This window comes from Massilia sp. UYP32 (assembly GCF_050434365.1).
Classification (GTDB): Bacteria; Pseudomonadota; Gammaproteobacteria; order Burkholderiales; family Burkholderiaceae_D; genus Telluria; species Telluria timonae.
This window is the reverse complement of record NZ_JBNDIK010000038.1, coordinates 1-48,626: the sequence shown is the minus strand read 5'-3', so window position 1 is coordinate 48,626 and position 48,626 is coordinate 1. Positions and strand designations below refer to the sequence as shown.

Below are 48,626 nucleotides of genomic sequence, written 5' to 3'. Positions count from 1 at the left end.
CGACAGCAAAACACCAATTCTGGCGCTCAAAGAATGGCAGAAAAAGCGCCCCGAATTATTTGTCAAACGGGTTTATGAACAGGCGGGACTTGACAGTTACACTAACCGGGCCCGTGAGTTCTTTCTTGCCAGCCTTCAATTCCACCTTCCCAGGCGCATGCAACATGATGTTGCCCCCTTCAAGCTTGAGCATCGCCCCCTGCGCCGTCATCAACAAATGCGTCTTCGCCGCCGCCGTGACCGTTTTGGTGACACTCGCAACGGTGATCGCCTTGTCCGCCATAATCCGCGTCGCATCCGACTGACTCTGGCAACTGACCTTGCCGCTGGCAGCATGCAACTTGATCCCGGTTTCCTGATTTGGCTTGCTACCGTTGCCCGCTTTCCCATACGTGAACAGACTGATCCCACTCGCCGTGACGTGATGCCACGCGCCCTGCGCGGCAAAATTGATATCCTGCCCAGCGCTGATGTTCGAGGTGAGCCCTGCGCAAAACACCGCATTCGCGGGAGTCGCGGCGACGATCCCCTTTGGACTGGATAGCTGAAGATGCGGCTCCTGATACGCCGTGGCCTGTCCGCGCCCCGACGCGTCGCCGGCCAAACCGTTGAGCACTTCTGCCGTGTGCGCAAGTTGCGCGATCGCCGGCAGGTCGTCTTGCCCGGCCTGGGCTCCCTCACCTGCCCCCTTGAGCATCGCCAGATGCTGCCGCGCAGTCGACGCCAACGCCCGCTGTAGACTTTCGCTCTCGCCAAGCTGTGCCAGCGCCGCGCTGGAATCCATCTGCGCCATGCGCGAACGGTCTGTCGACAGCAACATCCCACCTCCGGCCCGCAATGCCGCCGCGTGTCCGGTTTTCAGTTCACTCCCAAGCCCCACGGTCTGCAGGCGCTGGTTATCGGTCTGATGCCGTAGATGCCCCAGACTGAGCTCATCGCTGTCCCGATGACCGGCAGCATGCCGCTGCAAGCTCAGTCTCGCCTGCGAGGCACTGTCGTCGAACACGAGCTGGCTATAAGCCCCAAGTCCCTCCTGGCTCGCCCCCATCGCCTGGCTTTTAAAGCCGGACAGAACGGCAGGATGACCATGCGCGCCTTCCTCGCCAGCGAACCAGGACGGCGCATTCCCGGTCGATGCACCCGGCCCGTGCATGGCCTGGTTGTGCTGGGCATCCACGGCCCCGCGTCCGTTGTACAGCGCGCCCACGATGACCGGCCGATCGATATCGCCATCCAGGAAATCGACCAGCACCTCCTGCCCCACGCGCGGCACGGCATGACCGCCCCAATTGGGTCCAGCCACCGGCGCGAGCCCGGCAAGGACGCGAACCCAGGTGCCCGCGGTATCGTCCCCGGGCGCGCCGGCATGGCCATCGGGGGCAGGATGCTCGAGACGGCTGTGACTCGGCTGACCCGCCCTGCCTCGCTGCCAGTGAAACTGGATCTTCACCCGGTGATCCCGATCCGTATGAATCTCACTGCCGCGGGGCCCGACCACGATGGCGGTCTGCTGCCCGTGGATCGTCGGACGTGGATGCAGCAACAGCCCCTGCCCGTCGCTGCGGCTGGTCCGATAGGACACCTGCACCCGGATCGCATCGACACGATTCCTGTAGACCGGGCGCTCCCCGGCATGCTGTCCGGCCGCGTGCAGGCTGTCTTTCTGCTCGGCGGCGATGGTCTCCGCCAGCCGGGAATTGCCGAGCGCCTGGATTATTCCGGCCTTCATCTGCGCGGTCAGGTTGTTGTGCATCAGATGACGCACGCGCGTCACGATGAAACGGCGCGCGTCGCGCCCTGTTTCCTTGTCGTGGCAGGCATGACCGGTCAACGCAAACACCGTTCCCGGCGCCATCGTGCGCACGGTCCCGGCGCCGACGAAGCATTCGCTGCGGGTTTCCAGCGCTTCCATCTGGTTGTCGGCGATGCGCTGTCCCCGATCGCGGTCAGGATAGGCATACTGTCCCGGCGCATCGCTGCTGACCATGCTGATCGGCCCCGCTTGCATCGCTGCGGACGAGACCAGACGCTTGCCGCCCGAGCGATAGTCCCAGCTCTGCATGGCGACGCCGGTGGCGAGCAGGCGTGCCTCATGGCGCCAGCGATCCATGCTGTCCTCGCGCATGACCGCGCCGGGCCGGGTGAACCGGACTTCCGCCTGCGTATTCGTCCTGAACGCGCCGTTGTGATCCGCGATCACCAATTGATGACTGCCCAGGCCACGGTTACCCGCGTCACCCTGGTGCTCGAAGTAATAGAACAGCCCCTCCTCGCTCATCAGGCGCTGCGCGAACGCCCAATCGCTTTCCTGATATTGCGTGCTCAGGCTGCGAACGGGATACATGCTCCTGTCCGCGATATCGAAGCGCCATGCCGGCGCCAGGGTTCCCCGGCCTTGCCAGGCACGAAAGACGGCGTCGAGAATGTCGAAGACGTTCTTGTCCTGGAATATCCGGCTATCCCGCCCGTGTTCGAGGAATGCGCACCATGGCTGCAGCACCAGGGTGTAACGCGCCATCCCGCCATTCGCGCCATTGATGCCGACCGACGTCAGGTGACCATGAAAATGCCTGGGTCCGCTGCCGCTTGTCTCCAGCTCGAGCAGCGCAGGTTGGCCAAGCAATCGCCGCAGCGATAAGCCGGCGTCCTCGGACAAGGCGCTGATCGTGAACGCATAGTTTTCACCGAGCGCCTCTTCCCCGCGCACGCATTCGGCCAGCAACACATCCGGCCCGAGAGGCGTGTGCAATCGCAGCAGCCTGCGCGATTGCGTAAAGTGCTGGAATAGTGAGCTGGCTTTTGCAAGCATGGCAGTTCCTGGAGGCATCGGACACCTGATTGGATACCTACTCCGAAACCGATGACTTGCGCTGGCGCATGCCTCCCACCAAAACGCCGCGCTTGCAACACCAATGGAAAAAGCCCCAAAACCGTCATCTGGATTTGGGGCTCGACGCGCCCGAAGGCGCGGTGTCAGCGAACGTTGGGCTTAGTTGCGGGCAGCAGCCTTGTGCACGTCGGCTTGTGCTTCAGCACGCACCTGATCGGTCTTGGCTGCAGCGGTTGCCTTGTCGGCTGCCGCATCAACCTGTGCCTTCAGCACTTTTTCGTCGGCCTTGATCATTTTCTTCTCGGCTTTCAGATTGGCGTCGGCCACTTTCTCTTCAGCCTTGGCCATCGCCTTGGCGCGGTCTTCCGGATCGGCCTTGGCCACTTTTGCAGCTGCGTCAGTGTGCGACTCGACCAGGTCGGCGTGGGCCTTCGACTTGGTCTCGGCGGCCTTGGCCATGGTCTTGTTCACTTTTTCGTCCGCCTTGATGGCGGTCTTGATTTCCTTCTGTTCTGCCTTGATCACGTCTTTTTCGGCATTGGCTTCCGCCTTGACGATCCGGTTGTCCGCGGCGGTGGTGGCTGGCGCGGTGGTTTGTGCGTGAGCAGCGGTAGCCATCAGGCCGGCGATCAGGGTAGCGAGCAGTTTGTTCATGATGTGTTTCCTTTCTGGTGGTCTACACAGTGCGGGGTTGCCTGTGCAGTCGTTGTTGTTCTTCAGTGATTCCAGAATAGGCTTATCGCAGCGCCGGGTCTGTTAGACAGCCCACAGTCAAATTGTCAGAGTTGTAAGCAAAGATTACTGCTGAGCAGGCCCAGCATAGAGATCGATGATGTCGCCGATGCCGTCCTGGCACACCGGGCAGAACTTGTCGCTGCGATCGAACATCAGGCATTGCATCGCCGGCCGGTAGTAGCCGCTGGCTTCGTAGTTGGCGCCTTCAAAGGCGCCGATCGTATGCCGGTGCGGCTGCTGCGCGAACAATGCGTTGGTACGCTTCAGGTCTTCATGGAACAGCGCGCTCATTTCGGATTCCGGGCGATTCTCGGCGCGCAGCGCGGCGCGCTTCTTCTGGTAGGCGCGCGACTCTTGTTCGTATTCGGCCTTGGGCCACGGCGTCGGCAGCGGTGTGCCGTCCTTCACGTGGCGCTGCCATTTGAGGTTGGCGGGGTCGCGCAGCGCGGTGACGTTCGGCTCCCACGGTTCCATGCGGCCGCTGGCCGGCTGGTAAGCCACGGGCGAGGTGTAGTACTCATCGGCCAGGCCGGCGAAGTGGTGGCCGAATTCGTGCACGAACAGGTAGTCGGCCCAGTCGTTGCCCGCCGCCGCGGTGCTGAACTGGCCGAAGATGCCGCCTCCGCCATAGGTGTCGTTGTTCACCAGGATCTCGATGAATTCATACGGCGCGTGCTGGGCGATATCGCGCAGCGCGCGGTTGTCGAGCGTGAGCACATAGCGTTCGCTGCCGAAGATGTCGTAGCGCGTGCCCAGCGCGGACGGATTGTGCACGCCGGTCGACGGCCGGCTGATGCCCGACTTTTCGGTCGGCGCCGCCATCGCCCAGACATTGAAATCCTTCGCGCGTTCACGGAACGGCGACACCGAGAACAGGTGCTTCGTCAGGCGGCGCGCATCCTGCTCGAACTTCTTCATGTCCTTCTGCGTATAGCCATCGCCCAGGATCAGGAGGTCGACCTTGTCGGCCGACGGCCCGCTGGAGTGAATCGCGATCGGCGTCGCCAGCGCCGGCGGCTGGCGCCGGATGACGTCCTGCGCATTCGGATCGACCTCGACGCTCCAGGCCACCGAAAACTGGTTGCGCTCGTCGCGCTTGAGGATGCGCACCCGCACCGCTTGCGCGAACTGCGGGAAGCGCACCGATTCCTGGAATGAGCGGCTGATCCGGTTCGCCTCCTCGATGGTGCGCCATTCGCCGAACACGGTCGAGAAGCCGCGCGAGTACAGCAGGTCGCCGGTTTTCGCATCGACCACCTCGACCCGGTTCTGGCCGCGGTTGGTGTCGTCGAGATTGCGCGCCATGCTGCCCGGCCAGGGCAGCGGTTCGATCACCACGCGCTCGATGGCGTAGGCGTCTTGTAGTGCATTGCCGCTGTGGGTGTAGTCGAGACGAACCGTGGCCGGCTGGGCAGCCCAGGCAATCGAAGCAAGTGCGCCCAGCAGCAACGCAGCAAGAAAATGAGACAGGCGCATCGCGACTCCTGGAAAGTAGATCGCGATATTCTAAGCCCATCCTCCTCCCTGTCTACCGTCTTGTGCGGCAAGCGCCGACGATGCCTATTGGTCGCTGTAACGGGCGACCAGCGCCTGGAACCGGACATCGTCGTGTAGCGCCGACCATTCGGGCGCGGCTCGCACGTCGGCCGACCGGATCCCTTCCCCTTCGAACGCACGATGCAACAACCTCACCGCCGCATCATGATCACCGCTACGCGCCGCGGCCAGCGCGGACGAATAGATGCTTGCCACGACCGGCGCCGGGACGGCAAGCGCAACGGGAGCCGGCGCTGTCATTGGAGCCGGCGCTAGGTCCGGTACAGGCGCGGGACGATGCGCGACGGCGGTGGACGTGACCGTGACAGCCGACTGCATTTGCGCTTGCGCGGACACGCGCCGGTAATAGATGCGTTCAACCAGCGGCAAATCGAGATACATGCGGTCGTCGTCGACCAGGTTGAAGGTCAGGCCGAAATACAGCGGCAGATCGAGCGTGATCTCGCTGCCGTCCTGGCTGATGCCGCCAATCGGTACCGCGACCTCGGCTCCTGCCTTCAGCATGTCGCGCGAGATGGTCAGTTCGGGGCCGATCGGCACCTTCAGGCTCATCACCTGGAAGCGCTCGGCGCGCCATTGACCGATGATTTTGCTGCCATCTTCACGCGCGCACCCGGTCATCAGCAGCGCCAGCGACAGGCATACGAACGCCTTTCCGACCGGGTGCACAGGCCACATCTCAGGCGCCTTTCGGACGGTACTGTTCCACCAGCTTCACGAAGCGCGCGTCCTTGCGCAACGCGTCCAGGTCGGGGTCGGCATCCATCTCGCGGAAATGGGTGAAGCCGGCGAGGAACGCGCCTTCGAATTCCTTCAGCGCGTCATCAGTACGTGCCTGCTTGAGACGCAGGACGGCCATGTTGTAGTAGACGAGCGGCTGCTTTGGCGCACGGGCACGGGCCGCCAGCAACTCCTTCTCTGCCTCTTCCAGCTTGCCCTGAGCCATCCTTGCAATGGCAACTTTCATCATTTCATTGGCAGCGGCCTGATTGCCGGATGCTTCCGCCTCTCCCGCCTTCCCGTCCAGCAGCTGCTTCTCGCCCTGCAGGCGCAAGGCGGCGGTATCGGTTTCGGATGGCGCGATCCCGAAGCTGGCCTGCTGCACTTCCGGCTGCGCGACCGCACTGTCCGTCGCCACGACGGCTGGGACCGGAGCGGCCACGACCTCTTCCATGGCAGGGCCGGACGGCGATTGGAGCACCAGGTAGCCGCCCACGCCGGCCGCCAGCACGACCGCCGCGGCGATTGGCGCCACGAGCTTGTTCTTCTTGCCTGCGACGGGGCCTGCGGCCTGGGCTTCCAGCAGCGTGGAGCAGCCCGGGCACTTCAGGTCTTCCCCCGGTGCGCGTTCAAACACTTCGCCGGCATTCGCGCGGTCGCAATCGCCCAGGGTCGGGCACTTGTACTTGGCCATATCGTTACTCTCTTTTCAATGTTGTATGGTGGCCGGCCGCGACGGCGGCCGGCACGGTCAAGCGGTCAGGCGGCGATGCCGATGATCGAGCGCACCGGTGCGGCCAGGCCCTGCAGCTGCTGGTATGCCGGATCCTGGTCATCCTGACCGGCTTCATCGAAGCGGGCGCGGGCCAGGGCGCGGAAGGCGGTGTACAGCTCTTCCTTCTTCTCCTGGTGCTTGAATTCGCTGTCGATGCGGCGCGTGACTTCACGTTCCACCAGGCCACGCAGGTCTTCGCTGTGATCCGCGTCGAACACGGCATCCCAGTTCCGGCCTTCCATCACCTTCGAGGCCGGCAAGCCATCGACGTCGTGGATGAATACCCATTCCTGCAGGCCGGTGGTGCGGTTCTGGCGTTCTTTGATCATGCCCAGCAGGCGCGCCACCAGCAGGATCGGTTTGCGCCGCGCCAGGAGCTGCAGCTCGGCCGATGACTTGGCGTACAGCGGTGGCAGGCGGCGGCCATCACCGTCGCTGTGCAGCAGGATCGATTCGTTGCGGTCGCGCTGCAGGCCATCGTAGTGACGCTTCAGCTCAGCCAGCGATTCAATGAAGCGTGCCGGCATCATCGACGCGATCTTCATGATCACGATCTGGTTCGGCAGATTGCCGGTCGCAACCTTGGTATCGGGCGCGGTGGGGTCCTTCTGCTCCTCGAACATCCTCGCCAGCATGGCCCGGAAGCCGCTCTGGTGCTGGCACTCCGGCACGAACACGCCGACGGTCTGGGTGCGGCCCTGGCTACCGCCGGCATTATTGGCCACGGTGCGATCGACTTCGGTCTTGTTGAAGGTGAGCAGCGACCCCGCTTCGTCGTACAGCTCGCGCACGAAGTCGCGCAAGCCGTCGTGGTTGGCGTCGTACTTCTTCTGCAGGCGCTCGACGATATTCACACGCAGCACTGGCGGCATGCTGGTCGCGATCTCGGCGTGGGCGAGCTCGACGATTTGGGCCGACTCCTGCGACAGGCAGTTGATGATGCCGCCCAGGCTCAGGCTTTGCAGGAGCTGGTCGAACGAATTCACCTCGGTGCCCCCCAAGTCGATGATGGCCTGGCGCACGCGCTGGGTGCGCGCGCCCTGGGCCGCCTCGTCGATCGTGATCGCGCGCATCACGGCGCCAATGGCCTCCTGGTCGAATACGCGCTTCTGGTAGGCGGCATCCGCCGCGCCAAGGCGCTTGTCGCGTTCATTCCCGAAGCGCTTGGTGGCTTCCGCCAGGTTCTGGTGCAGCTCGTCGATGCGCGCGCGCAGCGTCAGCAGTTGTTCCTTCACGAACGGCAGCAGGGCGGCGCCGAACTTCAGGCCTTCGAGCTGGGTGCGCAGCACATACAGTTCCTGGTGCTGGGTAGCGATGTCCGAGAACAGCGCGCTGCGCTTGTCGGTCAGGTGCTTGCCGAAGAAACCGACACTGTTGAACTGTTCGTTGAGCTGCTGGGTGCGTCCCTGCACCGATTGCAGCGCGGCCGGCATCTTGGCGATGCGGTCGGCGTAAACACCCATGCGTTCGTCGACCAGCGCCACCAGCGCATCGGTGAGGTGGCGCAGCTGGATCAGCGACGCGCCGCCGGCGCGCCAGCGACCAAAGAAATCCTTCTCGATATGACGGCCGATATGGCGCGCCATCTCGAGCCGCGCATTGCCCTTGACCTCATAGAACTTGCGCACCCCACCCAGGGTCCGGTAGGTATCGTCGAAGACCTTGGCCAGGCGCGTATTGAGCGCCGACACCCAGGTAGTCTGCTCGAGAGTCGGGTCCGCCTTGATCTCGGGCACGAGGAGGCTGACGATCTGCTTCCAGTATTCCGGGCTCGGCTTCCAGTTCGCGTTGCGCGCGTCGTCCTCGAGAATGCCGCTTTCCAGCATCAGGTGGGCGTCGGTCAGCAGCAGCGACTGGGCGGTTTCGGGTTGGCGTGCCTGCGCGCCCCAGTCTTTTTCCGCCGGTTCATCAGCATAGCCCTCACCCTGGCGGAAATTGTTGAACATCAGCTGGCGCGCCGCCTGCTCGGCAAAGCCATAGGCCAGGTATTCCTTGATTTCCTGCTCCGGCACGACCACGCGCTTGATGCCGAACGACAGGAACAGCTTGGCGCGGGCCTTGCCGATGTCCTCGTCGCTCTCGAAGTTCTTGATATCGTTCTCGCCTTTTTCCGCACGCCCCAGGCCTTCCCACTCCTTGTTCAGGGTTTTCTGGTAGATGAACTCGGCAACGATGTTCGGCACTTCCGACTCGACATCGAACTGGATATTGTGCTCATTGATATTGTTTACCAAGTAACAGCCGTTGAAATATGTGGCATGCTCCATTGGGGTTCCATCCAGCAAGTTCACCGGATGGTATTTGCCAACCGCCATCGCGTTCAGCTCGGACAGCGCGGCATAGCCGTTCGCATAATAGTTCTCGAAGCCAGCCACGTTCTTCACGCGTTTGGAATTCTTTTCTGGCAGCAGTGCGTACACCAGGATGCGGTACTGTTCGTAATGCGGATACTTGTGGCGGATCTGCGCGACCGCGTCGACCACCGAACCGCTGCCAGTGCCGCCGGCCAGGCCGCAAACCACGTGAATGGTCACGCCGACTTTGCCGGGACTGGCCTCGAGCTCCCTGACGCGGCCTTCCAACGCCTTGACGAAGCTGGATGCGTTCTGCGCGAAGACGAGACGGCCCAGCTTGCGGCGCTGGGCCGCGCCGGCCGTGCTCGGGTTGACGAAATCGAACACGCTGCGCGGCTCGACCCATTTCTTCAGGCCAGGGAATGAGTCGGGGTCGTCCAGCACCGGGCGTACATTGCTGGCAGTGTTGATCAGGTATTCGCTGCGGTTCAGGCCGACGTCCTTGCCGAGCACCTTCCACTCTTCCTTCTTGTCCAGCTCATCATTGGACGTGTCGATGTAGAGATAGCCGAAGCGGGCCAGCGAACGGTCCGGTTCCTGCGTGTCCTTGTTACGCTCGATGGTCTTGCGAATCTGGCGGATAATCTTGCCGCCGCTGCCGCCGAGGCCGATGATCAGGTGGTTGTGAGACATATCAGTTTTCCGTCTGGTAGTAGGGTGCGCGCCGCAGGCGGCTTATTCGTGGGCCAGCTTGATCTTCAGGAACAGCTTGCTGTCGGCCTTGCCGCTGGTCTTCTTGACGACGTACGAGGCCACCTGCCCACCGTCGCCCGGCGCCGGGTCTTCGCTGAAGGTGATCGCCTTCGAGGTATAGGCCGGGGCGGCGCAGGTTGCCGCGTCGTCCTTGTAGGTGATCGCCTTCGAGGTATAGCCGCTCGAGCCGTTGTCGGCCAGCAGCGGCGTGCCCGGCAGCGACTTTCCGCAGCTACCGTGGTCGACGCCGGCCACCAGGTCGGGCTGCGACTTGCCGAGCAGCTCATTGACGCCGCCGCGCATCGGGGTCGGCGACAGGAATACCAGCAGGTGTTCGGTGCCAGGGGTGGCGTCGAACTCGAACGCACCGCGGCTCGGCAGGAACACCGTGCCCATCGCATTCACGTAGTTATCCTGACCGGCCACCGGGAAGATCTGCGACAGCTGGCCATGCGGATCCTGGTTCAGGACATAGACGTAGGACGGGCGGTTGACCTTGACGCCGAGCTGGAAGCGGTCGCCGTTCCGGAAAGTACGGCTGGCCAGCACGTCGCTCGTGCTGCCGTCGGCGTTCTTCAGGCGAATGAAATAGCTGGCGCCGATCTGGCGTGCAGCCAGCGCTTTTTTCGGCTTGGCGGCGCTGTCCTGCCTGGCTGCCACGACCGGCTTGGCTTCGGTGCTCTTTTGCGCGGTAGATGCCGCGACAACATTGCCGTCTTCACCGAAAAACAGCGACTTGGCAGTGTAGCCATCCTGGGCCGCCGATGCGCCCGACAGGAGCAGAAGGCTGGCGGCAGCGAATGCGTATTTCATGTGAGTTCCTATTAGATGTATTGGCGCGTCAGAAGCGGTTGAGGATGGCGGTCTCGGTGGCGAAATGGCGCGGCACCTGCGTCATCCGTGCGCGACTCACTTTTCGCGCCATGTCGCTGGTAAATTGACGGGCTCGGTCAAACGCCGGCTCGACATGTCCTTTTTCTTCTTCCAGGAAAGCGAAGAAGGCCTGGGTGAAATACGATCCTTTGAGCTCGCGGTTACCGAGCATGAAGGTGCCGTTGCTTTCCGGCGCCAGCGACAATTCACCTTCGCTGGTCGCGGTGATGATGGCGTAGGCGCGATCGCCGGCAATATCAGCCTTGTCCTGCCGGACCTCGCCCGGTTGCGGCCGATCGTCGACGAACCGGATGGCCTTGGTGGTGTACGCGGCCCCGGTCCAGGACTGCAGCGGCAGGCCGGCGCGCTCGACCCGGCCACCATTGGCCGCCAGAATGTAACCGCCGCTTTGATCGGGGAAGCCGCGCAGCATGTCGCCGCTATAGCAGGTATCGATGAAGATGCGGGTGTTGCGAGTCGGTTTGCGCGCCAGATTCTGCACCAGCGTATCGGCCACCGACGTGCGCTGCAGATTGAGTTCCTGCTCGGTCCTGTCCGCGCCACCGGCGTTCGAATCCCATGCCACGATGGACATCTTGCGCTGATCGCCGCCCCTGGAGGTCGGCAATGGCGCGTTGCCATGGCTCGAGATATACACGAACAGCTGGTCTTGCGGGCGCAGCGTACGTTCGATCCTGCCAAGCTCGCGCTCGATGGCGGCCTTGGTGGCGCTGGACCCGAGCAGCTCGGTGACCTGGTAGCCCGCGCCGCGCGCCGCCTTCACCACCACCCGCGCGTCGTCCTCCCCCGGCACCGCCGATATCCGCGTATGGTCCTTGAAGGTATTGATGCCGACCACCAGGGCGATATTGCGGGCCGGCGCGCGGCGCTCGGCTTCCGACAGCGAGGCAACTTGCTGCTCGCGCACCTCGTCCTCGATGCGCTTGACGCGCACATCGGCCGGATAGAACGGCGAGGTCGACTTGATACCGACCACCGACTGGACAATCATGAATGCACGATCGACCTCGTCTTCGTTGGCATAGCTGCCGACGAGCTGCACCCTTCCAACCAGGTCGCGCTTGATGGTGGCGCCAGGCAGGCCGTGCTGGCGCAGCTTGGCCTGGATCGACTGCATCAGAGACTCGGGAACGTTGTAGGCGTAATAGGCATGCTGGTAGCCGTGCAGCTGGTTCGCGGCGCAGCCGGACAGAACGAGCGCCACCGCCACGACGGCGGCGCGCAGAAATGCGGATGTAATCATGGTATGGGGCCGGGGACGGCCGCACGCGGGCCGCGCCCGGCCATCCCGGCATTCAAGAAAGGCAGGTCAGGAAACAGTGACGTTCTTCGTCATCGTGACAGGCGATTTGCCGCCTGCCGATGCGCTCATGATCACGCGATAGACGGCGCCTGCCGGGGCCTCTGCCGACACCGGGAACGACAACTTCTCGACCGAACGGCCGGCTTCGACGGTGCGCTCGATCCGCGCCTCGTTCGGAATCTGGATTTCGACCTCGGTACCGTCGGTCGTCACGAACAGCTTGCGCTCGAAGACCACCGGGGCTTCGGCATCGGTTGGTGTCAGGACATCGTAGGTGGTATCGATCGCCAGCCGCTCACCCGGCCTGACCGATACAGGCACGCTCACGTCCTGCAAATGGACGAGCACGCCTTGGTTGGCTTTATAGTTGTGTTCCTTTTTCACCTGGGCCAGCGACTTGCCCGGATCGCGTACCAGGCTCGATGCGGTGATCCAGTTCGGATTCTGCTTGGTGCAGGTGTCGACCGCGGTGTAATAAGCGGTGGCCCATCCCGCAGCCAGACCGCCGGCAGCGCCCAGCAGGGCGGCTTTGCCAGCTTTCTCCTTATTGCCGGTCAACAAGGCGCCGCCCAGGCCGGAAAACAGGCCGATTGCAGCGCCTTTGACGGCCAAGCGGCGCTGCTCTCCCGTCGTGCAGGCATCCAGATCGGCATAAGCCGATTCTTGCGCCAGCGCCGGCACTGCAACAAGATTGAAACCAACAATAGCTAGCGCAACGCTCGCGGCGTATTTGATGACCTTCATGGCTTTACTCCCTGGTTTTATCGTTGTTTCGGCATAGCACTGTGTTGCCAGTGTTTTACCTAATTTTGACAGGAGTATCACACATATATATTTTAAGAAACTATCCAATAGTCACAAGCGGGTTGCATGTAACTGGTTTTCCCAAAAAATTGTTCAATATCTGCCTGAGATACAACAGTATTGGTCAGCGATACTGATACAACGGCCTTTGCACCACGATCGGCCGAATATCGAGCCGCACGTTATACACCGAATACGCTTCGCTGAACGCCGACTGGTAACCCACGCTCTCGCTCACGCGACTGAGCTTGAACTCGAAGCCCAGGTCGGGCCGCTCGGCGTTCGGGCTGTCCAGCGACAGGCCGATCGCGTCGACCTGGTCGCTGTCGATCAGCTTGGCCATCAGGTCGACCACCGTGCCGTTGCCGAGGATGTCGGCCGAGAACAGCGGGCCGCGCCAGTAAGGTTTCTTGGCGTCGACCTTGCCATGCGCCTTCTCGGGCGCCGGCATGAAGGTCTTGGTGGCCAGGTTGAAGCGGTCGCCATTGTCGAGGTAACTGAGGCGCCCGTTGGCGAGATTGAAGCTGCCGTCGCGGGTGGCGGCCTCGCTCAGGTCGACCAGCAGCGCGCCGCGGTAGCCGATCACCTCGACGTCGCGCCTGGCATTGACCACCATCGCCGTGTTCTCGTCGATCCCCAGGCCGATCTTGTAGCCCTTGGCCAGCATGGCCGGCAGCATGCGCGCGAAGCGCCCGCGCACCAGCAGGTGCTGGTCGATGAAGACGTCGTCGCCGATGAAGCCCAGGCCGCGCGTGATCTGGCGGCCGTCGTCGACGCCATGCTGGAGGGTGGACAGGATCGAGCGTGGGTGGCCGAACATGGTGCTGCTCATGATGGCGGCGCCGGCGCTCGAGCCGGCGATCACGCCGCCGCGCCGGTACATGTCCCACAGGGCGTCGAGCACCCGCGTGTTGCTGCCGTCGGCCCGGCGCAGGACGCCCGTGATGCGCCCCTGGTCGCCGCCCGAGAAGTACGCGCCGCCGGCCGTGCGCACGGCTTCGGCCAGCTTGGGATCGTCGGCCGCGGCGCGGCCGTCGGCGCCGTCCAGGCGCTCGGCGACCGGGACGAAGAAGGCGTCGGCGCCATAGCGGTTCAGGCGCTCGACGAGATAATTGCCGGCGCGTTCAGGGCTCGCCGAGGCGGAGGCGAACACGGCGACGCGTGCGCCTTTGCCACCCGCGAGTTCGACGATACGTTCCCACACGGCATCATTGTCGGCGCGCAGGGCGCCGCCGATGATGACGAGCGAACCTTTCGGTGGCTTCGGTTCCGCGTCGGCGGCATGGCTGGCACTGCTCGCCAGCAATGCCAACGCGAGAATGGCATGGACGACGATCTGGAGCATAAGACTTCCTCTGATGAGCCATCAGCGTAAGCCTGATTCCAGATTCACGTCGCCATGTTGAGTCCGCTCAGGACAAATAGATGTTGGGAAAATACCGCTCCATCAATGTCTCTGGACGCAACGGTGGGGTAAAGCCGAAGCGCGCGTAGAGTTCGTGCGAGTCGGTGGTGGCAAGGGTGAAGCGGCGCAGTTTCTGCAGGCTGGGGTGGCGCAGCACCACGCCGATCAGTTGCTTGCCGTAGCCGTTCCCGCGGTACTCGGGCACGACGAACACGTCCACCAGGTTGGCAAAGGTGGCGTAGTCGGTGATCACGCGCGCGAACGCGATCTGGCGGCCGTCGAGGTAGCCGCCGAAGCACAGCGAATTCTCGATGGCGCGCTCGACGATCGGACGGGAAATGCCCACGGCCCAGGTCGACTGCTCACTGAGGAAGCGGTAGATCATCGGGATATCGAGCCGGGACTGGTCGGTACTGACCTGGAAGCTGGAATCGTTCGTAATCATTGGGCTTGCAAAGCTGGCAAAAAAACCATTCTAGCGCCGTTTGGCCCCATATCGGTTTCGATTGCGCTCTGCAGCGGGCTTTTTTTCGCTAGCTTTCTCCAGGTAATCTGCCCTCCGGAAGACGTAGCGGCGACGCGGTTTATAATCTTCGAATCCCCAACCGGAATTCCACCATGACCGAACAATTCTCCAAAAAAGCCGAAGCCTGGTCGGCCCGCTTCTCCGAACCCGTCTCCGATCTCGTCAAGCGCTACACCGCGTCCGTGTTCTTCGACAAGCGCCTGGCGCAATACGACATCCAGGGCTCGCTGGCGCACGCCGAGATGCTGGCGGCCCAGGGCATCATCAGCGAACACGACCGTGCCGAGATCGAACGCGGCATGGCCCAGATCCGGTCCGAGATCGAGGCCGGCAGCTTCGAATGGCTGCTCGACCTGGAAGACGTGCACCTGAACATCGAGAAGCGCCTGACCGAACTGGTCGGCGACGCCGGCAAGCGCCTGCACACCGGCCGCTCGCGCAACGACCAGGTCGCGACCGACATCCGCCTGTACGTGCGCGCCGCCATCGACGACATCCTGGCCCTGCTGAACGGCCTGCGCGGCGCCCTGACCGACCTGGCCGAACGCCACGCCGACACCATCATGCCGGGATTCACCCACCTGCAGGTGGCGCAGCCGATCACCTTCGGCCACCACATGCTGGCCTATGTCGAGATGTTCGGCCGCGACGCCGAGCGCATGCAGGATGCGCGCCGCCGCGTCAACCGCCTGCCGCTGGGCGCCGCCGCCCTGGCCGGCACCACCTTCCCGATCGACCGCCTGCGCGTGGCCAAGACGCTGGGCTTCGACGACGTCTGCCACAACTCGCTGGACGCCGTGTCCGACCGCGACTTCGCCATCGAATTCACCGCTGCCGCATCGATCCTGATGATGCACGTCTCGCGCTTCTCGGAAGAGCTGGTGATGTGGATCAGCCCGCGCATCGGCTTCATCGACATCGCCGACCGCTTCTGCACCGGCTCGTCGATCATGCCGCAAAAGAAAAATCCGGACGTGCCGGAACTGGCGCGCGGCAAGACCGGCCGCGTCTACGGTCACCTGACCGGCCTGTTGACCCTGATGAAAGGCCAGCCGCTGGCCTACAACAAGGACAACCAGGAAGACAAGGAGCCGCTGTTCGACACCATCGACACCGTCCTTGATACGCTGCGCATCTTCACCGACATGGCGTCGGGCATCACGGTCAAGGCCGACAATATGCGCTCGGCGGCGCTGCAGGGCTACGCCACGGCGACCGACCTGGCCGACTACCTGGTCAAGAAAGGCCTGCCGTTCCGCGACGCCCACGAAGCCGTGGCGCATGCGGTGCGCGCCTGCGACCAGGCGGGCTGCGACCTGTCCGAGATGTCGCTCGAGACGCTGCAGGGCTTCTCGCCGCTGATCGAGCAGGACGTGTTCGAAGTCCTGACCCTCGAGGGTTCTGTGGCGGCGCGCGACCACGTGGGAGGCACCGCGCCGAACCAGGTGCGCGCGGCGATCGTGCGCGTGCGCCAGCAGCTGGCAGAGTAAGCTCTCGCCTTTCCGGCGGGCCGGCGCCCTTCGCGTGCCGGCCCGCTTTTCATTTCCACTACCGATTGACGACTCAATGACCGCCCTGCCCGCACGCGACTACGCCGCCTTCCTGTTCGACATGGATGGCACCATCCTCACTTCGATCATCGCCGCCGAGCGCGTCTGGGCCGCCTGGGCGCGCAGCCACGGCCTGGACGTCGACGTCTTCCTGCCGACCATCCACGGCAAGCGCAGCATCGACACGGTGCGCGGCGTCGGCCTGCCCGATATCGACGTGGAAGCCGAGGCGCAGCGCATCACGCTGGCCGAGATTGAGGATGTCGAGGGCATCGAGGCGATCGCCGGCGTGGCGGCTTTCCTCGCCACCCTGCCGGCCGACCGCTGGGCCATCGTCACGTCGGCGCCGCGCGCGCTGGCCGAGGCGCGCATCGCCGCGGCCGGGCTGCCGACGCCGCCGGTGATGGTGGCCGCCGAAGACGTCCAGCGCGGCAAGCCGGCGCCGGATCCCTTCCTGCTGGGCGCCGAGAAGCTGGGCATGCGCCCGCAGGACTGCCTGGTGTTCGAGGATACGCTGGCAGGCCTGCAATCGGCTGAGGCGGCCGGGATGGACAGCATCGTCGTCACCGCCACCCATCACCAGCCGCTCGAGACGAAGGTCACCGGCGTGCCGGATTACGACGACCTGCGCGCCATCCGCACGCCGGAAGGCCTGCTGCGCCTGCAGCGCACGCGGTCCTGAATTGTGCTCCTGCATGATGCTGGACGTGTTTCCATAACAGGAACTACCGCATTGTGGAGATTGGATCATGCAGCGCTACGCGAACCGAAGCGGCCATTCCGGCGTCGTCGCCTATGAACTCGGGGCCGACTCGATCACGGTGAAATTCACGGGCGGCGACCGCTACCTGTACGACACCGACACTACCGGCGCCGACCATATCGCGCGGATGCGCGAACTGGCGCGCGAAGGCCAAGGCCTGTCGACCTACATCAGCCAGCATGTGCGCGACCGTTACGCGCGCAAGCTGGACTGAAGCCAGGCGCTAGGCGTCCCGTTTCGGATAAGGCGTCCCGTCCTTGTGCAGATAGGCGTTCGACGCCTGCTCAAAGCGCATGTCGATGTCCGCATAGGTCACCACGTCGGCCATGTTGCGCGACCCGATCACGAGAAACACGCCCGGTCCCCAGCTGCGGTTGACCAGTTGGTGGCCATTCGGACGCCCGGCCGGGAAAGCAGCGTGGTCGCCCGCGCGCATCACGGTCTCTCCCTCATCCGTGACGAGCACGAGTTCCCCCGAGATGACCGTGACGAATTCGTCCTCGTGCGAGTGCCAGTGGCGCTGCGACGATGCGGCGCCAGGCTGCAGCTCGACCAGGTTGACGCCGAATTGCGTCAGGCCGCCTGCATCGCCCAACGCCTGGCGCGTGCGGCCGTCCACCGCCTCATGAAATGGCGCCGGATAGCCGGTGCCGCTCAACACCGGAATACTGTTCAGATCGAGTCTCGACATCGCACGTCCTTTCGGCTGCCCTGAATGAGTGAGGCGCGCGGTCAGGCGCGCTTCAGTACCAGCGTCAGGATATCGTAGCTCGCCACCAGTTCGTCGCGCTGGTTCGTCACCTGCACGTCCCACGCCACCACGCCCTGTCCCCTGCCCTGCTCATCCGCGCGGTTGCGGTCGACCTTGCGCTTGCAGGTCAGGCGCGCGCGGATGGTGTCGCCGATCGCCACCGGCGCCACGAAGCGCAGGTTGTCCAGGCCGTAGTTGGCCAGCACCGGGCCCGGCGCCGGCGACACGAACAGGCCGGCCGCCGCCGACAGCACGAAGTAGCCGTGCGCGATGCGCTGGCCGAACTGCGTGTCTTTCGCCGCGATCTCGTCGAAGTGCATGTAGAAGTAGTCGCCCGAGACGCCGCCGAAATTGACGATGTCGGCTTCGCTCACCGTGCGGCGGTGCGTCAAGAGAGAATGACCCATCTCCAGGTCTTCGAAGTAGCGGCGGAACGGATGGATCTCGCTTTCCTTGACGGCGCCACCGCGCACGTACTCGCCAGTGACCGCTCCCAGCATGGTCGGCGAACCCTGCACCGCCGCGCGCTGCAGGAAGTGCTTGACGGCGCGGATGCCGCCCAGCTCCTCGCCGCCGCCGGCGCGGCCCGGACCGCCGTGCTTCAGTTGCGGCAGCGGCGAGCCGTGGCCGGTGCTGTCCACCGCGGCTTCACGGTCCAGGATCAGCACGCGGCCATGCGAGGCCGCGGCAACCGGCACCGCATGCGCCGCGATTGCCGGGTCCTTGGTGGCGAGCGTCGTCACCAGGCTGCCCTTGCCGCGCGCGGCCAGCTCCAGCGCTTCGTCGATGTCGCGGTAAGTCATCAGGGTGCTGACCGGGCCGAAGGCTTCCACGTCGTGCACGGCGTCGTTGTCCATGGCGTTGCGGCACAGCAGCAAGGTCGGCGCGAAGAAGGCGCCGCTGGCGACGTTGTCGCCGACCGGATTGAAGCCGTCGCGCGCGCTGAACAGGACCTCGTTGCCGCGCGCGAGCAGCTCGACCCGCTCGCTCACGTCGCGGTGCTGGTCTTTCGAGGCCAGGGCGCCCATGCGCACGCCCTCCACTTTTGGGTTGCCGACCGTGATCTTCGCCAGGCGTTCGCGCAGGCGTGCGCCGACCGCATCGACCAGCGCCTCCGGCACGATCACGCGCCGGATCGCGGTGCACTTCTGGCCGGCCTTGCCGGTCATTTCGCGCGCCACTTCCTTCACGAACAGGTCGAACTCCGGGTCGTCGGGCGTGACGTCCGGCGCCAGGATCGCGCAGTTGAGCGAGTCGGCTTCGGCCGTGAACGGCACCGATGCGCGGATCAGGTTCTGGTTCGAACGCAGCTTGGCGGCGGTGTCGGCCGAGCCGGTGAAGGTGACGGCATCGAAGCCCTGCAGGCGATCGAGCAGGTCGCCGGTGCTGCCGATCACGAGCTGCAGCGCGCCATCGGGCAGCAGATTCGACGCCATCATCATCCTGACCACGGCGTGGGTGAGGTAGCTGGTGGCGGTGGCCGGCTTGGCGATGCAGGGCATGGCCGCCAGGAAGCTCGGCGCGAATTTTTCGAGCAGGCCCCAGATCGGAAAGTTGAAGGCGTTGATGTGCACCGCCACGCCGCCGCGCGGCACCAGGATGTGGGTGCCGGCGAAGCCGCCGCGCTTGCCCAGCGCCATGGCCGGGCCTTCGTGCAGCACGTTCGACGACGGCAGCTCGCGCGAGCCCATGCTGGCATAGGCGAACAGGGTGCCGATGCCGCCTTCGACGTCCACCCAGCTGTCCTGGCGCGTGGCGCCGGTCAGGTGCGAGATTTCATACAGTTCTTCCTTGCGCTCCATGAGGTAGAGCGCCAGCGCCTTCAGGCATTGCGCGCGCTTCTGGAAGTCCAGGCGCATCAGGCTCTTGCTGCCGGTCTTGCGCGCGAAAGCGAGCGCCTCGTCGAAATCGATTTTCTCGGCGTGCGTGTGATAGATCAGCGCGTCGTCGAGGGCGCTGTGCAGCGCGGTGTGCGCTTCCTGGCCGTGCCAGCGGCCGGCGATCAGGCTTTGTAGTGTCGGGATGTCACCCATGTTCTGTCTCCTCGTTTATCTCTTCAGACTCTCGGCTTGTGCATGCCGTCGGCGTCGAATGCGATGCGCTGCCGGTCCGGTTCCACTTCGGTATCCGCCTCGACCTCACGCATGGTCTGCAGCGAGCGCACGGCCAATTCGTGATACTGGCGGGTGCCGAAGCTCTTCCATTGCACGTCCTCGACGGTGAGCTCACGCACGACTTTCGCGGGCATGCCCATCACCATCGAGCGTGGCGGGATCACCATCCCCGCCTTCACGAAGCTCATCGCGGCCACGATCGACTCTTCGCCGACGACCGCCTTGTCCATTACCACCGCGTTCATGCCGACCATGGCGTTGCGCTTGACGCGGCAGCCGTGCAGCACGGCGCCGTGGCCGATATGGCCGTCGACCTCGACCACGGTATCTTCGCCCGGAAAACCGTGCATCACGCAGGTATCCTGCAGGTTGGCGCCCTCTTCCAGGATCAGGCGGCCGAAGTCGCCGCGCAGCGAGGCCAGCGGCCCGATATAGCAGCGCGGGCCGACGATCACGTCGCCGATCAATACCGCCGACGGGTGGACATAGGCGCTCGGATGCACGACCGGACGCACGCCGTCGATTTCGTAAACCTTCACCATCCTTATGTTCTCTCCACGATCAACGCGATGCCCTGGCCGACGCCGATGCACATCGTGCACAGGGCGTAGCGGCCACCCGTGCGGTGCAACTGGTTCACGGCCGTCATCACCAGGCGCGCGCCGGAGGCGCCCAGCGGATGGCCGATGGCGATCGCGCCGCCGTTCGGGTTGACGCGAATGTCGTCGTCCGCCAGGCCGAGGGCGCGCGTGACGGCCAGGCCCTGGGCGGCGAAGGCTTCGTTCAGCTCGATCACGTCCATCTGGTCGAGCGTGAGGCCGGTCTGGGCCAGCAGCTTTTTCACTGCCGGCGTCGGTCCATAACCCATGATGCGCGGCGCCAGGCCAGCGGTGGCCATGCCGACCACGCGCGCGCGCGGGGTCAAGCCGTGGCGGCCGGCGGCTTCGCTCGAGGCCAGCAGCAGTGCGCAGGCGCCGTCGTTCAGGCTCGAGGCATTGCCGGCGCTGACCGAGCCGTCCGGCGTCACCACGCCCTTCAATTTGGCCAGCGCTTCGATGCTGGTGTCGGGGCGCGGCTGCTCGTCGGTGTCGACCACGCGCGACTCGCCTTTCTTGAGGGCCACCGTCACCGGCACAATCTCGTCCCTGAAGAATCCCGCTTCGTTCGCGCGCGCCCAGCGCTGCTGGCTGCGCAGGGCGAAGGCATCCTGGTCGGCACGGGCGATGCCGAATTCGCGCGCCACGTTCTCGGCGGTCTCGGGCATCGAGTCGATGCCGTACTTCGCCTTCATCGCCGGGTTGACGAAGCGCCAGCCGAGGGTCGTGTCTTCGATCTTCGCCGCGCGCGAGAATGCGCTATCGGCCTTGCCCATCACGAACGGCGCCCGGGTCATGCTTTCGACACCGCCGGCGATCACGAGTTGCGCCTCGCCGGCCTTGATGGCGCGCGCGGCGGTGCCGACGGCGTCCATGCCCGAGCCGCACAGGCGGTTGATGGTGTTGGCCGGCACGTCTTGCGGCAGGCCGGCCAGCAGCGCGGCCATGCGGCCGACGTTGCGGTTGTCTTCGCCGGCCTGGTTGGCGCAGCCGTAGAACAGGTCGTCGACCGCCGTCCAGTCGACATCCTTGTTGCGGGCCATCAGCGCCGCGATCGGCAGCGCGCCAAGATCGTCGGCGCGGATGCTGGACAGGGCGCCGCCGTAGCGGCCGAAGGGGGTGCGGACGGCGTCAACGATGAAGGCGTCGATCATGAAAATCTCCAGTTATGGTTTTGGACGGCGGTCGACCACGCGCCTGGCCTTGCCGGTCAGGGTGCGCTCGATGCCTTGCGGCGGCAGCAGGGTCACGCGGGTGGTCACGCCGACATAGGTCTTGATGCAGTGCTGGAGGTCGCGGCACAGCGCGTCGACGCTGTCCGAAGGCAGGCTTGAATCACGCAGCTCGCCCAGCACCTCGAGCGTGTCGAGATGGCCGTCGCGCGCCACCACCAGCTGGTACTGCGGCGCCAGCGCCGGCATCTTGAGAATCAATTCTTCGATCTGGCTCGGGAACACGTTCACACCACGGATAATCAGCATATCGTCCGAGCGGCCAGTGATGCGGCCCATGCGGCGCATCGCACGCGCGGTCGGCGCCAGCAAGCGGGTCAGGTCGCGCGTGCGGTAGCGGATGATGGGCAGCGCTTCCTTGGTGAGCGAGGTGAATACCAGTTCTCCTTCTTCACCGTCCGGCAGCACTTCGCCGGTGTCGGGGTCGATGATCTCGGGATAAAAATGGTCTTCCCAGATCACGGGGCCGTCCTTGCTCTCGATGCATTCGCTGGCCACGCCCGGCCCCATCACTTCGGACAGGCCATAGATGTCAACCGCATCGATGCCGGCGCGCGCCTCGATCTCGCGCCGCATCGCGTCGGTCCACGGCTCGGCGCCGAAGATGCCGACCTTCAGCGAAGACTGCGCTGGATCGAGACCCTGGCGCGTGAACTCCTCGACGATATTGAGCATGTACGAGGGCGTGACCATGATGATCGATGGCTTGAAGTCGCAGATCAGCTGCACCTGCTTCTCGGTCTGGCCGCCCGACATCGGGATCACGGTGCAGCCCAGGCGCTCGGCGCCATAGTGCGCGCCCAGGCCGCCGGTGAACAGGCCATAGCCGTAGGAGATGTGCACCAGGTCGCCCTTGCGCCCTCCGGCGGCGCGGATCGAGCGCGCCACGACGCTGGCCCAGGTGTCGATGTCGTTCTGCGTGTAGCCGACCACGGTCGGCTTGCCGGTGGTGCCCGACGAAGCGTGCACGCGCACCACCTGCTCGCGCGGCACGGCGAACAGGCCGAACGGGTAGTTGTCGCGCAGCGTCTTCTTCTCGGTGAACGGGAATTTGGCCAGGTCGGCCAAGGTCTTCAGGTCGCTGGGATGCACGCCCGCCTCGTCGAACGCGGCGCGGTAGTGCGGCACGTTGTCGTAGGCGTGCCTGAGCGTCCACTGCAGGCGCTGCAGCTGGAGCGCCTGCAGCTCGTCGCGGCTGGCGCGTTCGATCGGCTCCAGCTCGCCATCAAGCGGAATGCGTTGGACCATCTCGATCTCCTTTATACGTGTTGATTCACGCGTCCAGCGGCACCAGGGTGCCGGCGACGCGGTGCGACTTGCCCCGGAACAGCGCGATCGTGCGCCCGTCCTGGTCCGTCACGGCGACGTCGTAGACGCCGGTCTTGCCCTGCAGCGCCTGCTCCACCGCCTCGGCCACCAGCACGTCGCCGGGACGGCCCGGCGCGAGGTAGTCGATGCTGCAGCCGGCGCCGACGGTATTGAAGTTGTGCGAGTTGCAGGCGAAGGCGAAGGCGCTGTCGGCCAGCATGAAGATGTAGCCGCCGTGGCAGGTGGCGTGGCCGTTGAGCATGTCGTCGCGCACCTTCATCGACATGCGCGCATAGCCGGGGCGGATCTCGAGCAGCTGCATGCCCAGGCCCTGGCTGACCGGATCGCGTTCGTACATCGTGCGGCCGGCCAGTTCGGCCAGCCCTTGTGCGCTACTGTGCATGGAAACGCGCTCCCTGCGGATCGGCAGCCAGCTTGCGGCGCAGCAGCGGCGACACGCGGTAGCGGTCTTCGCCATAGGTGGCGGCCAGGTTGGCCAGCACGGTGACGACCTGGCGCAAGCCGATCGTGTCGGCCCAGGCCAGCGGGCCGCGTGGGTAGTTCACGCCCTTCTGCATCGCAATGTCGACCGCGCGGGCGCTGCACACGCCCTGGTTGACCGCGTCGGCCGCCTCGTTGGCCAGCATCGCCACGGTGCGCATCACGGCCATGCCGGGCACGTCGTCCAGCCGCGTCACCGCGAAACCGGCGGCCTGGAACAGCCCGACCGCGGCCTGCCAGGCGGCGTCGCCGCACTGGTCGGCGCGCGCCAGCGCGATGCGGGTGGCGCCCGCCGGGTCGAGCAGCAAGTCGAACAGGATCGTGTCGCGGTGGCCGTCGGCCTCGGCGCGCTCGGTGGCGCTGCGGCCGTCGGTCAGGTAGATCGCGGCGCCTTCGCAATACAGGCCCGGCGCCGCTTCGATGGCGACCGGTTCCAGGCCGGCGCCGCGCAGGCGACCGGCGACCGCGTCGACCGCACCTCGCGCACCGGCGTAGCGCACTGCCGACGGCTTGCTGCCCGCCGCCTCGGTCTGCGGCGCCGGCTTCGGGACATCGTCGCCATAGCGGTAGAAGCCGCGCCCCGTCTTGCGGCCCAGGAAGCCGGCGCTGACGAGTTCCTGCTGCAGGATCGAGGGCGTGAAGCGCGGGTCGTTGTAATAGGCGGCGAACACCGAGTTGGTGACCGAGAAGTTGACGTCGTGGCCGATCAGGTCCATCAGCTCGAAGGGCCCCATGCGGAATCCGCCGCAGTCGCGCATCACGGCGTCCAGCGTCGCCACGTCGGCGGCTTGCTCGAGCAGCAGGCGCAGGGCTTCGGCGTAATACGGCCGGGCGACACGGTTGACGATGAAGCCGGGCGTCGACTTGGCGTGCACCGGGCTCTTGCCCCAGCTTTCCGCAACGGCGTGGACGACGTTCGCGACGTCGCGACTTGTCGCCAGGCCGCTGATGACTTCGACCAGCGCCATCAGCGGCACCGGATTAAAGAAATGCATGCCGACCAGGCGTTCGGGGTGCTGCAGTTGCGCGCCGATCGCCGTGACCGAGATCGACGAGGTATTGGTGGCCAGGATGCAGTGCCGGCCGACGACGCCTTCCAGCTCGGCGAACAGGGCGCGCTTGGCGTCCAGGTTCTCGACGATGGCCTCGATCACGAGGACGGCGCCGGCGGCTTCCTGCAGTGACGCGATGCGCTTGAGGCGCTCGCGCGCCAGGTCGGATTCGACCGCGCCCATGCGGCCCTTCTCGACCAGCTTCGCATAGGTCTTGCCGATCTCGAGGATGGCCTTGTCGGCGGCGTCAGGCCGGGTATCGAACAGCAGGACCTGGTGGCCGGCGGTGGCCGCGACTTGCGCGATGCCGGCGCCCATGGCGCCGCTGCCGATCACCGCGACCGTGCTGCCTGGAGAGATGGCGTGCATGCTCACTCTCCCTTGAAATGCGGCGTGCGCTTGGCCATGAAGGCGGCGACGCCTTCGCGGTAATCGTGGCTGTAGCCGAGTTCGCGCATCATGCCGGCCTCGAGCTGCAACTGGTCTTCGAGCGAGTTGGCTTGGCTGGCCTGGAAGGCTTTCTTGGTGAAGGCCAGCCCTTTTGTTGGCGCGGCGGCGAAGTGCTCGGCCATCGCCATCGCTTCAATCATCAGGGCTTCGTCGGGCACGCAGCGCCAGATCAGGCCCCACTCCTCGGCCTTCTCGGCGCTGAGCTTTTCGCCCAGCATGGCCAGGCCCATGGCGCGGGCATGGCCGATCAGGCGCGGCAGGTGCCAGGTGCCGCCGGTGTCCGGGATCAGGCCCAGTTTGCTGAAGGCCTCGATGAAGCTGGCCGATCTGGCGGCCAGCACGATGTCGCAGGCCAGCGCCAGGTTGGCGCCGGCGCCGGCGGCCACGCCGTTGACGGCGCAGATGACCGGCATCGGCAGGTTCTTCAGCGTGAGCACCAGCGGGGCATAGAATTTTTCGACCGATTCGCCCAGGTCGACGCTGGGCGCGCCCGGGTCGACGGCGCGGTCGGACAGGTCCTGGCCGGCGCAAAAGCCGCGGCCGGCGCCGGTCAGGACCAGCACGCGGACCGACCTGTCGGCCTGCACGCGTTGCAGCGCATCGCGCACTTCGAGGTGCATGGCCTGGGTGAAGCTGTTCAGGCGGTCGGGGCGGCTCAGCGTCAGGAGCGCGATGCCGTTCTCGATCTTGAACATGATCGATTCATAGCTCATGGTTGTCTCCGTTATCAGGTTCTTATTCGTGGATATCGAAATCGACCACCACCTTGTCGGTGACCGGGAAGCTCTGGCAGCTCAACACGAAGCCGCGCGCCACTTCGTAGTCTTCGAGCGCGTAGTTCACGTCCATTTCGACTTCGCCATCGAGCACCTTGCAGCGGCAGGTCGAGCACACGCCGCCCTTGCACGAGTAGCGCATGTCCAGGCCGGCGCGCAGGCCGGCATCCAGCAGCGATTCCTTGTCCTTGTCCATTGTGAAGCTGGCGGCGCTGCCGTCCATGATCACGGTCACTTCGGTGAGGTGTCGTGCCTCCGCTTGCGCGGCGCGCGGCGTGCGCTCGCGCGCCGGCGCGCTGGCGGCGAACAGTTCGATCCGGATCTGTTCCTTCGGCAGACCCGCTCCCTGCAGCGCGCGCGAAACGCCATGCATCATGTCTTCCGGGCCGCAGATGAAGGCGACGTCGATGTCCTTGATGTCGATCCAGTGACGCAGGAACTGGCTGCACTTGTCTTCGGTGATGCGGCCGTTGAACAGCTCGATGTCCTGCTGCTCGCGGCTCATCACGTACACCAGGCGCAGGCGGCCCATGTACTGGTCCTTCAGGTCGGTCAACTCATCCCGGAAGATCACGCTCGATGAGGCGCGGTTGCCGTAGACGATGGTGAAACGGCTCTGGGGTTCGGCCTGCAGCGTGGTCTTCACGATCGACAGGATCGGCGTGATGCCGCTGCCGGCGGCGAAGGCCAGGTAATGGCGGCTGCTCGTCGCATCGAGCGGCACGTTGAAGTTGCCGCTGGGCGGCATCACGTCCAGCGTGGCGCCGGGCTGCAGGCTGTCGTTGGCCCAGCCCGAGAATACCCCGCCGCTGCAGCGCTTGATCGCCACCCGCAACTGCGCGTCCTGCACGGCCGAGCAGATCGAATACGAGCGGCGCACGTCTTCGCCGTCGATGGTGGTGCGCAGCGTCAGGTACTGGCCCTGGCGGTAGGCGAAGGTGTCCTTCAGCTCGGGCGGGACGTCGAAGGTGACGGCGATGGCGTCGCGCGTCTCGTGCTTCACCTTCGAGACGGTCAGTGGATAGAACTTGCTCATGCTGGCCTCATTGGACAACTCAGTGGCATTTGAAGTAGTCGAAAGGCTCGCGGCAGTCGAGGCACTTGTACAGCGCCTTGCATGGGGTCGAGCCGAACTCGCTGGTCAGTTGGGTGTGCGGCGAGCTACAGTGCGGGCAGGCGACGTCGGGCGCGGCGCGGCGGCGGATGCCGGCGTGCAGGCCGCTGATGTCGATCGCCTGCTGCACCGGCGGCGCGATGCCGTAGCCTTTCAATGCCGCCTTGCCGGCCGCGCTCATCCAGTCGGTGGTCCAAGCGGGCGACAGGCGGCTCTCGATGCGGACATCCTCGATGCCATGCGCGTTCAAGGCTGCGCTGACCGAATCGGCGATCACCTGCATCGCCGGGCAGCCGGAGTAGGTCGGCGTGATCGTGACCACGCATGCCTCGCCTTCCAGGCGCACGGCGCGCACGATGCCGAGGTCGACCACCGAGATGACCGGGATCTCCGGATCGGCGACCTCGCCGAGCCATTCCCACACCTGTTCGACCGAGACGTCGAGCGCGGTCATTACCAGGCCGCTCCGGGATAGGCGCGCTGCAGGAACTGCATCTCGGCCAGGATGAAGCCGAGGCGTTCGCTGTGGCGGCCCTGCTTGCCGCCGCGCTGCATCCAGGCGTCCGGCGACGGCATGGCCAGGGTGGCGTCGGTGAAGACCTCGGCCATGTGGTCGAGGGACTGCTTGCGCAACAGCTCCACCCCCGGCGCCACGCCCTGCTCCACCATCGCGTTGTCGATCTCGTCGTAGAGGAACATCTCGCCGCTGTACATCCACAGCTCGTCGAGCGCGGTCTGCATCATGGCGCGGCTCTGGTCGGTGCCGTCGCCCAGGCGCACCACCAGGTCGCCGCTGCGGCGCAGGTGGTAAGTGACTTCCTTGATCGACTTGGCGGCGATCTCGCGGATGCGCTCGTCGCTCGAGCGGGTCAGGCCGTCCATCAGGAAGTAGTGCCAGGTGTCGAACAGGAACTGGCGCATCAAGGTGTCGGCGTAGCTGCCGTTGGGCTGCTCGACCAGCAGGCAGTTGCGGTACTCGATGGCGTCGCGGAGAAAAGCCAGCCGGTCTTCGTCGCGGCCCCTGCCTTCGAGTTCGCCGGCATACGTCAGCCACATGCGGGTTTGGCCCAGCAGGTCGAGGGCGACGTTGGACAGGGCCATGTCTTCTTCGAGCGCGGGGCCCTTGCCGACCAGCTGGCACAGTTGCTGGGACAGGATCAGGGCGTTGTCGCCCTGGCGCAGCAGGTATTCGAACTTCGCATCCATGACTGCGCTCACAGGTTCTTGACTTCTTCCGGCATCGGGAAGAAGGTCGGGTGGCGGTAGACCTTGCTGTTGGCCGGCTCGAACAGCGACTCCTTATCAAGCGGGCTGCTGGCGACGATGTCGGCGGCGCGCACGACCCAGATCGAGACGCCTTCGTTGCGGCGGGTGTAGACGTCGCGGGCGTTGTTGATCGCCATCTCGGCGTCAGGGGCGTGCAGGCTGCCGACGTGCTTGTGGGCGAGGCCGTGCTGGCTGCGGATGAAGACTTCCCACAGGGGCCATTCTTTGCTCATTGTTGTCTCCATTGTTACGGTATGCCGGCGTGAGTTGGACTATTTTTATGCTGCGGCTTTTTTGGCGGCTTGCTTGTCGGCGTGGGCGACCAGGGCGTCGCGGAACCATTCGCCGTCGTCCCAGGCTTTCACGCGCGTGCGCAGGCGCTCGCGGTTGCAGGGGCCGTTGCCCTTCAGGACGTTATGGAACTCGGACCAGTCGATCTCGCCGAAATCGTAGGAGCCGCGTTCGGCGTTCCATCTGAGGTCGGGATCGGGAACCGTCAGGCCCAGGTATTCGGCCTGCGGCACGGTCTGGTCGACCATGCGCTGGCGCAGCTCGTCGTTCGAGAACAGCTTGATGCGCCAGGCCGTCGATTGCGCGCTGTTGACCGATTCGGCGTCCGACGGGCCGAACATCATCAGGGACGGCCACCACCAGCGGTTCAGCGCATCCTGGGCCATCGCCTTCTGTTCCGGCGTGCCCCTGGCCAGCGCCATCATGATGTCGTAGCCCTGGCGCGCGTGGAAGGATTCTTCCTTGCAGACGCGGACCATGGCGCGCGCATACGGCCCATACGAGCAGCGGCACAGCGGGATCTGGTTGATGATGGCCGAGCCGTCCACCAGCCAGCCGATCGCGCCCATGTCGGCCCAGCTCAGGGTCGGATAGTTGAAGATGCTCGAGTACTTGGCCTTGCCGGCGTGCAGGGCTTGCAGCAGCTCGTCGCGCGAGACGCCCAGCGTCTCGGCGGCGCTGTACAGGTACAGGCCGTGGCCGGCCTCGTCCTGGATCTTGGCCAACAGGACCGACTTGCGCTGCAGGGTCGGCGCACGCGTCACCCAATTGCCTTCCGGGAGCTGGCCGACGATCTCGGAATGCGCGTGCTGCGAAATCTGGCGGATCAGCGTCTTGCGGTACGCTTCCGGCATCCAGTCCTTTGGTTCGATCTTGATCCCGGCGTCGATGCGCGCCTGGAACGCCTGCTCTTCGGCGCTCATGTCCTGTTCTGTGCGGACTTTCTTGAGGCCGGTCTCCACCATCTGTGCGTACATAGCTTCCCCCGTGGTTCTCACCAATTGCAAACCCGTCCAAATCATAATACGATACAAAAAACTTGATGTACACAATAATTTTGAATCATATCGCAGCACCAAAAATTGACCGGAATCATGAAACGACTGTCCAGCACTGAATGGATCGCCCACGACCTGGCCCTCGATCCGCCGCGCCACAAGTCGCTCGTGGTGACCGTGTGCGGCGACACGATCGCGCCGCACGGCGGCGCCTTCTGGCTGGGCAGCATGATCGAGCTGGTGGGCCCGCTGGGCGTCGGCGACCGGCTGGTGCGCACCAGCGTGTTCCGCCTGGTGCAGGAAGGCTGGCTGACGGCCAGCCGCGAAGGCCGGCGCAGCCGCTATGCGATCGAGCCGAAGGCGCTGCCCCGCTTCGAGCGCGCCAACCGGCGCATCTATTCGGCGCCGGGCCTGGACTGGGACGGGCGCTGGACCTTCGTGCTGGCGCCGCATGGCAAGAGCGGCAGCATCGACAGCGAGCTGCGCACCCTGCTGCGCAAGGAACTCGAGTGGGAAGGCTTCGCGATGCTGGCCACCGGCGTGATGGCGCATCCCGCGCCCGAGCGCGACACGCTGCGCGAGATCCTGGCGCGCGCGGACGCCACCGACAAGGTCTTCGTGTGCCAGGTCGACGAGCTGCCCGGCATGGACGCGCGTCCGCTGCCCGAGCTGGTGGGCGACTGCTGGAACCTGAATGCGGTGGTGGGCGCCTATCGCGGCTTCATCGACCGCTTCGCGCCGCTGCCCGACATGCTGGGCAAGGACGACGTGACGCCCGAGCATGCGTTCGCGATCCGCACCCTGCTGATCCACGCCTACCGCCGCGTGCAGTTGCACGACCCGATGCTGCCGCTGGCCCTGCTGCCGCAGCCGTGGCCCGGGGCCGACGCCTATGCGCTGGCGCGCGAGATCTACCGCCTGTGCCACGCGCGCGCCGAGGAGCACGTGCTGGCGATGCTGCGCAAGGAAGACGCGGCGACGCCCGAGGCTGACGCCGCCTATTACGGCCGCTTCGGCGGATTGCGGGACTGAGACCCGGCGCACAAGAGCACGTCCAAAAGCGGGTATCATCGATGCTTTGACGCCTTTCCCAACACAGGACAACACCATGTCTATCAAGATCAGCAGCCAATTCGACGCTGGCGCCATCGAGGTCGTGAACGCCACCAGCGCCAACGCCATCGACCTGAACATCCGCAAGGACTCGCACGCCGACATCATCCAGTGGTTCTACTTCCGCCTGCAGGGCGCGCAGGGCGAAGCCTGCACCATCCGCCTGCTCAACGCCGGCAAGGCCGCCTATCCGGCCGGCTGGGAAGGCTACCAGGCGATGGCGAGCTACGACCGCGTGAACTGGTTCCGCGTGCCGACCACGTTCGATGGCCAGGTGCTCACCATCGAGCACACCCCGGGCATGGACAGCGTCTACTACGCTTATTTCGAGCCGTATTCGTGGGAGCGCCACCTTGAGTTGCTCGACCGCGCCCAGATGTCTGAAAACGTGCGCATGCTCGACCTGGGCTCGACCGTCGACGGCCGCGACCTGAACATGCTGGTGATCGGCGAGCCGGCCGAAGGTAAAAAGAAAGTGTGGGTGATCGCACGCCAGCACCCGGGCGAGACGATGGCCGAATGGTTCGTCGAGGGCATGCTCGACGCGCTGCTCGATCCGGCCCACCCGTTCGGGCGCCAGCTGCTGAAAGAGTCGGTGTTCTACGTGGTGCCGAACATGAACCCGGACGGCTCGGTGCGCGGCAACCTGCGCACCAACGCAGCCGGCGCGAACCTGAACCGCGAGTGGCTCAATCCGAGCATGGAGCGCAGCCCCGAGGTGTTCCTGGTGCTGCAGAAGATGCACGAGACCGGTGTCGACCTGTGCCTGGACGTGCACGGCGACGAAGGCCTGCCCTATGTGTTCGTGGCCGGCAGCGAATCGCTGCCGAACTTCACGCAGGAGCAAGGCGAAGCGCAGGACCGCTTCATCGCCGACTTCAAGATCGCCAGCCCGGACTTCCAGGACGTGCACGGCTACGGCGCCACGCCGTACACCGCAGAAACCCTGACCATGGGTTCGCCGCACATCACCCACGCCTTCGGCTGCCTGTCGCTGACGCTGGAACTGCCGTTCAAGGACAACGCCAACGATCCGGATCCGCAAGTCGGCTGGGATGGCGCCCGCAGTGCGCGCCTGGGCGCGGCGGTGCTGCAGCCGGTGCTGAACGCGATCCGCGCGATCAAGTAAGCACGCCCCACTGTCGCGACGACGCCCCGCATGGCGGGGCGTTTTTTATTGGCGCCAGGGTCAGAGCGCCGCGCCGAACGGGGCCAGGCGCATGGCAGATACCGACCGTCTGCAGGGCGATCAGGAGCGCGACCGGCCTGGCCCACAGTCCCCCGCCAGCTCAGGCGGATCTAGCCGGCCATCGGATCGGCCATCGACCCGTGCGGGATGCCCAGCGCCTTGGGCAGGCCGTGGGTGAACATGGCGATGCCGAAGACGCAGCGCAGCAGGGCAATCCCGCACGGCGGAGCGTTCAGAGTGCGACGCCCAGATGGGTGTTGACCCAGGCGTTCGCATCCGCGCTGCTGTCGAAGTGCAGGGTCGCGATCGCGGTTTTATCGGGTGCCAGGAAGGTGGCGTACACCTTGCGGCTGTCCGCGCCGCCCGAGCTGAGCAGGTCGGATTGCGGGGCCAGCTCGACGGTGGCCACCAGGTCGAGATTGAGCAGCACCGTCTTGGGGCTGCTTTCCTTGTCGATGCGGACGAATCGGCCCATGGCGCTCTCCTCTTCAGTTGCCGGCCACGACCATCTTCTCGATCAGGATCGAGCCGGTGGTCTTGTTGCCGCGTACGAGGGTGTCGTTACCGACGGCAACGATTTGCTGGAACATCTCACGCATATTGCCGGCGATGGTGATCTCTTCGACCGGATACTGGATGACGCCGTTCTCGACCCAGTAGCCCGACGCGCCGCGCGAATAGTCGCCGGTCACGTAGTTGACGCCCTGGCCCATCAGCTCGGTGACCAGGAGGCCCGTGCCGAGTTTGCGCAGCATGCCTTCGAAATCGTCGCTGCGGCGGGTGTCCCTGGAGACGATCTCGAGATTGTGCGAGCCGCCGGCATTGCCGGTGGTTTGCATGCCCAGCTTGCGCGCCGAGTAAGACGACAGGAAGTACCCCTGCAGCACGCCGTCGGCGATCACCTTGCGGCGCACGGTCTTGACGCCCTCTTCGTCGAACGGCGCCGAGCCGACCGCGCCGATCAGGTGCGGGTCTTCGACGATCTGGATGTGCGACGGGAACACCTGCTTGCCCAGGGTATCGAGCAGGAAGGTCGACTTGCGGTACAGCGCGCCGCCCGACACCGCTTGCACGAAGGCGCCCAGCAGGCCGGCGGCCAGCGGCGCCTCGAACAGCACCGGGCAGGTGCGGGTATTCAGTTTGCGCGCGTTCAGGCGCGCCAGCGCGCGCTCGGCGGCGTAGCGGCCCACTTTCTCGGGCTTGGCCAGTTCCTTGGGATTGCGCGACGAGGTGTACCAGTCGTCGCGCTGCATCTGATTGCCCTTGCCGGCGATCGGCGCCACCGAGATCGTGTGGCGCGAGAATGGATAGCCGCCGATGAAGCCGCGCGAGTTGGCGCCGACGAAATGCGATTGCTGGACGTAGACGCTGGCGCCTTCGCTGTTGGTGATGCGCTTGTCGACCTCGAAGGCGGCGTTTTCGCAGCGCTTGGCCAGCTCCACCGCTTCTTCGGTGCTGATCTGCCACGGGTAGAACAGGCGCAGGTCGCGCGGCGCGAGCTCGAGGAGATCGGCATCGGGCAGGCCGGCGCAATCGTCCTCGGCGGTGAAACGAGCGATGTTGGCCGCCGCCTCGACGGTCGCCTTGAGCGAAGAGGTCGAGAAATCGGAGGTGCTGGCATTGCCGCGGCGCTGGCCCACATAGACGGTGACGCCCAGGCCCTTGTCCTTGTTTTGCTCGATCGTCTCGATATTGCCTTTACGCACAGAAACCGACAAACCGCTCCCTTCGCTGATCTCGACCGAGGCGTCGGTCGCGCCCTGCTCGCGGGCGAACGCCAGCACGTCGCGCGCCAGCTGTTTGAGCTGATCCTGGGTGTGGGTAAAAGCGTTGTCGTTCATAGGTGTTTTTCGTGGCAGGCCCTAAAACAGTTATCATAGCAGCCGTTTACAGTTTTCACTGATCGGCCCCGCGCCAATCAAATCCATTCATATCATGCCTAATCCAAATCGCGGCTCGGTCGGCTTCCAGTCGAACGAGTTCGAACCCGAATACGACCGTCCTTCCAAGTCGGAACTCAAGCGCCAGTCGAACGAGCTGCAAAAGCTCGGCGAGCAACTGGTCGACGCGCCGCGCGACCGCGTCAAGCGCGTGCCGATGCCGGAAGACGTGCGCGATGTCATCCTCGAAACCCAGACCATCACCAACCACGAAGGCCGCCGCCGCGCCCTGCAGTTCGTGGGCAAGAAGATGCGCACCCTGGACGAGGAAGAAGTCGCCGCCATCCAGCGCGCCATCGACAGCTGGAAAGGCGCCTCGAAGTCCGAGACCGCCGCCCTGCACGCGCTCGAGCGCCGCCGCGAGAAGCTGCTGGCCGACGACAAGGCCCTGACCGTCCTGCTCGAAGAAAATCCCGAGCTCGACGTCCAGCACCTGCGCACCCTGATCCGCAACGCGCGCAAGGAAGTGGCCGAATCCAAGCCGCCGAAAGCCTACCGCGAGATCTTCCAGATCCTGAAGGACCTGAGCAAGAAGAAGAAAGCCGACGCCGACGCCGAAGAAGAAGGCAACGATGACGAATCCGACGACGAGTAATCAGGAGTTGGTGATCGGCCTGGTGTCGGTTTCCGACCGCGCCAGCGGCGGCGTCTACGAAGACAAGGGCATCCCGGCGCTGAACGAGTGGCTGGCGGGAGCGGTCACCACGCCATTTCGCGTCGAGACGCGACTGATCCCCGACGACCGCGCCAGTATCGAAGCGACCCTGGTCGACCTGGTGGACAGCGCACGCTGCCACCTGGTGCTGACCACCGGCGGCACCGGTCCGGCGCGGCGCGACGTCACACCCGAGGCCACGCTGGCGGTCGCCACCAAGGAGATGCCCGGCTTCGGCGAGCAGATGCGCCAGATCAGCCTGCGCTTCGTGCCGACCGCGATCCTGTCGCGCCAGACCGCGGTGATCCGCGAAACGGCGGACCACGCGGCCCTGATCATGAACCTGCCCGGCCAGCCGAAGTCGATCAAGGAAACCCTCGAAGGGCTGAAGGACGACGCCGGCAACGCGGTCGTCGGCGGCATCTTCGCGGCCGTCCCCTACTGCATCGACCTGATCGGCGGCCCGTACATGGAAACCAATCCGGCGGTGAGCAAGACTTTCCGCCCCAAATCGGCATTGCGTCCGCCTGTCGCCTAACTGAAGGAAGCCATGAGCCAGCTGCTTGAGCATATCGAGATCGAAACCGCACCGAACCCGTCCATTGCCATCGTCTGGCTGCACGGCCTGGGCGCCGACGGCAACGACTTCGTGCCGATCGTGCGCGAACTGGACTTGTCGGGCCTGCCCGGCATCCGCTTCGTGTTCCCGCATGCGAACACGATGCCGGTCACGATCAACGGCGGCTACGTGATGCGCTCGTGGTACGACATCGTCGCCACCGACCTGGTCCGGCGCGAAGACGAAGCCGGCCTGCGCGCCTCGCAGCTGCAGGTCGAGGCGCTGATCGCGCGCGAAAAGGCGCGCGGCATCCCGGCCTCGCGCATCATCCTGGCCGGCTTCTCGCAGGGCTGCGCGATGACCTTGCAGACCGGCCTGCGCCACCCGGAACCGCTGGCCGGCATGATGTGCCTGTCGGGCTACCTGCCGCTGGCGGGCGTGGCCGGCGCCGAGCGCATTGACGCCAGCCTGGCCACGCCGATCTTCATGGCGCATGGCGTGCAGGATCCGGTGGTGCCGTTCGCGCGCGCGGAAGATTCGCGCAAGGTGCTCGAGTCGCTCGGCTACCAGGTCGAGTGGCATGCCTACCAGATGCAGCACACGCTGTGCCTGGAAGAGGTGCAGGACATCGCCAAGTGGATTCGCAAGGTCGTCGCCTGACACCCGGCTCCATCGGCGGCGCGGTCACGTCGACAGCGCCGCCTCCACCGCATCGCTCAGGCGCGACACGATCTCGGACAGATCCGCCGGCGTCGCAATGAACGGCGGCGCCAGCAGCACATGGTCGCCGTGCTGCCCATCGATCGTTCCCCCCATCGGATAGACCAGCAGGCCGCGCGCCATCGCCTCGGCCTTGATCGCCGCGTGCAGCTTGCGCTCGGGCGCGAACGGCTCCTTGGTCTCCCGGTCGCGCACGAACTCCAGCGCCAGCAGCAGCCCGCGGCCGCGGATGTCGCCGACATGCTCGTGCACCCCGAACACGTCGCCCAGCATGCGGCGCAGCACCGCGCCGCGGCTGCGCACCCGCGCCAGCAGGTCGTCGCGCTCGATCACCTGCTGCACCGCCAGCGCCGCGGCGGCCGCGACCGGATGGCCGATATAGGTGTGCCCGTGCTGGAACATGCCGCTGCGGCTGCGCAGGCATTCGACGATCGCCTTGTGCGCCAGCACCGCGCCGATCGGCTGGTAGCCGGCGCCCAGGCCCTTGGCCACGGCCACGATGTCGGGCGCCACGCCGTCCTGCTCGATCGCGTACATGGTGCCGGTGCGGCCCATGCCGCACATGACTTCGTCGGCGATGAACAGGATGCGATGACGGTCGCAGATCTCGCGCACGCCCTGGAAATAGCCCGGCGTGGGCGGAATCGCGCCGCCGGTCGCCCCCACCACCGGCTCGGCCACGAAGGCGATGATGTTCTCGGGGCCGGCGCGCAGGATGGTGGTCTCCAGTTCGTCCAGCAGGCCGGCGGTGTAGTCGTCGACGCTGACGCCGTCGGCGCGGCCTCGGTACTCGTAGCAGGCCGACACCCGCAGCGCATCCTTCAACAGCGGGGCGAAGGCGCGCCGCCGCCACTCGTTGCCGCCCACGCCCAGCGCGCCCAGCGTGTTGCCGTGATAGCTCTGGCGCCGCGCCAGGAAGCGGGTGCGCTGCGGTTCGCCCATCTCGACCCAGTACTGGCGCGCCAGCTTGAGCGCGGTCTCCATCGCCTCGGAGCCGCCGGAGACGAAATAGACGCCTCCCATGTCTTCCGGCCCGCCCTCGACCAGGCGCGCGGCCAGTTGCTCGGCCACGTCGGTGGTGAAGAAGGCGGTGTGGGCATAGGCGCAGCGGTCGATCTGGCGGTGCATGGCGGCGATCACGTCCGGGTGGCCGTGGCCCAGCGAAGAGACGGCGGCGCCGCTGCTGGCGTCGATATAGGTCTTGCCGTTGGTGTCGCGAAGCACGATGCCTTCGCCGCCGGCCGCGAGGGGCGGCACCTGGCGCAGGCTGCGGTGGATGATGTGGCTCATGAAAGCTTACCTCCGATCTCCGATAGGGACGACACTTGACGATAAGCGCGGGAGGGTCGGCTTCTTTTGATTTTTAGCGCAGGCCGTGCGAATATTTTCTTGGGATCACTATTGGAACAACACATGAGCGAGCGCCTGGGCCCCATTCCCGACCATGAACTGAACGACGCCCAGCGCGCCGCCGCGCGGGAAATCGTCGCCGGCCCGCGCGGCGCCGTCTACGGCCCCTTCGTGCCGCTGCTGCGCAGTCCCGAGCTGATGAGCCATGCGCAGCGCATGGGCGAGTACCTGCGCTACCGCAGCGCGATCGGGGTGCGCCTGTCGGAGCTGGCGATCCTGGTCACGGCGCGCCAGTGGGACCAGCAGGTGGAGTGGGCGATCCATGCGCCGATCGCGGCCCAGGTGGGAATTCCGTCGTCGGTCATCGCGGCCATCGCGGCGCGCGAGCGGCCGGGCGACATGCTGGTGGACGAGGCGGTGGTGCACGACTTCTGCATCGAGCTGCACGAGCACAAGGCGGTGTCGGACCGGGTGTATGCCGACGCGCTCGCGCTGTTCGGCGATCAGGGCGTGGTCGACCTCATCGGGATCAACGGCTACTACACCCTGCTCGCGATGGTGATGAACACGGCGCGCACCAGCGTGCCCGAGGAGGGCGCGTGGCGCATGCCGGATTAGGGTTGAAGGTGTACTTGGACCCCCGCCTTCGCGGGGGCGACGCTTATTTCGGAAACGCCACCACTTCGGCCTGCTGCTCGCCCAGGCCCGCGATTCCCAGGCGCAGCTGGTCGCCCTTTTTCAGGAAGCGCTGCGGCGAGCGGCCCATGCCCACGCCCGGCGGGGTGCCGGTGGTGATGATGTCGCCCGGCTCCAGTGTCATGAAGCGCGACACGTAGCTGACGATCTGCGCCACGCTGAAGATCATGCTGCCCGTGTTCCCGGTCTGCATGCGCTTGCCGTTCAGTTCCAGATACAAGTCGAGGTCTTGCACGTCGTAGATCTCGTCGCGCGTGACCAGGAAGGGGCCGACCGGGCCGAAGGTGTCGCAGCCTTTGCCTTTATCCCACTGCGAGCCCATCTCGAACTGGAAGGCGCGCTCCGAGACGTCGTTGACCACGCAGTAGCCGGCCACGTACTTCAGCGCTTCTTCTTCGCTCACGTACTGTGCGCGGGTGCCGATGATGACGCCCAGTTCGACTTCCCAGTCGGTCTTCTTCGAGCCTTTCGGCAGCACGATCGCATCGTCAGGGCCGTTCAGGGAGCTGGTCGCCTTGGTGAAGAACACCGGCTCGCTCGGGGTGATGGATTTGGTTTCGGCGACGTGGTCGGCGTAGTTCATGCCGATGCCGATGAATTTGCCGACGCCCTTGACCGGCACGCCCAGGCGCGGATTGCCGCGCACCAGCGGCAGGGTCTTGTGGTCGATCTTCGCCAGCTTGCGCAGCGCCTTGTCGCCCAACACCGACGCATCGATGTCGTCGATGATGCCGGACAGGTCGCGCAGGCGGCCCTCTTCGTCGAACAGGCCCGGCTTCTCTTTGCCCGGGCGGCCATAGCGCACCAATCTCATGATTCTTCCTCGGTCGTGAACGCGCGGACCGTGGCGGTCCGCGTCAAACCGGCGATGATACCAAGGATCGGCTATTGAAGGATCGGCTATTGAAGGATCGGCTATTGACTGAGCAGATAGGCGCTGATGTCGATCGCATCGCGCTCGCTCACGCCCATGTTCGGCATCGCGTTGTCCGGATCGATCGCCTGCGGATCCATGATCCAGCGCACCAGGTTGTCCTGGGTATTGGGCACCTTGCCGGCGATGTAGCGGCGCTCGGCCATGTCGCCGAGCGGACGGCCGACGTACACCTTCGAGCCGGCGATGCTCGGCACCGTATGGCAGGAGTGGCAGGCGTACTGGGTCAGCGCGATCTTGCCGCGTTCGGGGTCGCCCTGGATGCCGGGCGCCGGCCGCGTCGGGCCGCAGGCCGCCAGCAGCACGGCGAGCGCCATCATGGCCGGGATGCGTGCTGCGCTCATGGCTGCTCTCCTTGCGTAACGGTTGCGGGTGCGTCCCCGGGCGCCGTCATGCGCCGGAAATCGTCCGTCGTCATGTTCGGCATGGCCGACACGAACGCCACCACCGCCCAGATATCGTTGTCGCTCAGGTGATATTCCCAGGCCGGCATGCCGCTCATCTTGATGCCGTTGCGCGTGATCCAGTACAGCTCGCGCGTTTCCCAATTGAGGTCGGCGTCCACCAGCGGCCCGGGCACCGGCTGCATGCTCATGCCCTGCTGGAGCGGCGCGACGCCCGGCCCGCCGTGGCACTGGATGCAGTTGGCCCCGTAGACGGCGGCGCCGCGCCGCACCTGCTCCGGCGCGCCAAGTCCGGCGGGCACCTGGATGTCGCGCGCATGGTTCTGCACCGAGTACTGCAGGCCTTCCTCGAACACGGTGTAGATCAGCGGGTAGTGCTGCGCGGTCGCGGCGATATTGTAGAAACCGCCGCGCAGGACGATCAGGCCGATGACGGCGCCGATCAGCCCTGCCCCCAGCAGGGTCAGCACCATGGTCTTGACGATAAGTCGTGCGCGATTGGATAGCATAACCTAGGGCGTTCAGTTAAAAAAATGACATCTAATTTCTTGTATTATAAAAGCCACTGCTTTTTCACGAAAAACCAACCGTGCGCATGAATATCTGTCAATACGGCCGTCCTTTCCTTTTACGCGCCAGCGCCATGCTGCTGTGCGCGCTGCTGGCGAGCGGCTGCGGCAGCCAGGACAAGCCGAGCCGTGTCGAAGGGGGCGATCCGGAGCGCGGTCGCCTGCTGGCCCAGCAATACCAGTGCGCGGCCTGCCATTTCATTCCCGAGGTGCAGGGCACGAACGGCGACGCCGGTCCGTCGCTGCAGTACATGGGCCGCCTGAGTTATATCGCAGACAGCATCCCGAACCAGCCCGAGAACATGGTCCGCTTCCTGCGGAACCCGCCCGCGGTCAAGCCCGGCACGCTGATGCCGGCGCTCGGCATTTCCGAAGAAGAGGCGCGCCATATGGCGGCCTTCATGTACACCCTGAAATGAACGACCTGCAATCCGTCCTCCATCCGGCCGGCGCCGACGCCGCCATCATCCACCAGTTCAGCTGGGTGCTGTTCGTCGGCGGCACGCTGATCTTCATCTTCGTGATGGCCTTGCTGACCCTGGCCATGCGGCGCCAGGCGCGCCCGATCCGGCCCGCCATCTGGATCTTCGGCGCCGGCATCGCCTTCCCGGTCGTGGTGCTCACCGCCCTCCTGGCCTGGAGCACCTGGCGCAGCGCGCAGCTGGCGCCGCAGACCTCGCACGATGCGCTGACGATCTCGGTCACCGGCAAGATGTGGTGGTGGGAGGTGCGCTACCGCGACCCGGCCACCAATCGCGAGATCATCAGCGCCAATGAGATCCACATCCCGGTCGGCGAATCGGTCTACCTTGGATTGACCGCGTCCGACGTGATCCACAGCCTGTGGGTGCCGTCGCTGGCCGGCAAGCGCGACATGATCCCGGGCCGCGTCACCGGCCTGACCCTGCGCGCCGACAAGCCGGGCGTGTATCGCGGCCAGTGCGCCGAATACTGCGGCGAGCAGCACGCGCGCATGGCCTTCCACGTGATCGCCCTGCCGCGTCCGGAATTCGACGCCTGGCTGGCGCGCCAGGCGGCGCCAAGCCTGCCGGCCGACACCACCGTGCTGCAGCGCGGCCGCGAGGCCTTCCTGGCGCAGCAATGCCAGGCCTGCCACACGATCCGCGGCGTCACCGACGTGCCGCCGTTCTCGGAGCAGGCAAGGATCGCCGACACCTCGCTCCTGGGGCCCGACCTGACCCACGTCGGCAGCCGCCGCGAGATCGCGGCCGGCACCCTGCGCAACCACCGCGGCACGCTGGCCGGCTGGATCGCCGACCCGCAAGCCATCAAGCCGGGCGTGTTCATGCCGCCTTCACAAGACCTGGACGGCGAAACCCTGCGCGCGCTGGCCACCTACCTCGAGCACCTGAAATGACGACGCGCGACGACGCTTTGCCGAATCCCCTGCCCCGCCCACCGCTGGAGCTGACCCGCCTCGAACAGATCTGGGAAACGCCCAGCGGCTGGCGCTTCTTCAAGTCGGTCAACAACACCAATATCGGCCTGATGTACATCGGGACGGCGATCCTGTTCTTCATCCTGGCCGGCATCCTGGCCCTGATCATGCGGGTGCAGCTGGCGGTGCCGGACAACGACCTGGTGGCCGCCAGCACCTACAACCAGATCTTCACGATGCACGGCACCGTGATGATGTTCCTGTTCGCGATCCCGATCGTCGAGGCGATCGCGGTCTACCTGCTGCCCAATATGCTGGGCGCGCGCGATCTGCCTTTCCCCCGATTGTCGGCCTACGCCTTCTGGGCCTATGCCTTCGGCGGCCTGGCCTTCTTCTGCACCCTGTTCTGGGGCCTGGCGCCGGACGGCGGCTGGTTCATGTATCCGCCGCTGACCGGCATGAAGTATTCGCCCGGCCTGAACGCCGACTTCTGGCTGCTGGGGATCGGCTTCATCGAGATCTCGGCGATCGCCGGCGCGATCGAGCTGATCGTCGGCATCCTGTTCACCCGCGCGCCGGGCATGACCCTGCGCCGCATGCCGGTGTATGCCTGGGCCATGCTGGTGGTGGGCGTGATGATCATCATCGCCTTCCCGGCCGTGATCGCCGGCACCGCGCTGCTCGAACTCGAGCGCGCCTTCAACATGCCGATCTTCGATGCCGAGCGTGGCGGCGACCCGCTGATCTGGCAGCACCTGTTCTGGTTCTTCGGCCACCCCGAGGTCTACATCATCTTCCTGCCGGCTGCCGGCATGATCTCGACCATGATCCCGACCATCGCCCAGAACCGCCTGGTGGGACGGCGCGTGATCGTGGTGGCGCTGGTCGGCGTCGGCATCTTCAGCTTCGGCCTGTGGGCCCACCACATGTTCACCGCCGGCCTGGGCGTGCTCGAGATGAGCCTGATCTCGGCGGCCAGCATGGCGGTGGCGATCCCCACCGGCATCCAGGTGTTCGGCTGGATCGCCACCTTATGGAGTGGCCGCATCAAGCTGAATGCTCCTACTCTATTCATGCTCGGCTTCATGTTCATCTTCGTGCTGGGCGGGCTGACCGGCGTGATGGTGGCCGTGATCCCGTTCGACTGGCAGGTGCACGACACCTATTTCATCGTCGCCCACCTGCATTACGTGCTGATCGGCGGCATGGTGTTCCCGGTGTTCGCCGCCATCTATTACTGGCTGCCGCTCATCAACGGCAACCAGATGTCGGAGCGCTGGGCCAAACCGATCTTCTGGCTGCTGTTCGGCGGCTTCAACATCACCTTCTTCCCGATGCACATCACCGGCCTGTACGGCATGCCGCGCCGGGTCTATACCTACTCGCACGAGATGGGCTGGGATTGGCTGAATATGCTCTCGACCATCGGCGCCTTCATGTTCGCCCTCGGCATTGTGGCCATGATCGTCGACGCCACCCGCACCCTGCGCCGGCCAACCAAGGAAGTCGGCAATCCGTGGAACGCGGCGACGCTCGAGTGGCTGCCGTCCGAGGACTACGGCAACCGCAGCATCCCGATCGTCACGTCCGACGATCCGCTCTGGGACCAGCCGACCCTGTCGAAGGAAGTCGAAGAAGGCCGCCACTACCTGCCCAATACCGTCACCGGCCGCCGCGAGACGATCGCCACCAGCCCGGTGAGCGCGACGCCCAACTACCTGATGATCCTGCCCGGCGACAGCTGGCTGACCGTGATCGGCGCCGCCGGCACGGCCGGCTTCTTCCTGCTGCTGACCGTGAAGGCGATGGTGCTGGCCTCGATTTGCGGCGTCATCGCCGTCGCCTGCATCATCGGCTGGCTGTGGCAATCGGACCGCAGCGTCAACATGACCCACGCCCCGATCGGCGGCGGCATCAAGCTGCCGATCGGCGCGGTCGGCGTCGCCTCGCATTCGTGGTGGGGCACCTTCATCATGCTGATCGTGATCTACGGGATCTTCTGGTCTTTCGCCTACACCTACATCCACACCTCGATGCGGCTCGAGATCTGTCCGCCGCCGGGCGCCTCGCTGCCCGATGGAACGTACACCATCGCCGCCGCCGCCCTGCTGCTGCTTGGCTCCGCCCTGGTCTGGTTCAGTGGCCGCCTGAAGGGCCACGGCATGGCCTGGACGACACTCGCGGCGCTGGCCTGCACCACGGCCGCCTTCCTGGTCGACGTGCACAGCTGGCGCCTGGTGCATCTCGATGGCACCAAGGATGCCTGGAACGCCTCGATCGCGATCATGCTCGGCTTCCAGGGCGTGATGCTGTTCGTGCTGCTGCTGGCCGCGCCCTACCTGTGCGTGCGCGCCTGGCGCGGCCTGGTCAAGCCCGAAAACCGCGCCACGCGCGACAATATCGCGCTGATCTGGCATTACGTGACCCTGCAGGGCATCACCGCCATGGTGGTGATCCGCGGCCTGCTGCTGGTGATGGATTGAACATGGACGACCGATTCTTCCGGCGCGCCACGCGCGCCTCGCTTCCCCTCCTGGCCTGGGCCGCGCACTTCGGCTTCAGCTATATCGTGGCTGCGGCCCAGTGCACGCCGGGCGCCTGGCGGCCGGAAGGGCCGAACCCGTGGCTGCTGGGCGGCGCCACGCTGCTGGCGCTGGCCGTGTGCGTATGGAGCGGCGCCGCCGCCGGCAAGCGCCTGCGGCAGGGGTCGACCGAGTTCGTGGATTACGTGGCGGCGGCCAGCGCGGTGCTGGCCTTCGTGGCGATCGCGTGGACCGGGATGCCGGTCCTGCTGGTCAGTGGATGCGCCTGACGGCGCATCAACCGGCGTCCGGCGCCACGCGCCAGATCACGTTGCCGACGTCGTCGGCCACCAGCACCGCGCCCTTCCTGTCGACCGCGACGCCGACCGGCCGGCCATGGGCCTCGCCATCCTGGTTGACGAAGCCGGTCAGCATGTCGACCGGTTTGCCGTTCGGCCGGCCATCCTTGAACGGCACGAACACGACGTTGTAGCCCGAGCGCGGCTTGCGGTTCCAGGAGCCGTGGTTGCCGACGATGGCGCCATTCCTGTACTGCCCCGGCAGCAGCGATCCTTCGTAGAAGGCCAGGCCCAGCGCCGCCACGTGGGCGCCCAGCGCGTAATCCGGCACGATCGCCTTTTCCACCAGGTCGGGACGCGGCGGCTTGACGCGCGCGTCGACGTTCTTGCCGAAGTAGCTGTACGGCCAGCCATAGAAGCCGCCGTCCTTCACCGAGGTCAGGTAGTCCGGCACCAGGTCGCTGCCGATCAGGTCGCGCTCGTTCACCACGGTCCACAACACGCCGGTCTCGGGCTGCCAGGCCATGCCGTTCGGATTGCGCAGGCCCGACGCGAACACGCGCGTCTTGCCGCTGGCGAGGTCGATCTCCAGGATCGCGGCCCGGTCCTTCTCCTGGTCCATGCCGTTCTCGGCGACGTTGCTGTTCGAGCCCGTGGTCGCGTACAGCTTCGTGCCGTCCTTGCTGGCGATGATGTTCTTGGTCCAGTGGTGGTTCAGCGGACCGCCCGGCAGCGGCGCCACCTGCTGCGGTTTGTCGAGGATTTCGGTCACCCCCTCCTTGTACGGAAAGCGCACCACCGCATCGGTATTGGCCACGTACAGCGTGTCGCCCACCAGCGCCATGCCGAACGGCGAATTCAGGTCTTTCAGGAACACGCGCTTCAGCTCGGCCACGCCGTCGCCATCGGCGTCGCGCAGCAGGCTGATACGGTTCGCGCTCGGCACGCCGGCGCCGGCGCGCGCCATGACCTTGCCCGTCACCCAGTTGCCGATGCCGCTCTTCGCCGGACGCTGCGGCGCGTTGGTCTCGGCCACCAGCACGTCGCCGTTCGGGAGCACATAGACCCAGCGCGGATGGTCGAGCGCGGTGGCAAAGGCGTTCACCGCCAGGCCGGGCGCCGGGACCGGCGTCGTGTTCGCCGGCCAGCCTTTGGCCGGGGCAATGTGGACGGTCGGGATCAGGGTCTTGTTCGGCTCCTTCAGGGTCGGCTGCGAACCCATGTCGGCGCCGGCCGGCAAGGTCGATTTGTCGCCGCAGGCGGCCAGCAGGAGCATGGCGCCTGCGCACATGAACGGGAGTGGTTTGCGCATGACTTTCCCCAAGAGTATGGACTGGGGAAGTGTATATGACAAAGCCACCCATGCACGTTACGGCTGAGAACGCTCAGCCGTGCGCCGGCGCGCGAACCGCCACAGGCCGGGCAGCTGGATCGCCACCAGCAGGGCGAACGCGGCGCGATAGGCTTCCGGCGGCGCGCGGCCGAGCAGGTCGGGCTGCCACAGGCCGATCACCAGCCCGAAGCCGGCCTGCACCAGGAAGGCGCCGATGAAGATCAAGAGGTTCAGGAAAGTCGCGGCGCGTCCCGTCAATTCGCGCGGCATCGACTGCGCCACGATGGCGTACTCGATGCCGGTGATCGTGCCCACCAGCGTGAACATCACCGACAGCATCGCGACACCGGGCCGGTAGCCGATGACCATGGCCGCCTGCACCAGCACGAAAAACGTGATGCCGGCCGCCGCCACGTCGAGCGGCGGCATGCCGCGCCGCCCGGCCCATTCGGTGACCATGCCGACCGCGATCGCGCCGAACACCACCGCCGCCATCCCCAGGTAGAGCAGATAGGCGACCGCGGGCTCGGGGTAGCGCCCCACATCGGACAGCCAGCGCCCGACCCACAGGCCCTGCACGCCGAAGAACACCGCATGCGGGATCAAGACCAGCGAGGCGACCGCGCGAAAGCTCGGCGCGCGCCAGACTTCGCGCAGGGCCGGCAGCAGCGGACCGCGCTGCGCGGCCGGGCCCTCGGCCTTCGGATACAGCAGCGCGATCAACAACCCGGTGCAGGCCACCAGCGCCGCCAGCAGGCAGAACAGGCCGCGCCAGTCGGTGTATTCCAGCACGGCGCGCACCGGCATGGTGGCGCTGGCGGCGCCCATGCCGCCGACCGCGATCAGGTAGCCGTGCACCGACGGCAGCCGGTCCGGCGCGATCCAGGTGGAGATCGCCTTGACCGCCGCCATGAAGCAGCCGCCCAGGCCGCAGCCCATGATGGCGCGCGCCGCCAGCAGGCCATAAAAGCCGCTGCAGTTCGCGAACAGCAGCGCGCCGCAGGACGCGAGCAGCATCATCGCCACCTGCACCCGGCGCGGCCCGTAGCGGTCCAGCGCCATCCCGACCGGCAGCTGGACCAGGGCGAAGGCGAAGAAGAAGGCGCTGGTCAGCAGTCCGAGCTTGCTAGGGGTGAGCGCCAGCGCTCCCACCAGGTGCGAGGCCAGCACCGCGTTCACGTTGCGCAGCAGCGAAGACAGGAAGTGCCCCAGCGCGAACGGCAGGAACACGTAGAAGAACACCCCCACGCCGGACAGGCGCAGGGGCGCTACGGACGCCAGGGCGCCTGGTTGCATCGTCGGACCCGCGCCTGGCATCAGGCCGCGTCGGGCTGGGCTTCGCCGCGCTGGCCGGCCGGCACCAGCGGGATCACCCGTCCGCCGGGGCCGCGCAGCGGACCGCCGCTTTCCACTTCGAAGAAGAAGCGGTCGCGCCCGAACGCGGGCTTCAAATGATCGAGCCAGGTAGCGTTGGGGTCGAACTTGGCGAAGAACGGACGGCGCACCCACTCGGGATTGCGCGCCTGCAGGAACTGCAGGGCGAACAGCTTTTCGCCATTGATGGTCACCACCCCGTCGATCACGACCTTGCCGGGGAAGGCGCTCATCGACGGCCCGCGCACGGTGCGCGACAGGCCCGAGACCATGGAATAGGCTTCCTGGAAGATCTCGTGCGCGCGCGCCAGCGGCAGCGCGAAGTAGTCGCGCGGGCCGGTGTCGCGCTCGACGAACATGTAATAGGGAATGGCGCCCAGGCGCACGCCGGTGGTCCACAGTTCGGCCCAGCTCTTCGGGTCTTCGTTGATGTGGCGGATCAGCGGGCCCTGCATGCGCAGGGTGGCGCCGGTGCCGACGATGCGCTTGACCGCCTGCTGGGCTACGGCCGCGCGCAGTTCGACCGCGTGGTTGTAGTGGCCCATGATGGCCAGGTTCTTCCCGCTCGCCACCACTTTCTCGAACAGCCGCATCAGGTCGTCGCTGTCCTTGTCCGACACGAAGCGCTGCGGCCAATAGGCGACCGACTTGGTGCCGATGCGGATGTTCTGGATGTGGGCCAGCTCGGGCGCCAGCAGGGGTTCGAGGAATTCGGCCAGCGAACGGGTGTTCATGATCATCGGGTCGCCGCCGGTGATCAGGACGTCGGTCACGTCCGGATGCATCTTGAGGTAGGACACCAGCTCGCCGCACTCGCGCGCGTCGAACTTCATCTCGTCCATGCCGACGAACTGCGGCCAGCGGAAGCAGAAGGTGCAGTAGGCGTGGCAGGTCTGGCCGGCGCTGGGGAAGAACAGCACGGTCTCCTTGTACTTGTGCTGCAGGCCCTTGAGCGGCGCATCGTTCACGCGCGGGACGTTGTGCGTCATCTGGCCGGCCGGGTGCGGATTCATGCGCATGCGGATGTCGTGCACCAGGCGCGCGATGGCGGCGTCGTCCTTCTTGTGCAGCACCAGCTCGCGCAACTGCTCGTATTCATGGGCCGGCAGCATGTCGCGGTGCGGGAAGGTCAGGCGGTAGATCGGATCGTCGGGCACGCGCTTCCAGTCGATCAGCTCATCCATCACATAGGCATTGGTGCGAAACGGCAGCACGTGCGATACCACTTGTACGGCTTCCTGCAGCTCGGGCGTGAGCCATTCCCATTGGCGCGCAGTCACAATGGACTGGCGCGTATATGGCTTGAACTTGGAAGGCGTCGATGCAGTCGTGGTCACGAGAATTCTCCAGTGAGATGACAGGCGGCAAGTTGCCGGGAAGCACTCATATTAGGGAGCCTGTATGCAACAGGAATTGCCTTCCATCAACCTCACTGTTGCTCGGACCGTGTTTAGAACAAACCCGCGACGCGACCTGGCGAAATGAGGCAAGGACACAACGCGACCGGCTCGCAGCTCCTGCCGTTGTGCGAACGCAATCCGGCACCGTCACGGCTCGGTACATTAGTGCGTGCACTTGAGAAATATCCTACCGAACACACCCGAAAGGAAAGCCATCCATGAAGATGATCGCCACCGCCGCCGCCCTCTGCCTGGGGCTGGCCGCCACCGCCGCCCACGCCAACGAACCGACCGCGAAGGACGCCATCGCGATGGCCGAGCGCGGCGCCACCGTCATCAAGACCAAGGGCAAGGCCGAGATGATGAGACTCATCAACGCCAAGGATCCGAGCTTCGTCCAGGGCTCGCTGTACGTCGACCTGCGCGACGTCAAGACCGGCATCGTGCTGGCCCATCCGTACAACCCGTCGATCGTCGGCAAGGACCTGACCGATGTGCCCGATGCGAACGGCAAGAAATACCGGCGCGAGATCATCGAGCTGGCCGCGGCCAAGGGCAAGGGCTGGGTCGACTACCAGTACAAGAACCCGACCACCGGCAAGATCGAGCCGAAGACCACCTATATCCTGCTGGTCGACGACGTGGTGCTGGAAGCCGGCATCTACAAGAAGTGATTGCCGTTGGCGTGGGGGGGGGGGGGGGGGCCGCCCCCCCCCCCCCCCCCCACACCCCCACCCCAACAGAAAAAAAACACGAGCAGCCCACCAAAACAGCAGGCCCCCGGCACCCTGCTCGTCCGGCGGCCACAGCGA

At 65.6% G+C, this 48,626-nt stretch carries 47 protein-coding genes; 14 read left to right on the top strand and 33 right to left on the bottom strand.

The window, feature by feature from the left end:
• Window positions 1-55 precede the first annotated feature (55 nt).
• The 11 genes from ABIB42_RS24330 to ABIB42_RS24280 all read right to left on the bottom strand — a co-directional run bounded on the left by ABIB42_RS24330 (window position 56) and on the right by ABIB42_RS24280 (window position 14,515).
• Complete coding sequence (locus ABIB42_RS24330; RefSeq protein WP_429249130.1) at window positions 56-2,809, bottom strand: type VI secretion system Vgr family protein; 2,754 nt, start codon at window positions 2,807-2,809, stop codon at window positions 56-58.
• A gap of 180 nt (window positions 2,810-2,989) precedes the next feature.
• Window positions 2,990-3,484 (bottom strand): hypothetical protein, encoded by a 495-nt coding sequence (locus tag ABIB42_RS24325; protein WP_005665197.1) that lies wholly within the window; start codon window positions 3,482-3,484, stop codon window positions 2,990-2,992.
• Window positions 3,485-3,628: 144 nt separating this feature from the next.
• Window positions 3,629-5,041 carry a M64 family metallopeptidase gene (locus tag ABIB42_RS24320; protein ID WP_429249129.1) on the bottom strand — a complete coding sequence of 471 codons (1,413 nt, stop codon included), beginning with the start codon at window positions 5,039-5,041 and terminating at the stop codon, window positions 3,629-3,631.
• 84 nt (window positions 5,042-5,125) lie between these two features.
• Window positions 5,126-5,800 (bottom strand): hypothetical protein, encoded by a 675-nt coding sequence (locus ABIB42_RS24315; protein ID WP_005665195.1) that lies wholly within the window; start codon window positions 5,798-5,800, stop codon window positions 5,126-5,128.
• A 1-nt stretch (window position 5,801) separates the two neighbouring features.
• Window positions 5,802-6,536, bottom strand: a complete 735-nt coding sequence (locus tag ABIB42_RS24310; RefSeq protein WP_005665194.1) for a TPR end-of-group domain-containing protein — start codon at window positions 6,534-6,536, stop codon at window positions 5,802-5,804.
• A 65-nt stretch (window positions 6,537-6,601) separates the two neighbouring features.
• Entirely contained in the window at window positions 6,602-9,604 is a 3,003-nt protein-coding gene (locus tag ABIB42_RS24305; RefSeq protein ID WP_429249128.1) for a tubulin-like doman-containing protein, read from the bottom strand.
• A 42-nt stretch (window positions 9,605-9,646) separates the two neighbouring features.
• Window positions 9,647-10,477, bottom strand: coding sequence for a DUF4384 domain-containing protein (locus ABIB42_RS24300; RefSeq protein WP_005665192.1), 831 nt, complete (start codon window positions 10,475-10,477; stop codon window positions 9,647-9,649).
• A gap of 28 nt (window positions 10,478-10,505) precedes the next feature.
• On the bottom strand, window positions 10,506-11,801 hold the full coding sequence (locus ABIB42_RS24295; protein ID WP_219861387.1) for a caspase family protein: 1,296 nt from the start codon (window positions 11,799-11,801) through the stop codon (window positions 10,506-10,508).
• A 66-nt stretch (window positions 11,802-11,867) separates the two neighbouring features.
• The gene (locus ABIB42_RS24290; protein ID WP_005665189.1) at window positions 11,868-12,605 is read right to left on the bottom strand and encodes a hypothetical protein; all 738 of its coding nucleotides are present in this window, start codon (window positions 12,603-12,605) and stop codon (window positions 11,868-11,870) included.
• Between the two features lie 184 nt (window positions 12,606-12,789).
• The gene (locus tag ABIB42_RS24285; RefSeq protein ID WP_219861389.1) at window positions 12,790-14,010 is read right to left on the bottom strand and encodes a cyanophycinase; all 1,221 of its coding nucleotides are present in this window, start codon (window positions 14,008-14,010) and stop codon (window positions 12,790-12,792) included.
• Window positions 14,011-14,077: 67 nt separating this feature from the next.
• Window positions 14,078-14,515, bottom strand: a complete 438-nt coding sequence (locus ABIB42_RS24280; RefSeq protein WP_071361347.1) for a GNAT family N-acetyltransferase — start codon at window positions 14,513-14,515, stop codon at window positions 14,078-14,080.
• Window positions 14,516-14,688: 173 nt separating this feature from the next.
• Here ABIB42_RS24280 and argH point away from each other — a divergent pair, with 173 nt between their 5' ends.
• From argH to ABIB42_RS24265, 3 genes are all read left to right on the top strand, one after another.
• Window positions 14,689-16,086, top strand: coding sequence for an argininosuccinate lyase (gene argH, locus ABIB42_RS24275; RefSeq protein ID WP_184236814.1), 1,398 nt, complete (start codon window positions 14,689-14,691; stop codon window positions 16,084-16,086).
• Window positions 16,087-16,162: 76 nt separating this feature from the next.
• Window positions 16,163-16,828, top strand: coding sequence for an HAD-IA family hydrolase (locus ABIB42_RS24270; RefSeq protein WP_005665182.1), 666 nt, complete (start codon window positions 16,163-16,165; stop codon window positions 16,826-16,828).
• A 67-nt stretch (window positions 16,829-16,895) separates the two neighbouring features.
• Window positions 16,896-17,123 (top strand): hypothetical protein, encoded by a 228-nt coding sequence (locus ABIB42_RS24265; RefSeq protein ID WP_005665180.1) that lies wholly within the window; start codon window positions 16,896-16,898, stop codon window positions 17,121-17,123.
• 9 nt (window positions 17,124-17,132) lie between these two features.
• On the opposite strand, the gene ABIB42_RS24260 is transcribed toward ABIB42_RS24265, so the two are convergent.
• From ABIB42_RS24260 to paaA, 13 genes are read right to left on the bottom strand one after another with little or no spacing between them, the layout of a single operon-like run.
• A complete protein-coding gene (locus ABIB42_RS24260) occupies window positions 17,133-17,600 on the bottom strand; it encodes a cupin domain-containing protein (protein ID WP_005665178.1) in 468 nt (155 codons plus the stop codon).
• A 41-nt stretch (window positions 17,601-17,641) separates the two neighbouring features.
• A complete protein-coding gene (gene paaZ, locus ABIB42_RS24255; protein ID WP_005665177.1) occupies window positions 17,642-19,693 on the bottom strand; it encodes a phenylacetic acid degradation bifunctional protein PaaZ in 2,052 nt (683 codons plus the stop codon).
• A 23-nt stretch (window positions 19,694-19,716) separates the two neighbouring features.
• Window positions 19,717-20,316 carry a phenylacetic acid degradation protein PaaY gene (paaY, locus tag ABIB42_RS24250; RefSeq protein WP_005665175.1) on the bottom strand — a complete coding sequence of 200 codons (600 nt, stop codon included), beginning with the start codon at window positions 20,314-20,316 and terminating at the stop codon, window positions 19,717-19,719.
• A gap of 2 nt (window positions 20,317-20,318) precedes the next feature.
• On the bottom strand, window positions 20,319-21,524 hold the full coding sequence (pcaF, locus tag ABIB42_RS24245; RefSeq protein ID WP_429249127.1) for a 3-oxoadipyl-CoA thiolase: 1,206 nt from the start codon (window positions 21,522-21,524) through the stop codon (window positions 20,319-20,321).
• A gap of 12 nt (window positions 21,525-21,536) precedes the next feature.
• Window positions 21,537-22,850 (bottom strand): phenylacetate--CoA ligase PaaK, encoded by a 1,314-nt coding sequence (gene paaK, locus ABIB42_RS24240; protein ID WP_429249126.1) that lies wholly within the window; start codon window positions 22,848-22,850, stop codon window positions 21,537-21,539.
• A 25-nt stretch (window positions 22,851-22,875) separates the two neighbouring features.
• A complete protein-coding gene (gene paaI / locus ABIB42_RS24235) occupies window positions 22,876-23,313 on the bottom strand; it encodes a hydroxyphenylacetyl-CoA thioesterase PaaI (RefSeq protein WP_273161954.1) in 438 nt (145 codons plus the stop codon).
• Complete coding sequence (gene paaH / locus ABIB42_RS24230; RefSeq protein ID WP_273161955.1) at window positions 23,303-24,832, bottom strand: 3-hydroxyacyl-CoA dehydrogenase PaaH; 1,530 nt, start codon at window positions 24,830-24,832, stop codon at window positions 23,303-23,305. The genes paaI and paaH overlap by 11 nt, the downstream gene beginning before the upstream one ends.
• 2 nt (window positions 24,833-24,834) lie before the next feature.
• A complete protein-coding gene (gene paaG / locus ABIB42_RS24225) occupies window positions 24,835-25,626 on the bottom strand; it encodes a 2-(1,2-epoxy-1,2-dihydrophenyl)acetyl-CoA isomerase PaaG (RefSeq protein WP_429249125.1) in 792 nt (263 codons plus the stop codon).
• A gap of 22 nt (window positions 25,627-25,648) precedes the next feature.
• Entirely contained in the window at window positions 25,649-26,725 is a 1,077-nt protein-coding gene (gene paaE, locus ABIB42_RS24220; RefSeq protein ID WP_005665164.1) for a 1,2-phenylacetyl-CoA epoxidase subunit PaaE, read from the bottom strand.
• A 19-nt stretch (window positions 26,726-26,744) separates the two neighbouring features.
• Entirely contained in the window at window positions 26,745-27,257 is a 513-nt protein-coding gene (paaD, locus tag ABIB42_RS24215; RefSeq protein ID WP_005665162.1) for a 1,2-phenylacetyl-CoA epoxidase subunit PaaD, read from the bottom strand.
• Window positions 27,257-28,009, bottom strand: a complete 753-nt coding sequence (gene paaC, locus ABIB42_RS24210) for a 1,2-phenylacetyl-CoA epoxidase subunit PaaC (RefSeq protein ID WP_429249124.1) — start codon at window positions 28,007-28,009, stop codon at window positions 27,257-27,259. Before paaC ends, paaD begins: the two co-directional genes overlap by 1 nt.
• 8 nt (window positions 28,010-28,017) lie before the next feature.
• Entirely contained in the window at window positions 28,018-28,302 is a 285-nt protein-coding gene (paaB, locus tag ABIB42_RS24205; protein ID WP_123070693.1) for a 1,2-phenylacetyl-CoA epoxidase subunit PaaB, read from the bottom strand.
• A gap of 45 nt (window positions 28,303-28,347) precedes the next feature.
• Window positions 28,348-29,337, bottom strand: a complete 990-nt coding sequence (gene paaA, locus ABIB42_RS24200) for a 1,2-phenylacetyl-CoA epoxidase subunit PaaA (RefSeq protein WP_429249123.1) — start codon at window positions 29,335-29,337, stop codon at window positions 28,348-28,350.
• A gap of 117 nt (window positions 29,338-29,454) precedes the next feature.
• On the opposite strand from paaA, the gene paaX reads away from it, so the two are divergent.
• Both paaX and ABIB42_RS24190 read left to right on the top strand, forming a co-directional pair.
• Window positions 29,455-30,390 (top strand): phenylacetic acid degradation operon negative regulatory protein PaaX, encoded by a 936-nt coding sequence (gene paaX / locus ABIB42_RS24195; RefSeq protein ID WP_005665151.1) that lies wholly within the window; start codon window positions 29,455-29,457, stop codon window positions 30,388-30,390.
• A gap of 76 nt (window positions 30,391-30,466) precedes the next feature.
• Window positions 30,467-31,600, top strand: a complete 1,134-nt coding sequence (locus tag ABIB42_RS24190; RefSeq protein ID WP_005665149.1) for a M14 family metallopeptidase — start codon at window positions 30,467-30,469, stop codon at window positions 31,598-31,600.
• A 292-nt stretch (window positions 31,601-31,892) separates the two neighbouring features.
• Here the strand turns inward: ABIB42_RS24190 and ABIB42_RS24185 are convergent, their stop codons facing one another.
• Window positions 31,893-32,135 carry a hypothetical protein gene (locus ABIB42_RS24185; protein WP_005665147.1) on the bottom strand — a complete coding sequence of 81 codons (243 nt, stop codon included), beginning with the start codon at window positions 32,133-32,135 and terminating at the stop codon, window positions 31,893-31,895.
• A gap of 13 nt (window positions 32,136-32,148) precedes the next feature.
• Window positions 32,149-33,501 (bottom strand): metalloprotease PmbA, encoded by a 1,353-nt coding sequence (gene pmbA, locus ABIB42_RS24180; protein WP_005665146.1) that lies wholly within the window; start codon window positions 33,499-33,501, stop codon window positions 32,149-32,151.
• 94 nt (window positions 33,502-33,595) lie between these two features.
• On the opposite strand from pmbA, the gene yjgA reads away from it, so the two are divergent.
• Genes yjgA through ABIB42_RS24165 form a run of 3 tightly spaced genes read left to right on the top strand, consistent with a single transcriptional unit; the run spans window position 33,596 to window position 35,474 of the window.
• A complete protein-coding gene (gene yjgA / locus ABIB42_RS24175) occupies window positions 33,596-34,195 on the top strand; it encodes a ribosome biogenesis factor YjgA (RefSeq protein ID WP_005665145.1) in 600 nt (199 codons plus the stop codon).
• Complete coding sequence (gene mog, locus ABIB42_RS24170) at window positions 34,173-34,793, top strand: molybdopterin adenylyltransferase (RefSeq protein ID WP_429249122.1); 621 nt, start codon at window positions 34,173-34,175, stop codon at window positions 34,791-34,793. The genes yjgA and mog overlap by 23 nt, the downstream gene beginning before the upstream one ends.
• A 12-nt stretch (window positions 34,794-34,805) precedes the next feature.
• On the top strand, window positions 34,806-35,474 hold the full coding sequence (locus ABIB42_RS24165) for an alpha/beta hydrolase (protein ID WP_219861422.1): 669 nt from the start codon (window positions 34,806-34,808) through the stop codon (window positions 35,472-35,474).
• Between the two features lie 24 nt (window positions 35,475-35,498).
• On the opposite strand, the gene ABIB42_RS24160 is transcribed toward ABIB42_RS24165, so the two are convergent.
• On the bottom strand, window positions 35,499-36,824 hold the full coding sequence (locus ABIB42_RS24160; protein WP_429249121.1) for an aspartate aminotransferase family protein: 1,326 nt from the start codon (window positions 36,822-36,824) through the stop codon (window positions 35,499-35,501).
• Window positions 36,825-36,947: 123 nt separating this feature from the next.
• On the opposite strand from ABIB42_RS24160, the gene ABIB42_RS24155 reads away from it, so the two are divergent.
• The gene (locus ABIB42_RS24155) at window positions 36,948-37,502 is read left to right on the top strand and encodes a carboxymuconolactone decarboxylase family protein (RefSeq protein ID WP_005665141.1); all 555 of its coding nucleotides are present in this window, start codon (window positions 36,948-36,950) and stop codon (window positions 37,500-37,502) included.
• Between the two features lie 43 nt (window positions 37,503-37,545).
• Here the strand turns inward: ABIB42_RS24155 and ABIB42_RS24150 are convergent, their stop codons facing one another.
• The 3 genes from ABIB42_RS24150 to ABIB42_RS24140 all read right to left on the bottom strand — a co-directional run bounded on the left by ABIB42_RS24150 (window position 37,546) and on the right by ABIB42_RS24140 (window position 39,427).
• Window positions 37,546-38,394 (bottom strand): fumarylacetoacetate hydrolase family protein, encoded by an 849-nt coding sequence (locus ABIB42_RS24150; RefSeq protein WP_005665140.1) that lies wholly within the window; start codon window positions 38,392-38,394, stop codon window positions 37,546-37,548.
• A gap of 101 nt (window positions 38,395-38,495) precedes the next feature.
• The gene (locus tag ABIB42_RS24145) at window positions 38,496-38,858 is read right to left on the bottom strand and encodes a c-type cytochrome (protein ID WP_429249120.1); all 363 of its coding nucleotides are present in this window, start codon (window positions 38,856-38,858) and stop codon (window positions 38,496-38,498) included.
• Window positions 38,855-39,427 (bottom strand): c-type cytochrome, encoded by a 573-nt coding sequence (locus ABIB42_RS24140; protein ID WP_313632389.1) that lies wholly within the window; start codon window positions 39,425-39,427, stop codon window positions 38,855-38,857. Before ABIB42_RS24140 ends, ABIB42_RS24145 begins: the two co-directional genes overlap by 4 nt.
• A gap of 86 nt (window positions 39,428-39,513) precedes the next feature.
• On the opposite strand from ABIB42_RS24140, the gene ABIB42_RS24135 reads away from it, so the two are divergent.
• From ABIB42_RS24135 to ABIB42_RS24120, 4 genes are read left to right on the top strand one after another with little or no spacing between them, the layout of a single operon-like run.
• Window positions 39,514-39,906 (top strand): c-type cytochrome, encoded by a 393-nt coding sequence (locus tag ABIB42_RS24135; protein ID WP_429249119.1) that lies wholly within the window; start codon window positions 39,514-39,516, stop codon window positions 39,904-39,906.
• On the top strand, window positions 39,903-40,865 hold the full coding sequence (coxB, locus tag ABIB42_RS24130; protein WP_429249118.1) for a cytochrome c oxidase subunit II: 963 nt from the start codon (window positions 39,903-39,905) through the stop codon (window positions 40,863-40,865). The genes ABIB42_RS24135 and coxB overlap by 4 nt, the downstream gene beginning before the upstream one ends.
• Window positions 40,862-43,369, top strand: a complete 2,508-nt coding sequence (ctaD, locus tag ABIB42_RS24125) for a cytochrome c oxidase subunit I (RefSeq protein WP_429249117.1) — start codon at window positions 40,862-40,864, stop codon at window positions 43,367-43,369. The genes coxB and ctaD overlap by 4 nt, the downstream gene beginning before the upstream one ends.
• A gap of 2 nt (window positions 43,370-43,371) precedes the next feature.
• The gene (locus ABIB42_RS24120; protein WP_005665134.1) at window positions 43,372-43,698 is read left to right on the top strand and encodes a hypothetical protein; all 327 of its coding nucleotides are present in this window, start codon (window positions 43,372-43,374) and stop codon (window positions 43,696-43,698) included.
• 7 nt (window positions 43,699-43,705) lie between these two features.
• Here the strand turns inward: ABIB42_RS24120 and ABIB42_RS24115 are convergent, their stop codons facing one another.
• Genes ABIB42_RS24115 through ABIB42_RS24105 form a run of 3 tightly spaced genes read right to left on the bottom strand, consistent with a single transcriptional unit; the run spans window position 43,706 to window position 47,751 of the window.
• Window positions 43,706-45,019 carry a PQQ-dependent sugar dehydrogenase gene (locus ABIB42_RS24115; RefSeq protein WP_429249116.1) on the bottom strand — a complete coding sequence of 438 codons (1,314 nt, stop codon included), beginning with the start codon at window positions 45,017-45,019 and terminating at the stop codon, window positions 43,706-43,708.
• Window positions 45,020-45,076: 57 nt separating this feature from the next.
• Window positions 45,077-46,336, bottom strand: coding sequence for an MFS transporter (locus tag ABIB42_RS24110; RefSeq protein WP_229410119.1), 1,260 nt, complete (start codon window positions 46,334-46,336; stop codon window positions 45,077-45,079).
• Window positions 46,337-46,356: 20 nt separating this feature from the next.
• The gene (locus ABIB42_RS24105; RefSeq protein ID WP_312486099.1) at window positions 46,357-47,751 is read right to left on the bottom strand and encodes a KamA family radical SAM protein; all 1,395 of its coding nucleotides are present in this window, start codon (window positions 47,749-47,751) and stop codon (window positions 46,357-46,359) included.
• Between the two features lie 281 nt (window positions 47,752-48,032).
• Between ABIB42_RS24105 and ABIB42_RS24100 the strand changes: the two genes are divergently transcribed.
• A complete protein-coding gene (locus tag ABIB42_RS24100; RefSeq protein ID WP_005665130.1) occupies window positions 48,033-48,488 on the top strand; it encodes a cache domain-containing protein in 456 nt (151 codons plus the stop codon).
• Window positions 48,489-48,626: the final 138 nt, after the last annotated feature.

Bases quoted from the DNA above. Each gene is read 5' to 3' on its own strand.
- ABIB42_RS24305 (WP_429249128.1), bottom strand. From the start codon at position 9,604: ATGTCTCACAACCACCTGATCATCGGCCTCGGCGGCAGCGGCGGCAAG.
- ABIB42_RS24100 (WP_005665130.1), top strand. From the start codon at position 48,033: ATGAAGATGATCGCCACCGCCGCCGCCCTCTGCCTGGGGCTGGCCGCC.
- ABIB42_RS24190 (WP_005665149.1), top strand. From the start codon at position 30,467: ATGTCTATCAAGATCAGCAGCCAATTCGACGCTGGCGCCATCGAGGTC.
- ABIB42_RS24285 (WP_219861389.1), bottom strand. From the start codon at position 14,010: ATGCTCCAGATCGTCGTCCATGCCATTCTCGCGTTGGCATTGCTGGCG.
- ABIB42_RS24270 (WP_005665182.1), top strand. From the start codon at position 16,163: ATGACCGCCCTGCCCGCACGCGACTACGCCGCCTTCCTGTTCGACATG.
- pcaF (WP_429249127.1), bottom strand. From the start codon at position 21,524: ATGATCGACGCCTTCATCGTTGACGCCGTCCGCACCCCCTTCGGCCGC.
- ABIB42_RS24280 (WP_071361347.1), bottom strand. From the start codon at position 14,515: ATGATTACGAACGATTCCAGCTTCCAGGTCAGTACCGACCAGTCCCGG.
- coxB (WP_429249118.1), top strand. From the start codon at position 39,903: ATGAACGACCTGCAATCCGTCCTCCATCCGGCCGGCGCCGACGCCGCC.
- ABIB42_RS24115 (WP_429249116.1), bottom strand. From the start codon at position 45,019: ATGCGCAAACCACTCCCGTTCATGTGCGCAGGCGCCATGCTCCTGCTG.
- ABIB42_RS24185 (WP_005665147.1), bottom strand. From the start codon at position 32,135: ATGGGCCGATTCGTCCGCATCGACAAGGAAAGCAGCCCCAAGACGGTG.
- ABIB42_RS24155 (WP_005665141.1), top strand. From the start codon at position 36,948: ATGAGCGAGCGCCTGGGCCCCATTCCCGACCATGAACTGAACGACGCC.
- ABIB42_RS24120 (WP_005665134.1), top strand. From the start codon at position 43,372: ATGGACGACCGATTCTTCCGGCGCGCCACGCGCGCCTCGCTTCCCCTC.
- ABIB42_RS24265 (WP_005665180.1), top strand. From the start codon at position 16,896: ATGCAGCGCTACGCGAACCGAAGCGGCCATTCCGGCGTCGTCGCCTAT.
- ABIB42_RS24145 (WP_429249120.1), bottom strand. From the start codon at position 38,858: ATGAGCGCAGCACGCATCCCGGCCATGATGGCGCTCGCCGTGCTGCTG.
- paaC (WP_429249124.1), bottom strand. From the start codon at position 28,009: ATGGATGCGAAGTTCGAATACCTGCTGCGCCAGGGCGACAACGCCCTG.
- paaI (WP_273161954.1), bottom strand. From the start codon at position 23,313: ATGCACAGTAGCGCACAAGGGCTGGCCGAACTGGCCGGCCGCACGATG.
- paaX (WP_005665151.1), top strand. From the start codon at position 29,455: ATGAAACGACTGTCCAGCACTGAATGGATCGCCCACGACCTGGCCCTC.
- paaG (WP_429249125.1), bottom strand. From the start codon at position 25,626: ATGAGCTATGAATCGATCATGTTCAAGATCGAGAACGGCATCGCGCTC.
- ABIB42_RS24320 (WP_429249129.1), bottom strand. From the start codon at position 5,041: ATGCGCCTGTCTCATTTTCTTGCTGCGTTGCTGCTGGGCGCACTTGCT.
- paaD (WP_005665162.1), bottom strand. From the start codon at position 27,257: ATGACCGCGCTCGACGTCTCGGTCGAACAGGTGTGGGAATGGCTCGGC.
- yjgA (WP_005665145.1), top strand. From the start codon at position 33,596: ATGCCTAATCCAAATCGCGGCTCGGTCGGCTTCCAGTCGAACGAGTTC.
- ABIB42_RS24140 (WP_313632389.1), bottom strand. From the start codon at position 39,427: ATGCTATCCAATCGCGCACGACTTATCGTCAAGACCATGGTGCTGACC.
- ABIB42_RS24110 (WP_229410119.1), bottom strand. From the start codon at position 46,336: ATGCAACCAGGCGCCCTGGCGTCCGTAGCGCCCCTGCGCCTGTCCGGC.
- ABIB42_RS24290 (WP_005665189.1), bottom strand. From the start codon at position 12,605: ATGAAGGTCATCAAATACGCCGCGAGCGTTGCGCTAGCTATTGTTGGT.
- paaY (WP_005665175.1), bottom strand. From the start codon at position 20,316: ATGGTGAAGGTTTACGAAATCGACGGCGTGCGTCCGGTCGTGCATCCG.
- ABIB42_RS24260 (WP_005665178.1), bottom strand. From the start codon at position 17,600: ATGTCGAGACTCGATCTGAACAGTATTCCGGTGTTGAGCGGCACCGGC.
- ABIB42_RS24165 (WP_219861422.1), top strand. From the start codon at position 34,806: ATGAGCCAGCTGCTTGAGCATATCGAGATCGAAACCGCACCGAACCCG.
- mog (WP_429249122.1), top strand. From the start codon at position 34,173: ATGACGAATCCGACGACGAGTAATCAGGAGTTGGTGATCGGCCTGGTG.
- paaA (WP_429249123.1), bottom strand. From the start codon at position 29,337: ATGTACGCACAGATGGTGGAGACCGGCCTCAAGAAAGTCCGCACAGAA.
- pmbA (WP_005665146.1), bottom strand. From the start codon at position 33,501: ATGAACGACAACGCTTTTACCCACACCCAGGATCAGCTCAAACAGCTG.
- ABIB42_RS24310 (WP_005665194.1), bottom strand. From the start codon at position 6,536: ATGGCCAAGTACAAGTGCCCGACCCTGGGCGATTGCGACCGCGCGAAT.
- paaH (WP_273161955.1), bottom strand. From the start codon at position 24,832: ATGCACGCCATCTCTCCAGGCAGCACGGTCGCGGTGATCGGCAGCGGC.
- ABIB42_RS24295 (WP_219861387.1), bottom strand. From the start codon at position 11,801: ATGATTACATCCGCATTTCTGCGCGCCGCCGTCGTGGCGGTGGCGCTC.
- paaK (WP_429249126.1), bottom strand. From the start codon at position 22,850: ATGGTCCAACGCATTCCGCTTGATGGCGAGCTGGAGCCGATCGAACGC.
- ABIB42_RS24315 (WP_005665195.1), bottom strand. From the start codon at position 5,800: ATGTGGCCTGTGCACCCGGTCGGAAAGGCGTTCGTATGCCTGTCGCTG.
- paaZ (WP_005665177.1), bottom strand. From the start codon at position 19,693: ATGGGTGACATCCCGACACTACAAAGCCTGATCGCCGGCCGCTGGCAC.
- ABIB42_RS24330 (WP_429249130.1), bottom strand. From the start codon at position 2,809: ATGCTTGCAAAAGCCAGCTCACTATTCCAGCACTTTACGCAATCGCGC.
- ctaD (WP_429249117.1), top strand. From the start codon at position 40,862: ATGACGACGCGCGACGACGCTTTGCCGAATCCCCTGCCCCGCCCACCG.
- ABIB42_RS24135 (WP_429249119.1), top strand. From the start codon at position 39,514: ATGAATATCTGTCAATACGGCCGTCCTTTCCTTTTACGCGCCAGCGCC.
- paaE (WP_005665164.1), bottom strand. From the start codon at position 26,725: ATGAGCAAGTTCTATCCACTGACCGTCTCGAAGGTGAAGCACGAGACG.
- paaB (WP_123070693.1), bottom strand. From the start codon at position 28,302: ATGAGCAAAGAATGGCCCCTGTGGGAAGTCTTCATCCGCAGCCAGCAC.
- ABIB42_RS24150 (WP_005665140.1), bottom strand. From the start codon at position 38,394: ATGAGATTGGTGCGCTATGGCCGCCCGGGCAAAGAGAAGCCGGGCCTG.
- ABIB42_RS24325 (WP_005665197.1), bottom strand. From the start codon at position 3,484: ATGAACAAACTGCTCGCTACCCTGATCGCCGGCCTGATGGCTACCGCT.
- ABIB42_RS24160 (WP_429249121.1), bottom strand. From the start codon at position 36,824: ATGAGCCACATCATCCACCGCAGCCTGCGCCAGGTGCCGCCCCTCGCG.
- argH (WP_184236814.1), top strand. From the start codon at position 14,689: ATGACCGAACAATTCTCCAAAAAAGCCGAAGCCTGGTCGGCCCGCTTC.
- ABIB42_RS24300 (WP_005665192.1), bottom strand. From the start codon at position 10,477: ATGAAATACGCATTCGCTGCCGCCAGCCTTCTGCTCCTGTCGGGCGCA.